The organism is Microcoleus sp. D3_18a_C4 (assembly GCF_036702415.1).
Taxonomy (GTDB): Bacteria; Cyanobacteriota; Cyanobacteriia; order Cyanobacteriales; family Microcoleaceae; genus Microcoleus.
Genome location: NZ_JAUBTI010000033.1, coordinates 152 through 57,822 on the forward strand (window position 1 = coordinate 152; position 57,671 = coordinate 57,822).

Below are 57,671 nucleotides of genomic sequence, written 5' to 3' on the forward strand. Positions count from 1 at the left end.
CAATGTTTTGCCGATCGCACCCACAAATACTCCCAATCCAGCGCCGGTACCCAATGTTTTGCCGATCGCACCCACAAATACTCCCAATCCAGCGCCGGTACCCAATGTTTTGCCGATCGCACCCACAATTACTCCCAATCCAGTGGTTGCGCCTGCTGCTGCGCCGATAAATCTCGCACCGATACCGACACAGGTGCTCGCAGCCAACCAGCCTCCCAGCACAAATCGTTTATTTTCGCCCAGCTTGCAAGAGCAAAACCAGATATCTAATTCCTTGCAACAGCGCAATTCACCTCCCGCGTCTGCGAATCTTGACGCTTCCAAGTTGCCACCTAACCTCGGCGCTGTTATTTTTCCCGTCGAGGATAGATTTACCAGCGAGTTTGTCGATTACCTAAATTTGCCATCAACAAATGCGATCGCCACCCTAGAAGATGCCCAAAATACCCTTCGTGGCGTCCAACAAGCCACAGGCATCAAACCAGCTCTCATTTATATCAGCTTTGTACCCAGGGGTTCTACAGTCGATCGGCCTTACAGCAGTTCCCCCGTTTTGCGCGTAGAACAGCAAATTCAAGCCTCTGACGAACTGGAAATGATGGTGATCGCCCCGGAAGGCGTGCCCGTTCGCCAGCGCATCTCTGGAACCTCTCGCGCCGAGGTAATGGAAGCTGTTCGGAGATTTCGTACTGAACTGACTAATCCGGTAAAGCGCAATACTAAAAGTTATTTGCCATTGGCTCAGCAGCTCTACCAGTGGATGGTAGCGCCGCTCGAAGCAGAACTGCAAGCTAAAGGCATTGAGAATTTATCTTTTATCTCAGATATGGGGTTGCGATCGATACCGATGGGTGCCCTGCACGACGGCAAAGGCTTTCTGGTAGAGCGTTACAGTGTGGGATCGATGCCGAGTCTCAGTTTGACGGATACCAGCGCCACCAATTTTAAAAATACCCAAGTTCTGGCAATGGGGGCGTCGCAATTTCCAGAGATGAGTCCTTTACCTGCGGTGGAAATAGAAGTATCGACAATCACGCCGCAGCAGTGGCCGGGCAAGTCTTTCTTGAACGAAGCTTTCACCCTGGCTAATTTGAAATCGCAGCGCCAGCAGTATCCTTTTGGGATGATTCACTTGGCTACTCACGCCGAATTTCGATCGGGAGAGCCCAGCCAATCCTTTATTCAGTTGTGGGATACTAAATTGCGTTTGGATCAGTTGCGGCAAATGAATTGGCACAGCCCGCAAGTTGAAATGTTAGTTTTGAGTGCTTGCAAGACTGCTGTGGGCGATCGAGAGGCCGAGTTGGGCTTTGGCGGGTTAGCCGTGCAAGCCGGGGTTAAATCAGCTATGGCGACTCTTTGGTATGTCAGCGACGAGGGCAGTTTGGGGTTGATGACGGAGTTTTACGGGCAGTTAAAAACTGCTCCGATTAAAACAGAAGCACTGCGGCAAGCGCAATTAGCGATGTTGCGGGGAGAAGTGCGAATTGAAGGGGGGATGCTGCACACTTCTGTTGGCAATCTGCCGTTACCCCCGGAATTGGCAAACACGACGACTCAGAATTTCTCTCATCCTTATTATTGGTCTGCTTTTAGAATGATTGGCAATCCTTGGTAATAAGGTTTGTTTTAGTCGATCGACTGTTTGACTTTGCGGGCGATCGACTGTTAGCAAATTTTGCGCTATAACTGTCGCATAATCTTCGAGCGACAGTATTATAGTATTATAAAAATCTTGACTTATCGGGAGCGGGAGTATGAGCATTGTTCCACGCGGCATGACAGTCACTGAGGCTTATCGGCTTTATCGGTCAGGTAACTTATTGGTGAACAGAAAGTATCAAAGAAAATTAATTTGGTCGATTGACGAAAAAGAAAACCTGATGGGAAGCATTTTAAAGGGATACCCAATTCCTTTAATTCTATTAGCTGAACGTCCTTTAATTCATGGAAGTGGCAAGTATGAAATCATAGATGGTATGCAGCGACTTAATGCTATTTGTGGTTTTATTGAAAATTTGTTTTCATTTAATAACCGGTATTTCGATCTTAACGAGTTCTCCTATGCTAAACAATTAGCTGATGAGCAAGTATTTGATACTGTAGAAAATTTTGATACTTTATCTAGAACAGAATGTGCGGACATTTTAGATTATCAGCTTGCAGTAACTATCTATAGCGCAATGGCTGAAAGCGACATAACAGAGGTTTTTGGTAGAATAAATTCCGGTGGTAAACATTTAAGTAATCAAGAGAAACGACAAGCAGGTGTAACCACACCATTTGCAGAAGTGGTTCGTACAATTGCTATGAAGTTGCGCGGGGATGATAGTCCGAAAACGCTTCGCCTATTTGATATGCCGCAGGTTAGTATTGATTCCAAACCAAATAATCAAGGGTATGGGATTCAAGCAGAAGACACTTTGTGGTGCAAGCAAGGAATTCTTACAATATCTCAACTGCGTGACAGTAACGATGAAGATACGATCGCAGATATTTCAGCATCGATATTACTTAATGAACCCCTCCCAAGAAGCAGAGAGAGGCTAGATAATCTGTACGATAAAGAGAGTAGTTACTTCCAGTCAATAGAGAATGCTCTTGCCATTTATGGCTCAAATAGACTAGAAGAAAATATTGTAAAAACTTTCTCTCTTCTGGCAGAAAGTATTGAAACATATAGCCAGGGTAACAAGTGCTTGGTAAATATCGTAAACTCAGGCAGTAGTAATCCAATTCCCCAGGCATTTTATACAATTTTCATGGCTTTTTTTGAATTAGTAATTGAATCAGAGCTTCTACCTGCTAATCCTCAAGGGATTATGGAGGCACTCAAAAATCTTCAAAATAAGTTAGATCTAAGCCATCGCTATGCAAAGATACAAGATCGTAGAAATAATATTAATCAAACCAAGGGATTGATACAAGACTACTTCGCAAAGCAAGATTCATCAACTTCGGGATACGGTGCAGAGTTGATACAAAATTTCAAAAATTCCTTACTTCGTTCTCGTATAGAAACTGCCAAGTACGAGTGCAAGCAAGGTTTCCTCGATCTGTCACCAACAAGTAGAAAACTAAATGATGGTTTACCCCAGAGACTTGTTGAGACAATTTGCGGAATTGCCAACTCCGATCCCGACACTGATGGATATATTTTCATTGGAGTAGCTGACAAAAAGGAAGATGCCGAAAAAATTAAAATTTTAGATGCAATTAATCCTATTGAAATCAATGATAGATATGTTGTAGGAATTGATAGAGAAGCTAAGTTTTTAGGTAAAACACTAGAGGATCATGTTGGGATATTAATTAATGCAATCAAAAAATCTGCTTTGACTGACACCTTAAAGACTCAGGTCCTGATGAAAATTGATACTATATTCTACAAGGGATTCTCTGTGATTATCATTAATATTCCATCTCAAAAAGCTATGTCATTTGTGGGTAAAAAAGCTTTTTTTAGAGAGAATTCTTCAACGGTAGAAGCTGAAGGACCAAAAGTACTTGCTGTTTCTGAACGTTTCAAAAAAAGTAGTTGACGAAGATTAGAAAAGTCCGATCGCCCAAAACATCTACCACCATCATCAATCCGCTTCTAATCCGCCGGAATCATCCCCGATCGCACCCTGAACATCCTCTCAGCAACGGCGGATGCACCAAAAGAACCCTAAAACCCAAGAAGTAGAGGGGGGGTACGTTTGATGTGTTGGTGCGCGTAAATGGCGCGATCGCCCCCCTCAAGTGCAATTCCTAACCTCGTATCAATCTCCCTGCGGCAAATTCTCCAGCCAAACCTCTAAATCCTCGATCGACTGAAAATCTAACAATTCCTCTGCTAGAGTTTCAATTTGCTCGATCGACAAATCAGCAATTCTAGTCGTGATAGATTCCGGTAATGTTCCAACTCGCCGATTTAACAGACGTAAAATCAAGACTCTTCCTTCTTGTTCGCGGCCTTGCACAATGCCTTGCACAATGCCTTGTTCAATGCCTTGTTCGATGCCTTCTTCCTTTGCTTCCCGATAAAACCGAGTTTCCTCAAGCGTAATCCCTAACATCGCCTCTGCCTCCCTTCGGTTCAAATTTGTAAACTTGTAAACCAGTATCGTCGTCAGCATCTCTATTATGGCGCGACTCGCTGCCTCAGATTCCTCCCGCTGCGATCGCGCCAGCAACAATCGCGCCACTTGCGGCGTACTCGCTTCGTCGATCGTCGTCAAAGCCATCAGCGCCACCCCCAGCGGCAACTGTTCAATATCCCCCAACTCATCCAAATATACGCGATGCACCTGATTGCAGTTCAAGAGCGATCTATACGGATGCGTTTCTGATTGTTCAGTCGATCGACTCGGATAAATTACCACCGCTTCCCAATCTGTAAATCGCTGACGGTTGCGATAAAAATACAAAAACGACTCACCAAACAATCGCTCATAAAGCAATTCATCCCGCTGAAACTGCACCTCACAGAAATATACAACTCCAGGCTCAGCATCCGGTGGCAAAAACACCCCATCAATTTCAAACTTCGGTTCCTTCACCGCCACGGAGTCAAATCGATACTGTTCCGCATTCGATGGTGACTCTTCCAATAGCTCAAACAGCAGCGTCGGAGCTTCTTGAAATAACTTGTAAAATATTGAATCTCGACGCATTAACCCAACATCTCCTCTAACCTATGCAAATGCTCGAACCGTCAGTCGATTTTAGATCTTAGATTTTAGATTAGACTCGCCTTGATAAATCTGGGAGGTTGAGCTTTGGTCTAAAATTTGGGGAGTATCCACAACGATTGTCGGGGGCTTCCGTTTTTTTGCTGGTTGCAAAAACAGCAAATCGGTAATCAGCTCAATCAATTCTAAAGGATTCCAGATCGCCCCAGATCAAAAAATATCCTATATTTTCAGTCCTAGACGCACTCCCGACAAAGAAACGGGGTTTTTTACTTAATCTCTGGGTAAAAACGAAGGATTTTCCTAAAACCCGGTTTCTGGTCCCCGTGCGTAAGTCCTAATTTTGTTAATCGGCGATCGAATTTCGCCCATCAGGATTCCGTGTTTCCTTACTTGGAACTCGTCCAACCTCAAGCCCTCAGCCAGAATCAACAAGTCAGACTTGACGGGGTGACACTCGTCTGGTGGGTCAATAGTAGCTTGTTTGATGCGTCCGCGCGATCGCCCACTCGCACCTCAACAACCGCCAATCACTCATAATTGCCACAAAAATTCAAAATCTCAAACCCAAAACTGCCCAACGCCAGTACGATCGATCTAGTTAGCAAAAATAAGTAAAAACACTACCGGAGTAATTTTTATGGATCTGGTCGTACTCCAGAACTGGCTGGACAACATCTCCTTTGCCGTTTTGTTCTCCACAATGCTCATTTACTGGGTTGGCGCAGCATTCCCCGGCATTCCCTACCTGGGGGCCCTAGGAACCGCAGGAATGGGCGTCGCCAACCTATCCATCGCCGCTTTACTCGGTTCTCGATGGATAGAAGCCGGCTACTTCCCCTTAAGCAATCTCTACGAATCCCTATTTTTCCTAGTTTGGGGAATCACCGCCATCCACCTAGTCGCGGAAAACATGAGTCGTTCCCGCTTAGTAGGAGTAGCCACATCCCCCGTAGCAATGGCAATATCCGCCTTTGCAGCCCTGACTCTGCCCGCAACCATGCAATCTGCAGAGCCCCTAGTACCCGCCCTCAAATCAAACTGGCTGATGATGCACGTTAGCGTCATGATGCTCAGTTACTCAACTTTAATGGTAGGAGCCCTGCTGGCGATCGCCTTTTTAATCGTCACCCGCGGCCAAAAAATCGAACTCACCGGTAGTTCCTTCGGCACCAACAGCAACCGCAACGGCAACTACCGCCTCCAACGCCCTCAAAACCCCGAACCTCAAAATGCAGAAACCAGCGCCGACAGCGCATTAGTTTTCAGCGAACCCTCTTTCAACTCCAACAATAACGGTTTAGGCACCACCGCAGTGCTCGAATTAGCCACCGTTCAAACCGCATCAACCGCGCCAACTCAAACCGCAGAACTTCTCTCGCCCCAGCGCTTGAATCTAGCAGAAACTCTTGATAACATTAGCTATCGCATCATCGGTTTAGGATTCCCCTTACTGACAGTTGGCATTATTGCCGGTGCGGTTTGGGCTAACGAAGCTTGGGGATCGTACTGGAGTTGGGACCCGAAAGAAACTTGGGCGCTAATTACTTGGTTGGTATTTGCTGCCTACCTGCACGCCCGCATTACTCGCGGCTGGCAGGGAAGACGCCCAGCAATTTTAGCAGCCACAGGTTTTGTGGTAGTTTGGATTTGCTATCTAGGCGTTAATCTGTTAGGCAAAGGTTTACATTCCTACGGTTGGTTTTTCTAATTCCTAATCCACCAATGGGCCAAAGAAGAACAGGATAAGTCAAAGAATCGGGATTAATATCATCTCCGGTTGTAGGGTGGGCAATTCCCACCTTACTCAACCAGCGAGATTCTAATAATTAACTCCCTCTTCCTTCTTATAACTTCGGTCTTCCTCACATCCGTTACATCCGTTACATCCGTTACATAATCCGTTGCCGAACTTCATTCATTAAAATAACGACAATTAATATGGACGAATCCCCAATATTTCCCCAAGAAGATGATGTTGTGTCTGCCCCTACCAGCGCTTTGATGTATCAATGTACATTCAAAGTCAGCGAATTTATGGCCATTATGCAGGCGAAATTGGTAGACGAAAAATTATTCTCAGACGGCCTGGATTGCGAGCTATTAAGTGCTGGCAAAGACTGGACTAAAGGAAAACTTAGAATGCGTCTGGAGTTCATTCCGCTTGAACCTGAAATCAAAGAACAAAAAGCCCTTCCTGCCGCTGCCGAAAGATCGGACACCGTGCAAAACTACGCCGTAGCTAGCTCAACTCAAACCGATATAGATGAGCCATTAAATCAATGTGACTCAACAGAAATAAATAATCATTTTCCTATTTCTAGGTATCCAGACCGCGACCCCCAAAGTATAGGAATGTGGAGCTAGGAAGGCAAAGACTGAGAGATTGAGAGAGGGGGATGCTTCCCATTCTTTGCTCAAAATCAATCGGTTAAATCCCGAACGCTGCTCGTTTTCTAAGGAATGAGAATTAAATAACTTCCACTCTTGAAAGTGGGATGGGCGTCCCGCCCGTCCTTTTTGGACGGGCGGGACGCCCATCCCACAATAACAATTAAAATTGTAAGTTATTTAATTCGCGATCCTAACTTCCTGATTTTTGCTTAACCAAAAACTGCTCTCATGGCTGAATCTTCCAATTGGACGCACCTGCACGCTCAAGTTCACAGGACGCTGCTGTACCGACAAATATTGCCATCAAATCAGCGATTGCTAGTAGCAGTATCCGGCGGACAAGATTCTCTGTGTTTAATTAAATTACTGCTAGATTTGCAGCCAAAATGGGGGTGGAACCTAGCCATTGTTCACTGCGATCACCGTTGGCGTTCTGACTCGGAAGCCTCGGCGAATCATGTAGAACAATTAGCTAAAAACTGGGGAATATCCTACTATTTGGAAACAGCCTCGGACATCCCCAAAACAGAAGCCGCGGCCAGACAGTGGCGATATCAAGCTTTAACCGAAATTGCGATCGCCCACAACTACCCCTACATTGTTACAGGCCACACAGCCAGCGATCGCGCCGAAACACTCCTCTACAACCTGATTCGCGGCAGTGGCGCCGATGGACTTTCTGCCCTCACCTGGACACGACCCCTGCTCGATTTTCGATTGCCGATTTTAGATTTTCGAGTGGGGAATTCCGGCGAAAATCCCAACTCGCAAATATCTGCCGATTTTAGATTGGAAAATCAGGATGAAAATTCCCAATCGAAAATCCAAAATCTCAAATCTAAAATCTATTTAGTTCGTCCCTTGCTCGAAATAACTCGATCGCAAACAGGTCAATTTTGTCAAGAGCAAAAACTACCCATTTGGGAAGATTCCACAAATCAAGACTTGCAATATACTCGCAATCGCATTCGATCGGAATTATTGCCTTATTTGGAAACTCATTTCAACCCAAAAGCCCAACAAGCCCTAGCTCAAACAGCCGAACTCCTCCGCGCCGACGTAGAATATCTCGAACTTGCAGCCAGCGACTTGCTAGAGCGAGCAATGTCTCCAATTGCAGACAGCCCGCAGGTGAATTTTCAACTTCCCGTCAAGTTAAATCGCCCGATTTTGCGGGAAGCACCCCTGGCCTTGCAGCGACGGGCAATGCGGCAACTACTGCAACAAATATTGCCATCGGCGCCCAGTTTTGAAAGCGTAGAAAAACTAACCAGCTTAATCGTAGCGCCCAACCGATCGCAAACCGATCCATTTCCTGGAGGAGCGATCGGTCGAGTCGAACACGCTTCGATAATTTTATATCTTAAATTTTAACCTGTTATCAAACCCGAAAGGACTTGCCGCAACTCGGAAACTACCCGATTTTGCTCGTCTCCCGTCTCCTGCACCCGATCGAGTTCCCCCGCCACCGCTTCGAGCTTTTGGCGTAGCGCAGTCAAATTGTCCTGCACCGGCTGCAACATTTCTTGATAAACATTCACCCTGCCCCAGAGTTGCGCCACTGCACCTTTCTGGTTGAACAAATTCTGCTCTAACTGCTTGAGTTCGTAGCGTTTCGCTTCACTTTCCCCATTTTGGCGGTTGACATTTGCCTCAATTTGGGATACTGCTTCCCGCACCTGCTGAATTTCGTTTTCCAGTCTTTGCAATTCTTGGCTTTGCTGCTGCCGCTGAGTATTGAGCTGTGCGACAATCGGCCCCAAATCAATATTTCCTCGCTCTTGTTTTGGAGCATTAGCAGTACCCAGCCGCCGCCACAGCACCGCCTGATGCTGCTTTAAAATATCTTCCCGTTCCTGCAACCGGAGGCGCTGTCCCACCAGAGTTTCGTTTAACATCTGATAACTTTCGAGTTCATCTGCCATTTCATTTTCCAAAGCCATGCGATCGTACTCGGAAGCCGCTTGAATTTTCTCTTGCAACTCCTCGATTGTCTCCCGCTGCAGAGTCAACTCCTCCTCTTGATCGTTAACAAACCGGAACACCTTTTCCAAATCCTGTTGCAGGTGTTGCACCAGCCCCTGTAACTCATCAACAGGCATCTTCTCCAAAGCTGACACATCTACTTTCTGCTCCGTACCCGCAGTACCCGAAGCAGATGCCAGCCTGGAAACTTGCTGGTAAAGATCCTCAACAGCCCGCACCTGCAAAGACACGGACTGAGCCTGATCCTGCTTAGCGCTGAGGGTACTTTGCTGCCCTTTAAGCTCCGCCCGAGCCCCGGCCAAAGCATCTTGAGATTGGTACCACTCTTGCCAGCGGTTTTGGAGGCTCTGATTTTGTCGATCGACCTCTTCTTGTTGCTGTTGAGCTATGCTCTGTTTTTGCTCCAACTGCTGCCAGTGCTGATCCAGAATTGCCTGCTGAGCGCCCACCGCACCAAAAGACTGATTCAGTTGTTCCCGCACCCCTTGAGCCGAAGCAATTGCCCCTCCCAACTTCTGCATCAACTCCTGAATCCTCTGCGTCTGCTGCTCATCAATTACTGCCCCCTGGGGAACCTCAGACTGCTGTTGAGCCACCCGTTGCTGCTCGCCCCGCAACTGTTCCCAAGCCGTCTCTATTTCCACGCGACTGCGATCTACTTCTTCTCGCAGTCGGTTAGCTTCATCTCTAGTATTTTCAATTTCCGAGCGCTGAGCCTCCAGTCGCTCCAACTCCTCTTCCATTTGAGCCAACTGCTCTTCGCGGGCTTGCATTTCCATTTCCCGGCGATTGAGTTCCTGACTCGAGAACGTCAGAGAAGCCTTCCACTGTTCAATTTCCTCTTCCTTATCCTTAAACTTGTCCTGCAATCGCGAGAAATTTTGCAGAATGCTCACCAACTGGCGGGCCGCCTCCTGAATCCGCTGCACTTGCTTGCTAGCGCTCAACTCAACCAGCACCAGCGTGCCGTCGTTAAACTTATTAGCTTCCTCAACTGGTATCCCGTCATCGCCTGGTACGGCGCTCCAGTTATGTTCGCCCCGCTGACAAGCTAGCAGTTTCAGTTCAGCCTTACCGCCACCGAGACCAAAGCCGCTTTTCTGTTTTTGTACTTCCGCTAGATACAGCACACTAATAGTCCTCTGCTTCGTAAAACCTATCCCAACTTACTTTAAGTTACTTAAAGGCCTAAAAGATAAGTGGTGTTTACTTCCTACGCTGTTGGGTAGACGGCTAATCCCAACATAAGTAGGCTATCCCCCTTAAGCCAAAGGTTCTTTACTAAAGATAACATTGTGTGCGATCTTTAGTCAACTTACCTAAAGTAAATAAGTATACGCAAGTAAGGATAACTTTTTGCCACTTAGGTCTTACTTTTTGGTGTCGTTTGCCCAATCGGGGGATAGCATTTTTTCCTAACTATAGCAGCACTAACGCATAGCACTGCCTCACGGGAGAACTTCCAGAAAGTACGGCCGCCGCCAGTTGTCTGGAGGAATGAGAGAGCAGTACCAATGCTGCTTGATTAAAGACTACCTGTCACTGCGGAGACTGCCATAGCCCAAACCTGAAAAAGGTCAGTCCTTGAACATCCCCACGTCTAAAGCCGGGTGATTCTTGCCCACCTTCAAGACGACAACGGGACCTTCAAATATCCCTCTACTCACTCAAAGAACTTTACTTCTCCCGGAGCGCAGACTTGCTGAGTTCTTCATATTTTTAAGGTTGAACGTGACCTCTGCTGCAATTATTTGCCCTTTAACTATTCCGAATTAATCGGATTAGTGCGTTGCCGGGGTTGCTCGCCCTCTAGGATATTTCAATGGGTTGAAAGTTATTCTTACTCTGGCGAATGGCTCTGTGCCAATTATACCACTCTGGTTTTAGGAACACAATCGTTTCACGAGACTTCAAAGTCCCTACCGACTGATCCCCAAATCTAAATCCCCATGTCGTTAGCCAAGGGCTTGCCTCTGGCGTTTCGATCCAAAAGTTTGTATTGATTTTACAACGCTTTAGTTATGGGTCGATCGTCAGAAAAGCCATCGCTGCCCCCAAGCCGGCGCCGGGGTTCGGCGGACTAGGGATTTGAACCGCGCTGCCTTAGAATAGGGTAATGACGCGAGCCTATGACGGAGCCGCGGGCGAGCAAAAAGGTCGATCGGCACTGAGGGTTTTCCTGACAACTGCCAACCAAGGTTCATTTTGACTGCACCTGATTTTAGGGCTGTGGCAAACCCAAAAAAAACCTCGATCGCAACTCATCCAACCCAACAGACTAGCCTCAAGTTCCCATCGGGGATCGATCGGCACTTGCTGCTGGTAGCAGCGGTAAAACCAGAGAATCCTCGGTATTTTGAAGTTGACCTACGCCAAGATGTGTTGGATAAACTGACGTACATACTCAGCCAAAAACTTCAAAACTTTGGCATCGAAGGCTTGAATCCGTCGGGAATGCCAGCGTTGCACACTCGAAGAACCCGTGCAAGCGTGCGATGTGGATTCTACGAGTTTAGGCAATAGGCAACAGTGGGAATAGAAGGTGAAACTCTACACTTAGAGAATGCCGCGAGTTTCGCGGTTTCAGCTTGTGGACTGGTAGCGCGGCCGAGACCCGGCAGCAAGTATCGCCCTTTCGTCAATTCCCAATTGTCAGATCAGCATCAGCGCGTAAATTATTGACGGAAACTAAAGTCAATCTTTTCGCCCGCACACAGTCTTTCCGAGCTCAGACGCCAACGGTTTTAAGGAGGATACTTTAGCTGCATGCAGGGAAATTTGAGTGAAATAGACATCCGCAGCATCCTGCAATTGATTGAGTTAGGTCAGCGAACCGGAGAACTGTTCGTAGAGGCCTACACCTCCACCGGCAGCAGCACGGGTACTCAACCTACCCCGCGCTCCCTTGCAGGACAATCCTGGTATGTCTTCTGCTTCAACGGTCAGATTATTTACGCTACCCAGAGTGCGGGCAGTTTGTTTCGCTTGCGCGACTACCTGCGCCGCTACAAAGCAGATACCGCCCTCGACAAAATCCAAGTTCCCTATATGGCATCTACCAATGCCCCAGAATACGGCTACCTATGGGCCCTGCTAGAAAACCACATCCTCACCCCAGCTCAAGGGCGCAACATCATCCAGAGCATGATCCACGAAACCCTATTTGACTTGCTCAGTCTCCACCAGGGTTCCTTCACTTTTGAAATGGGCCCAGCTTTGGCTCCTCAACTGACCAGCTTAGAAATTAGCTCGCTGCTGGCCAAGATTGTCAAACAGGTGCAGCAGTGGAAGCAGTTTCACCCTCACATTCAGTCGCCCAACCAATGCCCGGTGATTTCAGACCCCTCCGAACTGCGAGTCGCGCTACCTGTCAATACCTTTAATACTCTCAGACGCTGGGCCGACGGGCACACTTCGATCCGCCAAATGGCGCGCTACCTCAACCGAGACGTGCTGACTGTCGCTAAGGCGATTTACCCATTTGTGCAGCAGGGATTGGTGCAAGTATTTTACGAACCTTCTGTTGCCCCCACCAATAACAAAAAAGAATGGTCGTCCCCAGAAACCAAGGTTCCCAGAGTTGTCTGTATTGACGACGACAATACTATTCGCAAAACAGTCGAGTCAATTTTAAATGAACACGGTTACGAAGCTACTACGATCGGCAATCCCCTCCAAGCATTGAGTTTGGTGTTTCCACTCAAACCCGATTTAATTCTGTGTGACATCGCCATGCCGGAACTCGACGGCTACGAAATTTGCGCTATGCTGCGTAGTTCTAGCGCTTTCCGGCAGACGCCGATCGTGATGCTGACGGGCATCGACGGATTTATCGACCGCGTTAAAGCCCGCATGGCCGGAGCTACAGACTTTTACACCAAACCTTTTGGTGAAAGCGAGTTATTGATGCTGGTAGAAAAATATGTGGGCCCGGGCTACCCTCGGCTCAATCTCTCGGAAAGATTATTAGACCGATCGCTAGAAGACCAATTAGAAGAAAAATAAATTTCGCACCGATGCCATGATGGGAGCTTTTTTGTTGTACCTGCGGTTAAATCGAGTCTCCGCCGCCCCAAACAGAAAGCTGGGGGTACTATTGGCGAGCGCCCCATAAACTAGAATGTATAAATCCGCGCGCTGGCATAAGCGCGTCGGTAAAACTCTGTTCAATTTCTAGACCCAAGTGGGTCTAACACGCTCAAAGTGCAAATATAATATACTTGTTCTCCACTTGCAGCCGCTCCGAAAAACTGATGTACAGAGCTACTTATGGCTAGGTATTTCTGTACAAAGTCAGAGATTCCAATTCTCAGTCTTAAGTGACTCCGTTCATGATTGTTGCGACACCAGCCATGTCAACAACTCCTCGCTAATCCGAGTATCGGTTTAGCATTCATCGCAGAAATTACCCAGAGTTTTACCAATTGAGACGGCGGTGGGAATACAAAGTGAAGCTTTAGGGGTTTCTAATTAATTGTTCGTAGTCGATTTGAGCTAACTTGCCCGCAAAGGTCGCACGAATTTATTGATGGCAGTCAATTATTGACGGAGAAAATTTATTGCCAAGGGCATCCGGCAGTCGCGCCATTCACCCCTTGGCTGTGTCAAGCTTGGCTGTGTCAAGTTTCGACCATCGAAGTTTCGATCGGGTTATTCTTGGCGGGAAACCTCAACAATTTTTGCTAGAAATGCAGGTGTCAGAATTATGATTAGCGGTAGCCCAGACTTTATATTACCAGGACTAGGCGTAGATCCGGCTCCGGAATTCCAAGAACTAGAAACTCCCGAAGGCGAGCTGCACCTGCGGTTCTACGTTCCTTCGGGGAACGAGTTCGCACTGCCGGCGACAGGGATTAGAGAGGTACTATCCCCGTCCCCAGACCGCATGACACCGATCCCCAACGTTTCCTCTTTGCTTTTAGGTACGCTAAATATGAGAGGACGAGTGATTTGGGTGGCAGACCTCGGCCAATTTCTGGGAGACCAAACACCTCTGAACACAGATAGACCCGAAATCCCGATCGTGGCTGTGGAAGACCAAGACACGATTTTGGGGCTGGCAGTCGATCGAATTGTGGGGATGGACTGGCTCGACGTAGAGCAACTGCACTCTCAGAACAATGCACCAGACGGCATGATTCCATTTCTGAGGGGAGAATGGATGTTAGGTGCACCAGCTCAGAAAGTGCTCCGACTGCTAGATCAAGTGAAAATTCTGCGCTCGGCGCGGTGGGCAGCGTGAAATCGATTTTAGATTTGCGATTTGCGATTTTCGATTGGGGTCTAACCATCAACAGTCACACGACTTGAGGCGCGCATCTAAACATTCAATTCAACATAAAAATCAAAAATCTCAAATCTAAAATCTAAAATCCAAAGAGGGCGGCAAATGGCAACAAGTACCAACTTTCAGCAGGACTACCAACGGGCAGAAGCGGCCTACATGGAGGGCAATTATTCAGAAGCCGCAGCCCTAGTTTATCAATTAGTAGAAGATTTTCCCGAAGACCCCAGCGCTCGCCTGCTGTGCGGACACATTTACTGCTACGGACTGCAACAGTATGAGGTGGCGCGGGAACAGTACACGGTTGTGCTAGGCCTGAGTGACGACCCGAGTTTGGTGGAACACGCTCACAACGGAATTACCTACACAGACCAATTTTTATCGGGAGAACTGCAAACGGAAAATTTCGAGGCTTTGTCTGCTGAAACGGAATTAGAATTCTACCCAGACTTATCTCTCGATGAAGGGTTAGAAGACCCGGATTTGGGACTTTTCCAAGGAAATTCACCATCCCTTTCCTATAGAAGTCAATCCCCAGACGACATGGAAAACGAGGACTTGGCCGACTTGGGGATGAGTGGCTTGGGGTGGGAACCAGAAGACGACGGTGGCGCAGGCTCAGTCCCAGATTTAGCCTCACATTCTAACCCGTTTGGTGGCGACAGCGGCGGAATGGCCGCTTATGCTGAGAACTCCGACTCGCTAGACATAGACGAGTTTGCCGACTCGGACTTTGGAGACCCCTTTGCCTTAGATGATGGAGGGTTTGATGCTGCTGACGTGTCTAGCAGCAAACTGTCTGGTTCAAGCGCACCTTACTCAGGAGATTCGTTTTCAGAAGCTCCGACTCAGATGCTCAACGGTCAAAGTTTTGCCCCTTCAGAAGTCGGGAATTCCTTCGACTCGAACCAACTAGACTCCCCCATCGGGCCCTCGGACAATTTTGGCGAACCTTTTGCTGCGCTCGATTTGCCAGACGAATTCGACGATAACTCCGACTACGACTACCAATCCCCGCCCCAGAGCGGGCAAAATTACGGTCATAACGCACCCTATGCCGAAGAGGAAGACCCCTTTGCCGAGGCGATGCCCTCATCGGGTTTCGGGTCTTCTCGACCTCAAAACAAACAGCCTAATAACGGATCGGACTACTCGTCAAACTATTCGCTGGCGGAAGACGAAACGCTGTTGATGGGAGGTGCTGTCCCCAACTCTCAAAGTCAAAGGTCGAGCCGGGGACAATTTAATTCAGTCGATCCCGCCTCGGCCAACAGCAACGGTTACAGGGACTCGGAACCCCCGGCATTTGGCTCTAGAGACAACTTCGAGTTAGATGCTTTTGAAGACGACGCTTTTAGCGATTCTTTCTCTTTCGAGGAAAACGAACAAGCGACAGCTTTCGGGGCCTCCGACAAGAACCACAGCGCCTGGTCGTCAAAAGCTGGGAACGCTCAAGAACACAGCGACTTTTTAGACGAATTTGACGAGTTTGACGATTTAGGCAATTTGCCGGACTTTGATATCTCAGAAGATGCCACCAGTTCGATGTTGACTAGAGGTAGCACCAATTTCGGCAACTCCACCAGCGGCATGATGGGAACGACGGGCAGCAGCCTGGACTTTGACAACAGCGATGGCTCAGCAATTCGGGATGACGAAATATTTAGCATAAGCGGCCCGGCTGATGCGTCTGTATCGACTTTTTCTCCCACAGAAACAGAAGCGGTTGATACTTCGGTAACAGTAGAACAGGGGGGACTGGCTTTCTTGGAAAATGCCCCTTTGTTTACAAAACAGTTGTACACGGCAATCGGGGCCGGACTGGTTTCTCTGGTAGCTGTGGCTTTCGTCACCAACATTGCCTCCTATCAAGCTCTGCGGCAAGACAAACCGGAGGCGATCGTTTACCTGCGCCAAACAGGCTGGGTAATGACCGCAGCCGCAGGCTTTACGAGCTTTTTAACTTCTTGGGGCATCGGCCAGTTGATCGCCAAGCAGGTACGCAAGTCGTCGGATAATTTGCAAGCTCAGTTCGATGCCGTATCTCAAGGAACTTTGGATGCTCGAGCTACGGTTTACTCGGAAGATGAATTTGGCAAAATGGCTGCTAAATTCAACCACATGGCGAAGGTCATCCAAACCACGATTAGCGATACCAGGCGCAAGTCTGACGAGCAGGAACAGGCAAAAGAAGACTTGCAGCGCCAAGTGATTCGCTTGCTAGACGACGTGGAAGGAGCGGCCCGGGGCGACTTGACGGTGACTGCGGAAGTGACCGCAGACGTTTTGGGTGCGGTTGCTGACTCGTTTAACTTGACAATTCAAAATCTGCGCGAAATTGTCCATCAGGTGAAGCAGGCGGCTCGGGAGGTCAGCAAAGGCGCTACGGATAGTGCTAAGTTTGCGGGCGATTTGTCTTCCGACGCGCTGCGGCAAGCTGAGGAACTGGCGGCAACGCTGAATTCCGTGCAAGTCCTCACCGACGCGATTCAGCGGGTCGCAGAGAGCGCTAGAGAGGCCGAAGAAGTGGCCCGGGGCGCGGCGGCAACGGCTCTGAAAGGGGGCGAGGCTGTGGAGCGGACGGTGGCCGGGATTTTGGAAATTCGAGAAACGGTAGCAGAAACCACGAGAAAAGTCAAGAGGTTGGCGGAAGCTTCTCAAGAAATTTCTAAGATTGTGGCTTTAATTGCGACGATCGCCTCCCGGACGAATTTGTTGGCCCTCAACGCCAGTATTGAGGCGGCGAGAGCTGGGGAAGCGGGCAGGGGTTTTGCGATCGTGGCAGACGAGGTGCGACAATTGGCAGACCGATCGGCGAAGTCTTTGAAAGAAATCGAACAGATCGTGATGCAAATTCAAAGCGAAACCGGCGCGGTAATGACGGCGATGGAAGAAGGGACGCAGCAGGTTATTGAGGGGACAAAATTGGCAGAACAGGCGAAGCGATCGCTTGAAGATATCATTCAAGTTACTAATCGAATTGACGTGCTAGTGCGATCGATTACTGCCGACACTGTAGAGCAAAACGAAACAGCTCGCGCGGTCGCCAGTGTGATGCAGGCCGTGGAGCTGACCGCTCAGGAAACATCCCAAGAAGCGCAGCGAGTTTCGGGTGCTTTGCAAAACTTGGTGGGCGTTGCTCGCGACCTTTTGACATCGGTGGAAAGATTCCGAGTAGAAACAGCAGAAAGACAATAATCAATTGTCTAATGCTTTTTTTGCTGGCTGATTTACAAGCACGTTAGTGTGGCACTAATGGCATACAAAAAGCAACCTCGCAGTCTTGAAACCCCTGCGGGGCTGCCAATTCAACACCTAAAGGAAGTAGGAGTTGCACAAATGGACGACAACATAGTAGAGGTTATTCCTGGCATTTTTGGTGAAATTCAGTCGGCGGGCTGTATTATCTCTACTCTCGCTAAATCTAGTAGTGGCTATGCAAACAAGAGACTTCGCATTAACGGTGAATGGAAAACTTTTAATGTCCACCGTTTAGTATTAGAAAATATCTTAGGTCGTCCGATTAGACCGGAATACTTTGCTTGCCATACTTGCGATGTCCGCAACTGCATTAATCCTAACCATTTGTGGGAAGGTTCTCGGCTGGAAAATTCTCAAGATAGGTTTAAAAAAGGACGTATTAAAGATGTCGGAAGTACATCGGCGCCGAAACCTCAAAAACAACTGCGAGGCCAAGAAATAATTCCCGGTATTCGGGCCCAAATACAGCCGAACGGCTGCATGATTTGTACGTTGGCTAAAAGAAGTGATGGTTACTCGGTGAAAACTATCAAGATTAACGGGAAAAATCAAAGTTTCTATCCCCACAGACTTGTACTGGAACACAAACTGGGAAGGCCTGTTAAACCCGGTTATTTTGCGTGTCACAGTTGCGACGATCGCGGTTGTGTCAATCCAGACCATTTGTGGGAAGGAACCCCCGCCGATAACTCCCGCGATGCTATAGAAAAAAACCGCTTTCCTTTCGTTCCCGGCAAGATATGTCCTAACCGCAAACTCAAACCCGAACAGGTGCGCGAGATTCGCTATCTTTTAAGTGAGGGGAGGTCGAAAGCAGAAATAGCCAGGACATTTGCAATATCTCGCAGTCAGATTATTCTCTTGTCAAGGGGCGAGATATACAGAGAGCTTCTCTAGAACTACTAACATAGACCCAATACAATAACGCTTAAAATCAGGAATAAAACTATGCTACCGGAGCAACAACAGAGGATAATGGGCTACTTTATTGAGGAGGCCAAAGACCACCTCAATACGATCGAACAAGGCTTGCTGAATCTGCAAACCACGATCGAAGACCCAGAACTGGTCAACGAAGTATTTAGGGCCGCTCACTCTGTCAAAGGAGGAGCAGCAATGCTGGGGCTGACGAGCATTCAGCAAACAGCTCACCGACTAGAAGATAGTTTTAAAGTTTTAAAAGAGTGCAGCGTTAAAGTAGACCAACAGCTAGAGTCCCTTTTTCTGCGAATTTTTGACACATTGCAAGGGCTGTTAGAGCAACTGTCGGGGCCTTTTGGGCTGACAGAAGAATTGGGAGAACAGATGGTTCGAGAATTAGAACCAGTATTTGAAGAGCTCAACGGGCATTTGGGGGGACTCGTTGGACACGGAGAATACCATGCAGACGAGAGCAGCGTTCTGGCCGTACCCGAACCAGTTATGGCGGGGGTGGGAGTCGGGGCGTTTGCCTCATCAAGGAGTTTTCCAGATTCGCGGTCAGTTTACGCACCTGATGCCAGAGCAACAGAAGACAGCGCGCTGCTGCTAGTATTTGAGTCGGACGTGCCGGCGAGGATGCGGGAACTCCTGCAAGAGTTCAAACAGCCCGAAGGGCCAGAAAGCAGGCGGCAACTCAAGAACATTTGTCGGAACTTGCTCCGGGCTGGGGAAGAATTTGAACTGCCCTGCTGGATAGCATTGATCCAAGCTGTATCCAAGGCGATCGCCAACCCAGAAAATACCTACCGCACCTTAGCCGCAATAATCATAAGAGACATCAAACAAGCGCAAGAACTGGTAATTTCGGGTCTAGAATCGTCGATCGCACCAAGCGAAAAACTTCTGTCGCTGCAGCCGGCTGTTCTGGTTCCAGAAACGGATTTTGAAGATTTGCTGGCCTTTGCTCAACCGAGTAAATCCGGGAAAAATGTGGTTTCTGTTGAGGATGAGGCCTGGGATCTGGTGGGTTCGGGCGATGCCCAGGATGGATTGAACAAGTTGCTGCCGACTATTTCTGGGCTGAGTATAGACGAGCTGTTCGACCAACTCGACAGCGGCGACAGCAACGAGGACAGTGGCATTCGATCGGCCCACTTCGACGATGCCGCCTTCGCAGAATCGGATATAGAGACGGGTACTTTTAGAGGCTCGACCCGCACCGGCCCGGAAGTGGGCGCGGCAGAACTCAACACTTTAGCGGACTTGTTTGACGGCGAGTCCCCGGATCTCGACGGCGCTTGGGAAGAAGAAGAAGACCTCGACTATGCACAGTCTTCTGGGATATCGGCGGCCCGAATGCTGGGGTTAGACGAGGACAATTCCGGCGATTTTACTGATTTGTTGTTTGACGAATACGATGCGGAAAGTTCCGAAACGAACACGAAGCCTCCGATTGACGACCTGACGAGTTTGTTTGGGGAGGATTTGCTGTTTGGAGAGGAAGCACAGGACTCGGCAGTAGCAGCAGGTCCGAAAAATGGGGGTTCGAGCCAGCGGTTAACTCGCAAACACCTTAAAACGGGTAACGGTAGGGGCGGTTTGGAGCGGCGAGACGACAAGGTGGCGCCAGCGAGGGGACAAGCGGACGAAGATGCTCTCGGTACGCTTTTGGACGAAGTGGCTGCCCAAACTTCTGCTGGTGGTACGGAGGACAATGCTGATTTCGAGAACTTGTTCAGCGATTTAGGCTTATCTGAGACAACAGGTGGGCCGGCAGTCTCTTCGGAGTATTCCCTGAAGTCTGAGGCTTTAGACGGAGCATCCAAGGAGTCGGCAACAGGGGGGGGCAATAATCATTCAACGGATGCCAAAGCGCTTGCTCGGCCTGAAATAGATGATTTCGAGTTGCTCTCTGAGCTTGGCGAGGATTCGGATTTGAGCGAGTTGTTGGGGATTACTTCTAATTTCCTTTCTTCAGAAGACGAAGGTGAGGAGAACGGGGGCGATCGAGATCGAGCTGCTGGCACCGCACAACATGAGGAAATGGGCAACGTTCTTAACATGACATCAAATTCTGATTTAGATATCTCTGCAGATGAAAACTGGCTAGAAGATGCTTTCGGCCTAGAAGACGAGTCTGTGCAATCGCTCAACCTGGATCTGGACGATACGGATTTGGATGCGCTGTTTGGGGATATGACCTCGGGTGCGATTTCTGAGGATGAACAGACTGTGCGCGATGGGCAAGGAATGGCTACTTCCCGAGAAGCGGCAGATTTGGCTGAGCTTTTCGGTTCTGTACCTACGGGTACTGAGTATGACGGAGAAGCTTCGGGCCAAGCCCGTGGGGGTTGGCTCAAGGATGGGAATCCAGAATTGCTGAGTGCGGGTGTGGGAGTTGATGAGGGCGACTTGGGGAGTTTGTTCGAGAACAATAACAATGGTGCGGCTGTTTCCGACCAAGGCTTGGCAAATTCGGCAGAGGTTGAACTTGGGGCTTTGTCCGACGATCGTCCTGAGTCGGAAATTTCCAATGTCGAATCTGATGAGGGCGCAGCTTTCGATTTCTTGGAGGATATGTTTGGCGAAGGCATGGTGCACCCAGGCGATGCTGGATCGGGGCCAGATGACGGCGCGGCTGTGGAGGTGAACGAGTTGTCTGCCCAACCTGCCGATGGTTTGTTCGACGAGGAGGGTGCGGAACTTGCTGCTCTCTCTGCCGAAATAGATGCCGCTGGGGAGTCTGAGGGCGAAGATGATTTGTTTAATGCCCTGGAAACGGATTTTTTGAGTGCGGATTTAGAGCCGCTGCCTGCAGAATCTCTCGATGGTATGTTGGAGGGCGATGCTGACTTGCTCTCGGCGATGGAAACCGGGGCTACTCTCAACAACGCAGAGTTGGAGGGTTTTGAGGATTTGTTGGATTCGATCGATGCTGAGGTTCTGGTGACTTCGGAACTGACGACGGGCTTTTGGGACGCTGAGGACGAGTCGGCCCAGGCCGATTCCTCGGAGTTGGAAGAGGGGTCGCTGGCAGACTTTTTTGCCGATGGGGAATCAGGCGATGAGGGTAATGCCGAAGGCAATTTTGACGATTTAGAAGCACTGTTAATTGCAGGGGGTGCTGGGGCTGTCATAGCAGCTTCTGGAAGCACAAATCAGAGTCCGGTAAATACAGAAGTTTTCTCGGATCTCGAAGAACTCCTCAGCGAGAGCGCAACTATGCCGGAAATTCACGGGCTACCGACAACTGCTAGTAAAGCTTCGCGCGCGCAGGCCGATGAGAGCGACGACGAATTTGGCGATTTGGAAAAACTGCTGGAAGATCCCAAGGACAGCGGCCGCCAAGGGGAAGGCAATATGGGGCCGTCGGCGATCAACAGACCCAGGCGGAATCCCCGCGCGGGCGGGTTCGGCGACCAGACGATGCGGGTGCCGGTCAAGCAACTGGACAACCTCAGCAATTTGATGGGGGAACTGGTTGTAAACCGCAACAGTTTGGAGCAAGACCAAGAACGGATGCGGCAGTTTTTGGACAATTTGCTGCACCAGGTGGCGCTGCTGAGCGATGTGAGCCAGCGGACTCAGGATTTCTACGAGCGGAGTCTTTTGGAGATTGCTTTGCTGGCAAACCGCCAGGGACACCGATCGGCCTGGCGCTCTGAGGATTCGGCCCACACCCGCGAAAGTGCCTGGAGACCAGAGGAAATGGACAGGTTTACTCCTTTCCACAGTTTGGCTCAAGAGATTATTGAGCTGATCGTGCGGGTGCGGGAGTCGGCCGCGGACATTGAGTTTTTGGTGGATGAGGCGGATCAGGTGACTCGCCAACTGCGACAAGTTACGACTCAACTGCAAGAAGGTTTGACTCGCGCCCGGATGAAGCCGTTTGCGGAGACGACGGACAGGCTGTTCCGGGCGGTGCGGGAAATCGCGATTAAGTGCGGGAAGCAGGCTCAGTTGCAGGTTGAGGGTAAGGAAATTTTGATCGACAAGATGATTGTGGATCAGCTATATGACCCGATGACTCATTTGGTGAACAATGCGATTACTCACGGGATCGAAGCGCCGGAGGTGCGTCTGGCGGCTGGGAAGCCTGCAGTCGGCAGGATTACGATTCGGGCTTTCCACCAAGGGAACCAAACGGTGGTTTCGGTTTCTGATGACGGGGCCGGAATTGACCCGCAAAAGGTGAAGGCGAAGGCGATTAAGCAGGGTATGCTGACGGCGGCTCAGGCTCAGAGGATGTCTCGCTCGGAAGTTTACGATTTGCTGTTTATGCCCGGTTTCAGCACTCAGGAACAGGCGACGGAGTACGCCGGCCGGGGGGTCGGTATGAATGTGGTGCAGACTTCCTTGCAGGAAATTCGGGGTACTGTGTCGATCGATTCAACGATCGGCAAGGGGACTGTGTTTACCATCCGTTTGCCTCTGGTGTTGAGTATTTCTAAGGCTCTGACTTGCATTAGCGATCGCGCTCGCATTGCTTTCCCGATGGATGGGGTCGAGGATATGATCGATGTGCCTCGCGATCAGGTGACGACGGGGGCGGATGGTTTGCCTTGCATTGAGTGGCGGGGTCAAAGCTTGCCGTTCCGGCCGCTGCGGGATCTGCTGGCTTACAGTCGCCATTTGGGTCGGGGGAGTGTTTACGGGTTCAATACTGACGATGACATGATTTCGGTGATCGTGCTGCGCTCTGCTGGCAATTTCTTGGCGGTGCAGGTGGATCAGGTTTCGACGGAACAGGAAATTGTGATCAAGCCGTTGGAGGGGCCGGTGCCGAAGCCGATCGGGATTGCTGGGGCCACGGTGCTCGGTGACGGTCGGATCGTGGCGATTGCGGACGTTCTGGAGCTGATCGATTTGGCTACGGGAAGGCTGCGGAAGGATACTGGCGGTACGCTTTGGGATGAGGGCGATCGGGCTGCTGCGGAGGCGGAAATCGAGAAGACTGAGCCGACTGTGCTGATTGTCGATGATTCGATTACCGTGCGATCGCTATTGTCGATTACTTTCGAGAAGTCTGGCTATCGTGTGGAAGAAGCTCGCGACGGTAAGGAAGCTTGGGAAAAGATGAAATCTGGTCTGCCTTGCGATATCGTTTTCTGCGATATTGAGATGCCGAGAATGGACGGTTTGGAACTACTTTCTCGGATGCAGAAGGATGCGGTTTTGTGTGAATTGCCGATCGCGATGCTAACTTCTCGCGGTGCTGACAGACACCGCCAAATGGCTTACAGTTTGGGCGCGAAGGGCTATTTCACTAAGCCTTATTTGGAGGAGCAATTGCTTGATGCTGCTTCTCGGATGTTGAAAGGTGAGGTTGTTGGTGCTCCGGTTGGTGTGTAATGTGTAAATCTGCTTTTATCTGCGGTTGAAAAATGGTAATTTGTTAACCGCAGATGAAATTGGATTGATTAAACCGCAGAGGACACAGAGAACGCAGAGAAAGAGAACAGAGAGAGCGATGATTCCCAGGAAGGACGAATTTGATATAATTTATCTGCGTTTATCTGTGTTTATCTGCGGTTGAAAAAGGTACTTGATTGACCGCAGATGAAAATGGAGTGACGCAGATTTAGATCGCGCTTTCGGTTTTGGTGGTAGGCTGGGAATGTGGGGTGTAGCGGAAGGGCGATCGAGGTTATTTATGGATGCTGAAGAACTTTTAGAAAAATATGCAGCAGGACAACGCGACTTTGGGGACGCACAGTTAAGTGGGATAGACCTCAAAGGTGCAGACTTGAGTGAAATAAACCTATACAATGCAAATTTGTCTGGATCTGAGTTGAGTGAGGCAATCTTTACTAAGGCACACCTGGCTGGAGCAAACTTCAGTAGGGCTTCCCTCAGCGGTGCTGATTTGAGTAGGGCAAGCCTCACCTATGCCAACTTGAGTAATACTAAGCTGGACAATGCAAATCTGAGTGATGCCCAATTAAACTCTGTATCGTTAACTAAAGCATCCTTGAAGGAAGCAGACTTAAGTAGAGCCAATCTGAGCGATTCAAATTTGACCAAGGCAAACTTGACAGGAGCAGAATTGAGTCAAGTAAAGTTAGAAGGTTCTAGCCTCCAAGATGCCAACTTTCATAGAGCCAAACTCCGAGGCGTTAATCTGTCTGCATTTAACTTATCAGGCGTTAATCTGGCTGAGGCTGATCTTACGGCAGCCGACTTCACAGGGACAAACTTAAAAAAAGCCTGTCTGGCAGGGACAAATCTCGAAAGAGCTGTTCTTGAAAAAGCAAATTTGATGACAGCCAATTTGGAAGGAGCCAACCTTAAAAAAGCAGACTTGACTGATGCTAAAACCTATAGCTGGAATATCGAAAATGCAGACTTCACTGATGCGATAATGCCAGATGGAGAACTCTACGAGCCAGAAACCTCTGACGCAAAAATCTACCAGCCAGAAACTTCGGAAAAATTATCCCCAAAAGTGACATCTATGACGCGCAAAATTATTCGTACTGACAAAGCACCTGCACCCGTGGGCCCATACAATCAAGCGATCGCCGCGACGGGCACTATGCTGTTTGTAGCTGGGCAAATTGCGATCGATATTAGACTAAACGATATTGTCTACACCGACGATGTGGCAAAACAAACCGAACAAGTTATGGCAAATCTCGAAGCCATTCTCACAGAAGCCGGCGCTACTTGGTTGGATGTGGTAAAAACTACGGTTTTCCTCAAAGATATGAATGATTTTGCCGCCGTGAATGCGGTTTATGCGAAATATTTTGATGCGGAAACTGCACCGGCGCGCGCTTGTGTGGAGGTTTCGCGTTTGCCGAAAGATGTGTTAGTGGAAATTGACTGCATTGCTGTTATTTGATTTCATCTTCTTTTAGATGCCAGACTTATTAAAAAAGTCGGGCATCTGGATATTATGTTTTTTTAATGTTTTTGCAGTTGGGAAACTTGAATCTTCGGCAATTCTTTCCATTCGGGATCAATGGGTGAGTAGCAACAGTAGCATACCGCTAAACAGTCGTATTCAGCATTCGGAATTTCAGGCCTGTACTCCTCTACGCGCGAAACCTCCCAATCTCCCCAGCGAACGTGAGTGCTCGCAGCAGGGGATTTAGGATCTGCACTCTCTTTAAATTGACCAAAGTTTCGCAGGCGATCGCCCGTTTTAGGCAGAGGTTTGTTTGAGTAGTCGTAGTGTTCCGCTAGGATACTCGTGAGAGCACCTGTATGGGAAAGCGATCTATCCTCCCATCCAAGGGAAGAAAGCGATTCTGTTTTGAAAATGATCAACCGTTTTGGCATTAATTTATGCCTCCCTCTAACATACTTTATATTTTATTCAGTCCGCGTAGGCGGACTTCGTTTCTGTAGTTGCGGTTTCAACCGCCGAATGATAAAAGAGATAACTTTATATTTTTTTGAGTCCCCTCTCTGCTGAGACTTCATTTATGTAGTAGCGGTTTCAACCGCAGAGGGTAAAGTGCGCGACTGTATTAACTTCTACAGCCGATCGCACTTTTGTCGATCTGTCGCTGTCGCGCACCCTACTCCTAAATCAATCTGAAACAATCAGATTTAATCTCAATTAGCAATTAGCAATTACTAATCACCAGTTACTAATTAGCAATTAGCAATTACTCTACAAGTAATTACCAATTACCAACCGTAAACTATTTATTCAACGCTTCGCGGGCAGCAACCGCTTCGTCGGGATGAATGTTCAAGCGGGTCAAATTAATTCGACCTTTATTGTCAATTTCTCGCACTTTGACAATCACTTCATCGTTGACAGCTAACTCGTCTTCCACTTTCCCGACGCGGTAGTCTGCTAACTGGGAAATATGAATCATTCCTTCTTTTCCGGGCAAAATTTCCACAAAAGCGCCGATCGGAATAATTCGAGTTACGCGGCCGACATACACATCTCCTGCATTCAACTTGCGCGTCATGCCTTGGACAATGTTGTAAGCCCGCTGAGCTTTTTCGCTGTCGTTGCCAGCAATTGTCACGGTTCCGTCGTCTTCGATGTCAATTTTGACACCGGTTTCTTCGGTGATGGCTTTGATCGTTTTGCCACCCGGCCCAATTACCAAACCAATAAATTCTGGATCGATTTTCAGGGTTAGCAAACGCGGTGCAAACGGCGACATTTCCTTGCGGGGAGTGTCGATGGTTGACAGCATTCTTTCTAAAATGTGCAGTCTGGCCGGTTTGGCTTGGCGGATGGCGGTGGCAATCACATCTAGGGGTAAACCTTTGATTTTCATGTCCATCTGCAAAGCAGTAATCCCGGTGTCGGTACCGGCTACTTTGAAGTCCATGTCGCCTAAAAAGTCTTCAATTGCCTGAATGTCAGTCAAAATTCGGACTTCATCGCCTTCTTTAATTAAGCCCATTGCCGCGCCGCTGACGGGTTGGGATAGGGGAACGCCTGCATCCATTAAGGCTAGCGTTGAGGCGCAAACTGAACCCATTGAGGTGGAACCGTCGGAAGAAAGGATTTCTGAAACTACGCGAATCACGTAGGGGAAATCTTCTTTGGATGGCAAAACGGGCAGTAAAGCGCGTTCTGCGAGGGCTCCGTGACCGATTTCTCGCCTTCCGGGCGATCGCATCGGCTTGGTTTCTCCTACCGAAAACGGCGGGAAATTGTAGTGGTGGAGGTAGCGTTTGTCTTGCTGCGGGTGCAAGTCGTCTCCTAAGTCTTGGGCGTCGCCTGGGGTTCCCAGGGTAGCTGCAGACAAGACTTGGGTTAACCCCCGATTAAACAACGCACAGCCGTGTACTCGCGACGGCAGCACGCCTACGCGACAAGAAACGGGTCGCACCTCGTCTAGCTTGCGGCCGTCTACGCGGACGCCATCTTCGAGGATTTGCTTCCGCATCATTTTTTTGGTAACGTCTTTGAAAACGTTGCCGATCGCCTTGGTGTTGGCGGTGGCGGCTAGTTTTACCGGATCGTCTTCGGCAAGTTCGGCGATCGCAGCTTCGACTTCATTTGCCTTAACTTCGTCCAATGCTGCATTCCGTATTGTTTTGTCTTTTTCAAATCTTGACAAAATGATGCGGATGGGTTCTTGGGCGCGATCGCGAATAAAGTTTTCCAGGGCGGAATCTTGCGAGGGCCGTTCCTCTACCACCAAATCGATGCCCAATTCGGCCATAATTTCGCGCTGGGCTTGAATCAAGTCACAGGCTGCTTCATAGCCGAAGTCGATCGCCTCGATGATATCCTGTTCCGGCAATTGGTTGGCGCCGGCTTCCACCATGATTACTCCGTCAGGAGAACCAGCTACCACGAGATCCAACTCGCCTTCTTTGATTTCGCTGTAGGTGGGGTTGATGATGAAATCGTCTCCTACCAAACCGACTCGTACCGCCGCCATCGGCCCGTAAAACGGCATTTTCGCCAGCAGTATCGCCACCGAAGCCCCCGTCACCGCCAAAACGTCCGGTGGTACTTGTTCGTCCATCGAAACCGTTGTGGCTACAACTTGGATGTCATCTCGCAGCCAGCTTGGAAATAGCGGACGCAGCGGTCGATCGATCAAACGGCCAGTCAAAGTCACTTTTTCTGGGGGACGCCCTTCCCTGCGTAAAAACCCACCGGGAATTTTACCGCCAGCGTAGAGTCTCTCTTCGTAATCCACCAACAGGGGCAGGAAATCAATTCCTTCTCTCCCCTGCGATCGAGTCGCTGTCACTAAAACCGCCGTGTCACCCGACTGAATCAAAACTGCACCGCCTGCTTGAGGCGCTAGTAAACCAATCTTCAGTCTAATATCCCGTCCATCGAAGGATATTGACTTGTCTATCTCTACCATGTAGCACTGCTTCCTTATCTACCACATTCTTTCTCTGTCGGGATCGTAACATTACCACAGGATGTTTGAGAGTCCGACGCCAAAAGACTGGGATAATCGCCTCGCGATCTACTGTCTGCGTCTGGCTTATAAGCATTTATACTCTCGAATTATTTTTTGCACTCAGGGGTCGATTCTCCGGTCGATCGTCCGCTAAACGCCTTCCATAGATGGTAGGATGAATTTTCGTTTGGGAATTGGGACGTTGAAGGCAGAAGGAACAGGGATTTAGTTATCTAGGCCAGGGAATAAGCCGTAAGGTGCTTAGGTTGCACCCTACATACATCTTGCACCATTCTCAAGAACGGGCTCTCCGGCCCGTTCCACATAAAGATAAATTTTCTTGTGGAACAGGCATCTTGCCTGTTCATAAAAGCCTAATTGAGAATGGTGCAATATCTAAGGGATGAGAATTAAATAAAATCCACTTTTCCTGACTGTTGTGGGATGGGCGTCCCGCCCGTCCTTTCTGGGCGGGCGGGACGCCCATCCCACAAGAAAAAAGGGAAATTATTTAATTGACGATCCTAAGTTGCACCCTACATATACAGGTTCTACCTAAGTCCTGTCTGGCTCAAAATATCCTTTGTTAGTTTAAAATTTTATTCATAAATTCCATATAAATGCTGTAGTCAACCTCGCACTTAAATAAAAATATCAGGGGAAAAAACGATGGCAATTTTACACGGCAGTTGGCTACTAGAAAATGAAAAAAATTGCTTATTTATTTGGGGAGAAACTTGGCGAAAAATTGGTGCAATTGAAACCAGGGAATCGGGGATCAATTTACCGCATCCCTTAGCAATGACCGAATCGGAATTTAAGACTTTCCTAAATTCCTTGCAGCAGTCGGGAAAACTGGATTGGCAATTACCGGAAACCGCAGAAACTCCCCCGGAAAAAAGCAAAAAAACTAGGCGATCGCCCAAAAGCCCAAACGCAGAAATTCCCACCCAAGACTCCTCAATTCAAAAGGAAATTCGGGCGATCGCACTTCCCACCCAAATCTCAGAATCGAACGCAAATCTGATGCCGCAGCACTCAGCAGCAGCACTTGAGGAACCTGCCCAAACCGAGGAAATTTACCTTTATCCCTGGCAAGTCGAGGGTTTTTGTCTCAACCCTCAAGCAGCTTTTGTTTTCTTGCAATCACTACCGCTTAACAGCACGGAACCAGACTCTTTTGTCGGCTCAGATTTGCGTTTTTGGTCTCATATAGCTAGGTGGAGTTTGGATTTGTTGGCAAGATGCAAATTTTTGCCGGGATTGGAGAAACAGTCCGACGGTTCTGCTATTGCCAAATGGCAACCGCTGTTAGATAGTTCTACAGATACACTCCGCCTCGCCACTTTTGTCAAGCAAATGCCGACGGCTTGCAGAACATATCAATCGAAGGAAGAAGGCACGACACGGATTTTGACACGGATACACGGATTAAGGATCGATGAGCGTGACTCAGATGTTGAAGTCAGAGGGAAGAAGGCAGAAGAAGGGAGTCAATTGCCTTTAGCGGTGGATTTGCCGATGGGGGCGGAGGAATTGGTGTTAGGGTTTTTGAGCAGTATTGTAGATAGTCAAGTGCGATCTGCTGGTAGCTCTACTTTAGACATCAAAGCAGTTTCTCCTGTGCGCGACTGGCTGCAAGCTTTGCAGCAGGAATCTGGGAGAGTTCAAGTAGAAACAGCAGCATTGGAAAACTTGGCAACCAAGCTGAGTGCTTGGACTGCACCGCTGCAAAATCAATTATCTCAACAAAGTCAATTTCGCACTTGCTTTCAACTCATACCGCCGTCTCCTGGTAAAGCCAACTGGAATTTAAATTATTGCTTGCAAGCAGCAGATGAAAACGAATTTTTGGTAGACGCGACAACTGTTTGGAACAACTCTGTCGAGCGTTTGGCTTATGCGGGGCGGACAATAGAATTGCCTCAAGAAACTTTGCTTAGCGGCTTGGGTTTAGCCTCGAAACTTTATCCGTTAATTGAACCGAGTTTGCAAGCACAGCGGCCTCAATCTTGCCAATTAAATCCGCTGCAAGCATACGAGTTTATTAAGTCTGTAGCTTGGCGGTTTGCTGATAGCGGGTTGGGCGTAGTTTTGCCGCCGAGTTTGACAAAGACAGATGGTTGGGCGAGTCGTTTGGGTTTGAGCATTCAAGCGGAAACTCCGAAAGTGACTCCGGGCAAGGGGGGGTTGGGATTGCAAAGTCTGCTAAATTTTAAGTGGGAATTGACGATCGGCGGACAGCGCCTTTCTAAGGCAGAATTTGACAGATTGATTGCGTTGAATTCGCCTTTGGTGGAAATTAACGGCGAGTGGGTGGAGTTGCGCGCGCCGGATGTGAGGGCTGCTCAAACTTTTTTTGCCAGCCGCAAAGAGCAAATGACTCTTTCTTTGGAGGATGCTTTGCGTTTGGCGTCGGGCGATTCTCAGACGATCGAGAAATTGCCTGTGGTGAATTTTGAGGCGACGGGTCAACTTCAGGAATTGTTGAATACTTTGAGCGATAATCAAGCGGTAAGTGCGATCGCAACTCCGGCTAGTTTCCGAGGACAATTGCGGCCTTATCAAGCGCTAGGAGCAGGCTGGTTAGCATTCTTAGAACGCTGGGGTTTGGGTGCTTGTCTCGCGGACGATATGGGTTTGGGCAAGACCATCGAGCTAATTGCTTTCCTCGTGCACTTACAAGAACAAAATTCTCTAGAAGCGCCAACCTTACTGGTTTGTCCGACATCAGTATTGGGCAATTGGGAGCGGGAAGTCAAGAAATTTGGCCCGACGCTGAAAGTGTTAGTTCACCACGGAGACAAACGCGCTAAAGGCAAAGCATTTGCGACGGCAATTAAGGGAAAGGATTTAATAGTTACCAGTTACGCCTTGGTGTTTCGCGATGCGAAAGAATTTCAAGGCATTAAGTGGCAAGGATTGGTTTTGGATGAAGCGCAAAATATTAAAAATTCTGAGGCGAAGCAGTCGCAAGTGGTGCGACAAATCGAGACATCTTTTAGAATTGCGCTGACGGGAACTCCGGTGGAAAATAGACTGCAAGAATTGTGGTCTATTTTGGAGTTTCTCAATCCTGGTTATTTGGGGCCACGCAATTTCTTTCAGCGCCGATTTGCAATTCCGATCGAGAAATACGGCGATCGAGAATCATTGCAGACTTTGCGATCGCTCGTTCGGCCTTTCATTCTCCGCCGCCTGAAAACTGACAAAGAAATCATCCAAGATTTGCCCGAAAAACAGGAGATGACTGTATTTTGTGGGCTGGCAAATCAACAGGCGATATTATATCAGAAAATAGTCGAAGAGTCAATAGCTGAATTAGAGTCAGCCGAAGGCATTCAGCGCCGGGGAATGATTCTGGCTTTGCTGGTAAAACTCAAGCAACTTTGCAACCATCCGGCTCTTGTGAAAGCAGAAGCTAAGCCGAAAGAATTGGAGATTAAGAGTCAGGAATCGGGGAAATTGCAGCGGTTGGTGGAAATGTTAGAAGAGGTGCTCGCTGAGGGCGATCGGGCTTTAATTTTTACTCAATTTGCCGAATGGGGAAAACTCCTGAAACCACATCTAGAACAGCATTTAGGGCGGGAAGTTTTGTTCTTGTACGGAGGAATTCGGCAACAGCAGCGGGAAGAAATGATCGATCGCTTCCAGCACGATCCCCAAGGCCCACCGATTATGATTTTATCTTTAAAAGCAGGCGGCACAGGTTTGAACTTAACCAGAGCAACCCACGTTTTTCACTATGATAGATGGTGGAATCCCGCCGTTGAAAATCAGGCAACTGACCGCGTATTTCGCATCGGTCAAACTCGCAATGTACAAGTGCATAAATTTGTGTGCACTGGTACGTTAGAGGAGAAAATACACGATATGATCGAAAGTAAGAAAGCTCTAGCCGAACAAGTAGTCAGCGCCGGCGAAAACTGGCTCACCGAGCTAGATACAGACCAACTTCGCAATTTACTAATTCTCGATCGCAATGCTATCATAGAAACCGAAGAAGAATAATATGATTAATTAGCAATTCCCAACAGCACGACACGGATGTCACGGATACACGGATAGCTGTTTTTTCCTTTGTGACCGAAAGCATCCAGGATACCCGCCACGTGATTCATCCGTCCAGAAATAAAAAACCTGTATCCGATAAAGGAGCCCCGAATTTATCTCGCGCAAGTCAATGCTTCAATTCTAAAATCTAAAATCTAAAATCTAAAATCGATTGACTCCAGTATCCCAATTACCTGTTTGGCCAATGCCCGATGCCCAATTCCCAATTCCCGATTGAAGCCAGAAGGAAGAAGGAAGAGGGGAAGAGAAGGAGATAGGGAAAATTCCCTGTTTGGCCAATGCCCGGTTCCCAATTCCCAATTCCCTGTTTGGCCGATTCCCGATTCCCAATTCCCAATTCCCGATTCCCAAATCTAAAATCTAAAATCTAAAATCTAAAATCGAATGATTGACAGAGAATGGTGGACACAACAGTGGTTAGATTTAATCAATACCTACCGCTTCAAAAAGCGGTTAGAACGTGGCTGGCAATATGCGCGTGAAGGTAAAGTTCTCAGCATTAAATTTCCCAATCAAGAAGTAATTGCCATAGTTCAAGGAACTGATCCAAAACCATATCAAGTTTCTTTAGGTCTCGACACCTTAAGCGATGAAGATTGGGATTATGTGATTGAAAATATGTCGCAAAGAGCAGTTTTTTCAGCTAAACTCTTAGCAGGAGAAATGCCGCACAATATTGAAGATGTATTTGCGGCCGCCGGCAAAACGCTATTTCCGTTAAGTTTATCTGATATTCGATCGCGCTGTAGCTGTCCTGACCCGAAAAACCCTTGCAAACACATCAGTGCAGTATACTACTTATTGGGCGATCGCTTCGGCGAAGACCCTTTCGTACTGTTTCAACTGCGCGGAAGAACTAAAGAGCAAATATTGACCGCACTCCGCCAAAGACGGGGTAAGGAAGGAGAGGAAAATACCCAGCTAAACAAGGGTGAAAATTCCCCTACTGCGAATTCTAAATTGCCGAAGGTCGATCGCTTTTGGGAATACAACCAGCAGCTAGAATCATCTTTAGTAGTCATTGTACCGCCGCCCAGCAGCGAAACAGTATTAGATATCTTAGGCCCAATCCCCCTCGCCACCGACGGAAAAGGAACCGCTAGCAAATCCTCGCCCGCATCAGACGCCCTGAAGCAGCATTTTAGCAAAATCTACCAAGCAGTTAGCCAGCAAGCAGTTTTAGCAGCACTGAAACGGGGCGAAGGAGATTAACCTAATTTACTCACACAGATGATAATAGGGAATATGGCTGATAACAAATCAGGCTTTAATACCCATTTTATTCTTTAGTTTCTCTCTGCTGGAACGATAGTTTTTGTAGGATTGGTTTCAACTCACATCTTGCATCATTCTCAAGAACAGGCTTTTCGGCCTGTTCCACAAAAGATAAATTTTCTTGTGGAACAGGCCGGAAAGCCTGTTCATAAAAAGCTGATTGATAATGGTGCAATATCTCAGTTTCAAGCGACGAGTCTTACTTTTTGCAGTTTCAGTTTACACTTCCCGCAAATTACTCATAATCTCTATCAATTCCTGGGGGCGTTTAATAAAAAAATCGGGATTGTGTGCCACCAAAGCCTCCTGAGAATTAAAACCCCAACCTACAGCAATTACCTTAATTCCGGTTTTTCGAGCAGCTTCTATATCTCTAATCTCATCTCCCACGTAAACGACTTGTTTAGGATTTATATGTTCTCTTTTTAGCCAGCTATTAATAACTTTATGTTTGCCAAAAGTTGAACCAGAGTAAATAAATGTAAAAGTGTCTGGCAAACCATTTTTTTCCAGCGATGCCAAGACGTTTTCTCGGGAATTAGATGTGATTATTCCCAGTTGAAATCCCTGTTTTTTTAAATCTAGTAAAACTTCTTTAATTCCCGGAAATAACTGAATATTGGGAATTTCGCTGCGTAACTCTGCTTTCAACATTCTAATCAACAGCGGGAATTTGAAGATAGAAATGCCAGAATACTGAAGGAGTTGCCAAGAAGTTAAATTGCTCAGTTGAGCGATTTGGTCTTTGGTGGCCGACTTAAAGCCTAATTCTACTGACAAACGGTTGGTGATGCTCAGAAGAATATCGATTGTATCTGCTAAAGTACCGTCAAAATCAAAAATAATTACTTGGGTCATTGGACAATAGCAAATAAGGAACGGAGGCTCATACAATTTTAGATTTTAGATTTTAGATTTTAGATTTTAGATGGGGAATGACTTACGGCAGAATGTATTGTCTCTTGGCGAGCCGTAAACACCCTAGGGTTATTATGTATAGGGTAAAGTGCCTCCTAAGCACGAAATTCTCAACTTTTAAGGGTTAATTTGATTTGCTCTTGCATTTCGCCGCAGCATTTCGGGTTTAATGCGCCGCAGCGCCGAAGCTGTAAATCTGCGGTTCCATTCCTCGTCGGAAATGTCGGCTAATTCTGCAAGTGTCGGCGCTATATTTTCAGGATAAGGCTCAAAGTCTGCCACATCAGTTGGTTTAGCAAATCGCTGATTCCAAGGACAAACATCCTGACAAATATCGCAACCTGCTACCCAGCCTTGTAAATTAGATGCAATTTCGTCGGGCAATTTTTCGGCTCGATTCTCGATCGTGTGATAAGCTATACATCGATCGGCATTAACCACAAAAGGCTCAGTAATCGCCCCCGTCGGACACGCCTCAATGCAGCGAGTACAAGTACCGCAATGTTCCGTATGGGACTCATCGGGCGCTAACTCCAAATTAGTCAAGATTTCGCCTAAAAACACCCAAGAACCGTATTCGCGCGAAATTACATTACCATTTTTGGCAATCCAGCCAATCCCGGCACGCTGCGCCCACATTTTATCCTGAATCGGCCCGGTATCAGCATAATACCGCGCTTCAATTCCCTCGCCTTGCGATCGCACCCAATTTGCCAAAACCTTCAGTTTTTTGTGCAAAATTCTATGGTAATCCCGCCCCCAACCGTAGCGAGAGATTTTAGCATATTCGACCGCTGCATCGTCCCCCTCCTCCCACAGGGGATTTTGGGGGCGTTGGTGAGCCGTGTAGTAGTTTATGGCGACACATATTAAGGACTGCACCTCTGGCATTATTAATCGAATATCCTGCCGCTTTGGGTTTGCCATCCATGCCATATCCGCCTGATAACCCTTGTCCAGCCAAGCTTGCAATCTTTGTTTTTCTAGATCTAAATCCGTGTCTGTTGAGGCTATCCCGACTTTGTGAAATCCCAACTCAAGGGCTTTTTGCTTAATGCGATCGCTATTAATTGATTTTTTCATCGGGTAAGGAACAATAGCACAAATTGCGCTATAAGTCTAGTAATTTTCAGATTAATTTGGGGACATAATTGATAATACTTCCACAATCTTTATATTTATAAATTTGAACTCTCAAATGTCAAAACTGTCACATAATTTAATTAAGGGAGAATTCGATTCGCAAATTCAAGTACGCAAGTAAAACCGACAGCGAATCCCACAGCATACATATGGCAGTTAGTATCCAATCAGCTCAATCTATCTTCTCGAACACCGAGATTGCGAGCGTTGTTCCGGCTACCACCGAAGCATTTTACAAACTCAGCGTTGAAGACCAACTAGCCTTGCTCTGGTATGCCTACACCGAAATGGGCGTTTCCATCACCGCAGCCGCTCCCGGAGTAGCCAGCATGGCGCTTGTTGAAGGCATCCTGAGCGAAATCAAGCAAATGTCGCCGGCTGCTCAAAGCAAAACCATGTTTGACCTAGCCAGCAACGCCGACACAACAATTGGCCGGATTTACACTTCTTTGCGCGTCAACACCAAACTCGGTTTCTGGTACGAGTTGGGACAGTTGATGAAACAGGGCGTTGTGGCTCCGATCCCCGCTGGCTATCAAATGTCTCCCGAAGCCACCACAGTTCTCGAAACCATCAAGAAACTAGATCCCGGCCAGCAAATTACCGTACTTCGCAACACCGTAGTTCACATGGGCTACGACCCCGATTTCAGCCAAGAGTACGGCAAACGCTCAGCCCCCCGCAGCACTCCCACCGCTCCAGAAGAGCGGGTGAAAACCCAAATTGAGGGTATCAGCGAGCAGACTGTCCTCAGCTACATCGACTACATGAACGCCTTCGACTTCACCCCAGCCGTCGGTTTATTTGCCGAAGAAGGTGCCCTGCAACCACCTTTCCAAAAGCCGATCGTCGGTCGCGACGCTATCCTCAACTATATGCGGGAAGAGTGCATCGGACTGAAAATGATGCCCCAGCAAGGCGTATCGGAACCCGCAGAAGATGGCTACCGCCAAGTGAAAGTCACTGGCAAAGTCGAAACTCCCTGGTTCGGCGCGAATGTGGGAATGAACATTGCGTGGCGGTTTATGCTCGATCCCCAAGGTCAAATTTTCTTTGTGGCGATCGACTTGTTGGCATCTCCTAAAGAATTGCTCAATTTGATGCGTAAATAGAATATTCGGGTTCGGTCTGTCAAACAGACTTGGCCAGAAACCCAGATGCCGTCAGGTGTCTGGGTTTCTATGATTTTATATATATAATTTGAAATTTTAGATTCAAGAATTGAAGGATGGGAAATGACTTATGGTATTAGGGTTTGCAGCTTGGCTACACTTGCATTTTTTGAAAGTAGTATTGATTTGGGTGGCTCCCAAAGCTGCGATCGACGCTCTCCGGTTCCTCCTTTTTTCGGAGAATTATTTTCCTAGCCCTACTTATATCTTTTGAGGGATTTGCTGCGACAAAGAGAATGATTACAGTATACTCATTCATCTAAAATCACTTGTTTTATGACCGCAACAACTCGACCTATTTTAACTACCTCTATAAAGATTGCAGGCATCACAAACCCAACGGTACAGCGATATTTTGAAACTTTAAACGCGGGCGATTTTGACGCGACGGCTAATTTATTTGCCCATGATGGGGTTCTGCACGCGCCGTTTGAAGATCCAATTATCGGCAGCATCTCGATCGCCACTTATCTCAAAAAAGAAGCGCGAGGAATGCAGCTAGAACCCCAGAAAGGTGTCAGCCAAATTTTAGAAGATGGCCAAGTAGAAGTTCAGGTCAGCGGCCGGGTGCAAACTTCCGCATTTGGTGTTAATGTCGGATGGCTGTTCTTGCTCAATTCTGACAAAAAAATCCTTTCAGTCACGGTCAAACTGTTAGCTTCTCCCCAAGAGTTGCTAAATCTCCGGTCACAAAAGAAATGAGATGTTTGATAAGGTGTTTAACATTTAAATTGTCTATTTTGGTTTGACCTGTCGATCGCAAGTAATAGCTAAAATCGTGCGATCGACAGGTAAATCGGCTATTTATCGCCAGCATGAGGCAGAAACCGGGTTTTTTACCCAAATCTCTGGTGAAGCGTCGCTAACTGTTCAAAAACCCGGTTTCTTGGGTCTTTGTGCGATCGGGACTTTACCCCTAAAATCTTACAGTCTCAAGCGAGAGGGACGATACTGCACTAAAAATTGGCTGTCACCGCAGCGCGTGCGACAGACAGCCAAAGCGAGTCTAAAAGTGCATTGTCAATCACTAATCACTCAGGACTAATGACTAATGACTAACGACTAATTAAGATTTTTCCGGCAAACTCGCTTCCAACTTGAGACAGTTGCGACCGTCTATTTGCAAAGTGTAGTCCACCCGATCCATAAGTCTGCTCATAATCAGCCAGCCGTAGCCGCTTTCCTGTTTAGCTTCCGGCCTCGGGGGATTGTAAGTATCCATTTCGTAACCTTTACCGTAATCCCAAATTTCTAAACCAATATCCCTATTTTTTAAATTCAAGCGAATTAACACGGGCAAATTGGGTTGATCTTTGTGAGCATGGCGGATCACGTTAGAATAGGCTTCTGCTAACACCAAGCGCAAACGATTCGACTGACGCGGCCAATCGACGTGCTCTCCTAGCTCTACTTCTAAACTGCTCAGCAACCAATTTTCAACAATTGTTAAAAACCGCAAGTCGCTTGGCACATGAAGCTCAGTATTCATAAAAAAATCCCGTAAGTTTGAAAACCCTGTGTCTTCCAGGTATGAAATACGACGCGCCGAATGGATTCGGCCTCAATACTTGTCGCTAATCGGGGGATAGGAGCCTTTTCTGTTTAAAAATCAGGCATTCGTCATTCGGTAGAAGGCAGAAGTTAAGAGTATAGTTGAAAACTTTTGTTATGGGCCTAAAGCCCCTTAACAATTGATAATTATACCGAGACTGCAAGCAGCGAGGTATAAAAAATCTGTGTTTCAATCCTTAGCTTTTAAGCGTTGGTTTTTTCTGACGAATGCCTTCTACCTTAACCCTTTACAGGTATTTAATCCCCCAGGAAAGCGATTCAGGAAACTAGCTGCGCCATCGCCGGCTAGGTTTTTTACTGTTGACGATAACGCCGTCCTTTGCAGGACTACTCTATGGGCCGTCAACAAGCAGGGCTTAAGTTTTTTCGGCTTTCACCCCCGACTATGCGTCGGGAGTCGCTGACAGATTCAAAGAACCTCCAGAGAGAGTATGGTTTGGTCGTCTTCCTGAACGGGATTGTCGGCTCGGATGTGAGCCAACAAATTATCCAAGTTGAAAGAACCAGGTTCCTGAATCAAGAGTTGCCAAAGCCCTTCTTGTTGTAGCATAGAACGGGTTGGTACACCCCCTGCGACCGCTTGACTTGTCACGCTAGCTTCAGTAATCCCGTCACTCGTCAGCAGAAATACATCTCCTGACTTTAATTCGATCGTACCTGCTTTGCCTCTCCAAACTGGTAGTATCCCCAAGGGAATGCCACGAGCTTTCAGGAAATTCGGCTCGGCTGGCGTTTTACCGCTAGCGGCTTGAGCTTTCACCTCCGAGTGAGACCAAACAATCGGGTAAATGTGACCGGCATTAGCAAAGGCGAGGTGTCCCGTTGACGGAGTGTAACGAGCTACAACCATTGTAATAAAATGGTTGTTGCCGATCAGGTCGTCAGACATACTGCTATTCATGTTCTGCATAACTCGATCGGGCTCTGGAGAAACTTCTTGGGAAAGTTCCCGCCGCATCACCGAAATCGCGCTAGCCATAAATAGAGCAGCCGGAACTCCCTTACCCGAAACATCTCCCACCGCTATCCAAATATCCCCTTGGGAGTGGACGTAGACTTCAAAAAAGTCCCCACCAACTTCCCGCGCGGGATAACAGCAAGCTTGCACCCTGACAGTTTCAAAATCCGGCCAACTTTGGCGCAACAAGTTTGTTTGGATTTGGCGAGCCACTTCCAACTCGTTTTGCATCTGCTTGGCTAAATCCAGAGTGCGCTGGTATAGCTTAGCTTGAGACAGTGCCAGAGCAGCTTGAGCTGCTACACCTTCTATTAACTCTATCTCTTCTGCCGACCAAGGGTTAGTGCCACCAATCTGGGACAAAGCCAGTACCGCCAGCAATTCTTGCTGGTAAGTCAGGGGCACGGCAATCTCAACCGAGTTACCATTCCCCCCACTGTTGGAGTTCACTTGAGTTTGGCGGGTGGCTACAGCTTGAACCAGCAAATTTTCATCAAAAGAAAAGCTACTGACTTCAGAGGTTTGGGCTTGGTAGGGGAAGGTACTGGGCAATAGTCGATCGGCTTCTACCGGCCGCAGCATACAATAGTTGGCTTCAAAAGTTTGACCTACGGTTTGAACAATAGTTTGTACCATACTAGAGTAATCTAGCGACCCGCGAATCACGCTCATTACCTCATTGAACAGAGATTCCTTGCGTAAAGCGCGGCGCAATGCAACGCTGCGCTGCTTGTAGTATTTGTAAGTATCTGAGGCTTGATTGATCACCAATTTGAGTTCTTCTGGATTCCACGGTTTGGTGATGTATTTGAAAACTTGACCTGAGTTGATGGCCTCAACCAAATCTTCAACATCGGTGTATCCCGTTAGCAGAATCCGAATCGTATCGGGAAATCGCTCGACTGTTTTCCCCAAAAACTCGGTGCCATTCATTTCTGGCATCCGCTGGTCAGATATAATCACCGCCATCTCGCCCTGTTCGTCTAGAACTTCCAGGGCGCTGAGGGCGCTATCTGCTTTGTAAACCTGAAAGTCGCGTCGAAACGTCCGGTACAATAAATCCAAGTTGTCGGGTTCGTCATCGACTACCATCAGTTTCAGCTTGCTTCCATCTCCCCGACTCATCTTTCTTCCCCCTTGAAAACCCCCACCATAGCTGTAATCAGCAAGGTGGCGGGAGGAAAAGGGGGGCTGGATATATGCAACATATCAGTTACGTCAAGTTGAGTTAAAGAAACCCGTTTTACCTCAAGGTGAGCATTCCTTTCGCACCATCTGTTCGCACAGATGAGAGGCTTTCGATACTGTAACCCGCCTCGGTAGGCCGCTTCAATAGGGAAAATTCCCGAGTCAGCTTTCACGCTGTGATACGAGCAATGACCTTGTTAGCAGTCGGTACTTTTCTAAACACACCAGCATTCAAAACGGCTAATTAATGCTCTGATTGCAGAGTTCTTAACTAGCTGGGCACTGTCCTCGGTGTGAATTTTAACACTTACTACTAACGCAGGTATTGCTACCTAAGTCTGGTCAACACCGGCTGTATTTCAAGCCCCACTGTACCCGGAGGGTTAGTGGTGGGTTGTTGGCGCTATTCCCTACATCTTTGCCGAATCGCACTTGATTGCTGCATTCAAGTCCCCCTAATCTCTGAACTTTTTGCAGCAAGCATATTACTACGACTGCCGAATCAAGTTAATCTTTCTGCCAGTCTGAGCTTAGCAGAACGAGAGCGGGGATTTCTAGCGACTTCTTCGGATTGCGGCACGATCGGCTTTTTTGTCAGTACCTGCAAATTGGGTGTTCCTCTGAGTTGGTGCTTGACTGGTCGGTCTTCGAGACTGTGAAATGTAATGATTCCGATTCTCCCACCGGGTTTTAACCACCGTGGGGCAAGGTTTAGGAAAGTTTCTAAAGACGCTAGTTCGGAGTTGACGGCTATCCTTAAAGCTTGGAAAGTACGGGTGGCCGGATGGATTCTGCCGTTGCGCTGCTTGGGGGGGAAGCTGGAGGCGATCGCCCCTGCAAGTTCTGTTGTAGTTTGAAAAGGACGGCTTTGCACAATCCGCCTCGCGATGCGCCGCGACAGTCGCTCCTCGCCGTACTTGTAAATAATATCTGCTAGTTTAACTTCTTCCCAGTGGTTGATAATCTCTTCTGCCGTCAAAGATTGCTGCTGGTTCATACGCATATCTAGTTGAGCTGGGTGGCGAAAACTAAATCCCCGTTCCGGTGTATCGAACTGAGCAGAGCTGACGCCCAAGTCTGCTATGATACCATCAAATTCGGCCTCTGGGGACTGATATTCAGCAAAGTTGCCGTGCCAAAACTCAACGGGCGAGTTGGCAAATCGGGCTTGGCAAAAACGGATGGCTTGTTCGTCGCGGTCGATCGCCACCACTGTAACATCTGGCGCCGCCGCTAAAATCAAACTCGTGTGTCCGCCGCCCCCAAGCGTCGCGTCCAAATAGCGGCCGCCTGGACGCACAGCCAAACCCGCAATTAACTCGCTTCCCAAAACTGGAACGTGATAGGTGTCAATACTGACATCCGATCCAAGGGTCTCCTTCTCAGAGAGCTCGATATCCTTCATAATCATAAAAGCCAAACAAAAATCAACAATAGCTAGTAATCATTAATTCATTTAATTATGTCAAGAATTGAGACTAGAACCGAACCGATGGTGCTCAACATGGGGCCGCACCACCCATCCATGCACGGGGTACTCCGGCTAATCGTCACCCTAGACGGGGAAGATGTGGTGGACTGCGAGCCTGTTTTGGGCTATCTGCACCGGGGGATGGAAAAAATCGCCGAAAACCGCACCAACGTGATGTACGTGCCCTACGTGAGCCGCTGGGACTACGCTGCGGGGATGTTTAACGAAGCGGTGACAGTGAATGCACCGGAAAAGTTGGCAAATATTGCTGTCCCCAAACGGGCTAGTTATATTCGGGTAATCATGCTGGAGTTGAACCGGATTGCTAACCACTTGATGTGGGTAGGGCCGTTTTTGGCGGACGTGGGCGCGCAAACTCCTTTTTTCTATACTATGCGCGATCGCGAACCAATTCTCGACTTGTGGGAAGCAGCGACCGGTTATCGCATGGTTAATAATAACTATTTCCGCATTGGCGGAGTAGCCGCCGATTTGCCCTACGGTTGGGTAGATAAGTGCCAAGATTTCTGCGATTATTTCGTTCCCAAAATTGACGAGTACGAACGTTTAATTACCAACAATCCAATCTTCCGCCGCCGGATTGAAGGGCTGGGTACTATTTCTCGCAACGAAGCGATTAACTGGGGACTTTCCGGCCCCATGTTGCGCGGTTCCGGCGTAAATTGGGATTTGCGGAAAGTTGACCATTACGAATGTTATGACGACTTCGACTGGGAAGTTTGTACCGAAGCTGCTGGCGATTGTTTAGCCCGGTATTTAGTACGGATTCGGGAGATGCGCGAGTCGGTTAAGATTATCAATCAAGCCTTGAAAGGACTCCCCGGCGGCCCTTACGAGAATTTAGAAGCGAAGCGCTTAGAAAGCGGGCCAAAATCTGAATGGAATGGTTTTGACTATCAGTTTATTGGCAAAAAAGTGGCGCCGACTTTTAAGATTCCCAAGGGCGAACATTATGTCCGCGTTGAAAGCGGCAAGGGTGAGCTGGGGATTTATATTATCGGGGATGATACTGTGTTTCCTTGGCGCTGGAAGATTCGGGCTGCGGATTTTAATAATTTGCAGATTTTGCCTCACATTGTGCGCGGCGTGAAGATTGCCGATTTGGTGGCAATTTTGGGGAGTATCGACATTATTATGGGCTCGGTTGATAGGTAGGTTTTGTCGGTTTTTATCTAAGAAATTAACCCGGTTTTTTTAGGGAACCGGGTTGATTTTTTTGAACCGCAGATAAACGCGGATAAACGCCGATCGATCTCGATTAATATTGCTCTTAACGTCGCTAAAATGTACCTTATTTCTCTCTTCTCTCTTCCTCTGTGCCCTCTGCGCCCTCTGCGGTTAATAAAAAAAATCTCTCCTTCACAAATGAAATAACATCAACTTTAATTCGATAAATTATGAAAGTTCAGCAATCAGATATCAATGACAGCAACCCGGAACTCTGCGCTTTAATCTGCGAAAGAATTGCCGCCAGTCCCCAGCAGCGTATTACTTTTGCTGAATATATGGATTTGGCATTATATCATCCGCAGCACGGTTATTACAATAGCGATCGCCCGTCGATCGGCAAACAAGGCGATTTTATCACGTCGTCTCATTGGGGTGCTGATTTTGCGGAGGTTTTGGCGGATCAGTTTGTGGAAATGTGGGAAATTCTCGCCAAACCTCAAAACTTCGCGATCGTAGAAATGGGCGCTGGGCGGGGAAATTTTGCCGAAAATGTGCTGCAATATCTGCAACGGCAACATCCCGATTTCTTTCATATTTTAGAATACATTATTATTGAACTTTCCCCTGGGCTCCAAGCGGAACAGCGGCAAACTTTAGCCGATATTAAGTGTGTTAAGTGGTGTAAGTGGGATGAGATAGTTAATAATTCAATTGTCGGTTGTTTCTTTTCTAACGAGTTAGTGGATGCTTTGCCAGTGCATCAATTTATTCTGGAAGAAGGGCAAGTTAGGGAGATTTATGTTGCCGCAGAAACCCCAAAAAATGAACAAGAAGAGATAAATTTTGTTGAAGTAATTGGCGAAGTTTCCACCCCTAAAATTGCCGAATATTTGGATTTGGTAAGCATCGATTTGTCGGCGAGTGCTTATGGGGATGGTTATCGCAGTGAAGTAAATTTGGCGGCTTTGGACTGGATGAGTACAGTTGCTCAAAAGTTGCAGCGGGGATATTTGTTAACTATTGATTACGGCCATCCGGCGCACCGCTATTACAATCCGAGGCGCAGGGAGGGGACGCTACAGTGTTATTATCGCCACCGATATCACAATAATCCTTATATTAATGTGGGGCGGCAGGATTTAACGGCTCATGTTAATTTTACGGCGTTGGAAAGGCAGGGTGAATTGTGCGGTTTGGATGTGGTAGGGTTTACTCAGCAGGCTTTGTTTTTGATGGCGTTGGGTTTGGGCGATCGTATTGCTTCTCTATCAACAAATGATGCGGAAGTATTGGATGTGGCAACGTTTTTGCGGCGACGGGAGGCTTTGCATCAGTTAATCGATCCGATGGGTTTGGGGGGTTTTGGGGTTTTGGTGCAGTGTAAAGGGTTGAGGGAGGAGGAGAAGGGGAGAATTTTGAAGGGTTTGATGGTGCCTGATTGATTATTCCAAATTGATTATTAACTAATTTAATAGTTGAGATTTTTGGAACCGCAGATGAACGCTGATTAACGCTGATGTAATTTTGATTGATTCTGTATCCACCCAAATTATTGTCATGCAACCAATACCGGATGATTGAGTTTGCGCGAAGCATACAAAAGAGATGCTTTCAGATCGTCTGCTTCAAGATCGGGCATTTATTCTAGTATTTGTTCCGCACTCAAACCAGCCACAAATAAGTCCAGTACGTCTGATACCCGAATTCTCATGCCACGAATGCAAGGGCGACCGCCACACTGTCTAGGATTAACCGTGATTCTGGCGAATAGATATGACATTAAAGTTAGCTCCTACAACGCTTAGTTATAGTATGAATGAGTGCGCTCGTAATTGTCAATAACTGGATTCCCATGATTATTAACTAATTAAGCTGTACCAATTACTTTGGTCATCACTTAAGCGCACTGACTCAACGGCGGAAAATCCCATTTCCCTGAATATAAAGTAGATGGTAGCTTTAAACAATAGGCAGCAGGAACCACCTCGATCAACCACCAATTAAACATATCTCGTTGAGCCGCAGCAAAACCAGAAATAGCATCTCCGGTAATGGCATCATACAAAATATCCAAGATGGCATTATAAGCTGTTTTCGTGTTGAGTGTTTGCAGCAACCCATAGAAAATATTATAAGCTTCGTCAGTAGCTTGATATTTTCCAATTTTGTCGATATGAGGAAACAATGTGTCAGCCCAAGTTTCGGGAATTTCACCGCCATCTTTTAGCCAACAAGATATAATTCCTTCAACGATATCAGCCTTGTGTTCTTCAGGAAAGTAATGTTTAATGGTCGGTTTAGCTGCTAATGCTATTCCATAAGCCATATAGACGTATCGCTGATGAGATATTGCATCATTAGGCATTCCAAAGGCCGTCATTACTTGTACAAAAGCTTCTTCTACATCGCTGTTTCCGCCTCTTTCGTATAAATCGTCATATTTTCTATCCCAAACCGTGCGAAGTGTTTGCTGTAATTGCTCAGGAATATCTGAGTTGCTGGGCAATTTAAAATCGGTGTAGTGACCTAGAGCAAACTTTATCATTGACTTTCCCTCCTTATGTATTTTCCTTGATCGTCAACTAATATCAAGCTAGTTTTAAGATTAATATCACTTCCATTCTACCTTACCCAGAGAAGCCAGTAAAGCCTTCCTTGGCTCTACTGGCTTTTGATCCTATATTTCTACGGATATGGCTCCTCGTAGAAGATAATCACTTCAATGTTGGGGAACCACCTAGCAAAGTCTTCATTGCAGGTAGTGTAGCAGCCAGAACACATATTCCGGCGCGTGTAAAGGTAAAGCCTTCCTGTCGCCTCCGAAGGTACACTATCTCGTTCCAACTCTGCTGCAAGTGCATTGAAGAGCTTGTACTCAGCGTGTTTTTCGTTATAATTATTATTGAATGATGCTCTGTCAATCCTTGGTTCAAACAGCAACTTTGGCCCATTGTTTTCACCTGGAATATTCAGAGGCTTTTTCTTGCTAGTAGCTTCTTCTCTATAAACTCTACCGGTTGGGAGTTCTAGTTTGGCAACAGCAACATTACCAGAGTCGTTTTTAATATAAGTCGATCGAACTTCTTGAGCCTTAGTTCGCAGTTCCTCTACGATATCCGCATGGCACTCAGGGATGCCTTCGGGATACTTGTAAGGAGGTGTCTTTCTAGAGGGGTTTCCTGTAGTTAAGTTTTTGTTCACGGGAGAAATAAGTAATTTTACTGGAGGCATCGATAAATAAAAATATATATAACCTGACTTAGACATAAGATTTAAGCTTCATCTGACTCAGGTATTTTGATTATACCACACTTTCAAATCAACTGCCAACTCTGCTCTGACACCTCTAATTCAGCCCATTTCAATCGCTCTTGAATTGACATTTCCTGCAACTTTTTACTCATTTCATATAAATCAACTTGCGGATAATCCCCCTTAAATAGCGGAATTAAAGACTGCACAACAGCAGCGATTCCCTGCGGCGGCACTGCATTGCCAATCTGCCGCCGTACTTCAGTCGTAGAACCTTCAAAAACAAAATCATCGGGAAAGGTTTGCAATCTTGCCCTTTCACGATTGGTCAAAGAACGCGGTTCTAAATAATGATAACCCCAAGTCCCGCCACCTCCACCAGCAATAATTGTCGATGATGGTTTATCTGGATGAATTCGCCGATAAACGTGACTGATCATGCCTTTGACATAGTATGGACTATCCTTGGGAATATCAGAAAAATTGCCTCCCGGTTTAATTCGATTTAAAATTTCAACGGTGCGGGCTTGAATTTTATGATGTTGGTTATTGTCCAGAACTGCTTCCACATTTTTGAGTGCTTCGCCCGCTGTTCGATAAGGATTTTTGCGATTTTGACCGTATTCTGGCTGAGGATGCACAAAGTTAAATCCTGTATCCATCCGAAGGCCAACTAATAACACTCTTTGCCGAAATTGCGGAACTCCGTAATCCGCAAAGTTGTAGAGTTTAGGTTTAACTAAGTAGCCGGGAGCGATACTTTCAAAATCAGAAATTATTTGTTTTATTGCTTGATAATTATTTGCACTTAATAAGCCTTTGACATTTTCTGCTACAAAAGCTTTGGGCTTTTTTTTATTGACAAAATCGAGAAAGTATGTATATAAATTGCCTCTGGTTCCTTCCAGTCCGGGGCGTTTCCAAATTAGGGAGAAATCTTGACAGGGGAACCCTCCTATACATATTTCCGCTTCGGGAACTTGTGCAATGTCTATATTTTCTATGCTGTCGTTGATGATGACATCAGCAATGTTTCTGCTGAATGTTTTGCAGGCGTATTTATTGGAGTCGATCGCCCAAACTACCTCAAATCCGGCTTGATGGAATGGCAAATCCATGCCGCCGCAACCAGAAAATAAGGATATGAGTCGCGGTTTTTTTGTCCAGGCGATCGGCTGGAGACGTTCGATTAACATAGGAGTGTAAAGTTAGCCAAGGGCGGGCTGGATGCCCGCACCATAAGAGTGTCATCATACCAAAACACGATCGAACTCGACTCATCAATTGATATTTCACTCTTCATCATCTAACTCGATCCCCGCTTGACGCAGTTTTTCGGCCAATTTTTCAGCGCGGAGTCTTTCGCGATCTGCTCGTTGACGTTCTTGTTCTGTTCGCTTGGCTAATAACTGAAGTCCGCTAAAGAGGACTGAGAAGAAGGCTTTTAAACTCATTAGTCCTCATAGCGAGGACTTTAGCTTTGAGGCAGGGAATTCATTCCCTGCCGGACTTAATATGCAGCTATGATCTTCTGCTGTAGCTCGTTTTTCATTGCTAGTAGTTCCGATTGGGCGATCGCACTTTGTTCACCGCTCGCCAACCACTTCAATTGTACCGTCTCGTTTTCAGCTTCGGCATCTCCCAAAACTAAACACGCAACTGCACCGCTTCTGTCGGCTCTTTTAAACTGTTTCTTGAAAGGACTAGCACTCAAATCTATTTCTACGCTAAACCCGGCACTTCGCAATTTTTGAGCTAACAATACCGATTGCTGTTCTGCTTTTTCGCCCCTGGATACCAAATAAAAATCTAACTTCGGCGCGGGCAAAGGTTGCAACTTTTGCAGCAGGATAATCAACCTTTCGATACCCATTGCCCAACCGACTGCCGCCGTATCTGGGCCGCCCAATTCCTTTACTAAACCGTCGTAGCGGCCGCCTCCGCAAACTGTTGCTTGCGCTCCCAAATCGTCGGAGATAATTTCAAATGCGGTGTAGGTATAGTAATCTAAACCGCGCACTAATCTGGGATTTAACTGATAGCTAATTCCTAAATTTTTGAGCATAAGCTGCACTTGCTCGAAGTGATCTCGCGATTCCTCTCCCAAATAGTCCAAAATACTCGGCGCACCAGCTACAATTTCTTGAGTGCGCGGATTTTTGCTGTCCAATATCCGCAGCGGATTGCGAGTCAAGCGATCTTGAGAATCCGCGTCTAATTTGTCTTTGTACGGTGTAAAATAATCGATCAAAGCTTGTCGGTAATTTTGTCTGTCTTGCTTATTTCCGACAGAATTAATATCGAGGCGCAAATTTTTTAAACCGAGGGTTTGCAGGATGTCGCAGGCGATCGCAATTACTTCGACATCCGCACGAGGATTCGCACTCCCCAACACTTCCACGCCAATTTGATTGAACTGCCGCTGTCTTCCTTCTTGCGTGTGTTCGTAGCGAAACATCGGTCCCGCATACCACAGACGCTGCACGTCTCCCGCCGCGTACAAACTGTTTTGAATAAAAGCTCGGACTACTCCGGCGGTGCCTTCTGGACGCAAAGTTGTCGCTCGATCGCCCTTATCCTTAAAAGTGTACATTTCTTTGCCCACGACATCGGTAGCTTCTCCGATGCCGCGTTCAAATAAAGATGTCTGTTCAAAAATTGGCGTCCGAATTTCTCGATAAGCCGCTTTTTTCAAAATTGTTCTAGCGACTTCTTCTATATTTTGCCAATATTGAATTTCAGCGGGCAAAATATCCCGCGTTCCCGGTAAAGTTTTAATTGCACTCATTTTGTTAGTCAGTAGTCAGTAGTTAGTAGTCATTAATCATTAGTTATTAATCATTAGTTATTAGTTAACCGTCAACAGTCAACAGTTAACAGTCAACAGTCAACAGCTAACAATTCCCAATAACTAATGACTTAATAATTCCCACGCTCCGTAACGATCGCCATAATAAGCCAAAATGCGATCGACCCGCTCGCGACCTGCCAAATCGAACCCTTCAGGATACTGTATCCACAAACCCCCAATTTGGCTGTCCCTGTAATCAAACCGCTGCGACTGCTGCGGGATTAAACCGGTTTGCACCCCTTCAACTTGACGCAAATGGACCGCCACTTCGCGATACACCGCCAGCGGCAATCCAGGGGATTGAATGTGATAGCGGAGTTGTTTTTCTTGTGCCGTTTGCATCATTTCTTTGCCTGTCCCAACCAAAATCCCTACTTAAGATACTTCTTTATCGATCGGCCGCGGTAGAGGACAGCAGTTAATATTGTCCAAACATACCTTTCCCCACTGCAACGCCCAGCGTACAAGGGTAACTCGATTGTCAGCGCGCGTCTTGTTCAAGATATTGCTAATGTGGTTGTCAACTGTACGCTTGCTAATCTCTAACTTTTCGGCGATTTTCTCATTAGTCAATCCCGCCGCTACTAACTCTACCACTTGCAATTCTCTGTCCGACAGGGTGACAGGGGTTCCAGAGACAATCCCACTCATAAATTTTTCCTATGTCTGCATATTTACCTATCTACAATTCTAGAGGATGAGGGATGAAGTATGAAGAGCAAATTAAATTTGCTGTGCTACTCTTTCGGGTCCGAAGCACCAACTCGCTTGTAGAATCGCAAAAAGTGCAAACTCAGCGCTGACACAGCATGACGCACAGCCACTTGCACTGGTTGTGCGTCGGGTGGCGGATGCTGCCTTTACCTACGCCTATCTGACATCCGGGCCCAACCTGCAGATGTTTGCGCGTAAAACAACTAACTTATAAGCCCGCACTATATTTCAGCCGTTAGGGAGTAACTGCCAATATCAGTACGTCTGATATTATAGGATCAGCCATAAAAAAATAGCTGGCAATTTTTCTGGGATGGGTTAAAAATCATTATTGACCTGTCTACTGCTGGTCTAAAATCTCAAATCTCAAATCTCAAATTTCTATGACTTATCCTCGCGTTCTGTGTCTGGGTGAAGTTTTATTTGATTGTTTAGCAGACAAACCAGGAGTATCTCTCGAAGAGGTAGAATCTTGGACGGCATATCCCGGCGGTGCTCCTGCTAATGTTGCCTGTGCTTTGGCTAAATTGGGGACGGCGGCGGGCTTTATCGGTGCTGTAGGTGGGGATGAATTGGGGAATTCCCTAGTGCAGGTATTGCAAGAAGTAGGGGTTGATATTGCTGGAGTGCAGCGACATCCAAGTGCGCCGACGCGGCAAGTTTATGTCTTGCGGAATGAAGCGGGCGATCGATCTTTTGCCGGTTTTGGCGACTTTGATACTGCGGATTTTGCCGACACCCGCCTCCTTGCTGCACAACTACCCGAAGTGCTGTTTGAAAATGCCGAATATTTAGTGCTAGGCACTTTAGAATTAGCTTATCCTGAAAGTCGAGACGCGATCGTCCGAGCGATCGAACTAGCAGAACAGTACGACGTTAAAATTATACTTGACATCAATTGGCGTCCCGTATTTTGGCCAAATCCAGACGAAGCAAAAGCGCCCATTAGAAAAATATTAAAAAAAGTTGATTTTGTCAAGCTATCCGAGGAAGAAGCCGAATGGTTGTTTGACACTACCGACGCTGGAGCTATTACCTACCGCCTCGATTCCGTAGAAGGCGTTTTGGTGACTGCAGGCGAGAAAGGTTGCGCCTATTGTATCTCGGAAAATGAAGGAAAAATCCCCGCCTTTACAGTAGATGTTGAGGATACAACAGGTGCCGGCGACGGTTTTATGGCTGGTTTTGTCAGCCAATTGTGCAAGGTGGGAATTAAGAGTTTAGCCACTCCAGAAATAACCAAAAAAGTTGTAACTTATGCGAATGCGGTAGGTTCGATGACAGCGATGAAACCCGGTGCAATTGCGGCTCAACCAACCGCCGCTGAAGTAGAAGCTTTCTTGTATTTGTACAAAAATTAGCAGGCAAAACCTCTCCCCCCAAAACGGGGAGGGGGCTAAATTTGGTTCAGAAACCCGATTGCTAGGAAAAAAATAACTGTTATAGAAATTCGCGTTAAAAACCCTCTATAGCAATCCTGGCATCATTTGCATAATTATTGTAGGGGCAATCCCACGCCCGGTTGCCCGATAGATAGGGGGTCAGCACTCTTGGCACTACCCCTACAAATTTATCTGAATCATTTAGGATTGCTATATAAGACTTGGCGATTAAACTCGCTACTATACAAACTCTCGCCCTAGTTAAGAGGGAGTAAGAAATAAACTGGTATTTAAGCCCGATTTAGTATTATAGGTTTTATTGTGGGCAATTAACCACACATCATATCATGTCCGGTCGATTACCCTGATTCCTGTAGGGGCCCGTGAGCCAATAATATTTGCCAAAAACAGACAATCTCAAAAACCCGCCCCGGCAATTGTATTAGGGGCGATCGAGCGGACATGATATAATTTGGCGCACGATTAACTCTAGTGGCTGCGAAGCATCTATGATAATTGCATCTTGTGGTTCTTCGAGAGTATCTAACTGACTTAACAGCAAGTCTGCTTTCATGTAGTGATTTTCGCGACTTTTTAACCTTGTGGCTAATAGCTGAAAAGAACATTTTAGATAAACTATCTTCATGCGCTTTTGGTCTCGGTAGAGCATTTCGCGGTAAGATGTTTTTAAAGCAGAACAAGCCAAAACCACATTTTTATTTTCTAACAGCCACCTGTCTATTGCAGCTTGCAATTGTAATAGCCAAGGAAGGCGATCCGCATCTTCTAAAGGAATGCCCCGACTCATTTTATCGATATTAGCTGATGGGTGAAAATCGTCGGCATCGCTGAAATCCCAATTGAGAGATTGGGCCAGCAACTTGCCAACAGTAGTTTTGCCTGAACCGGAGACTCCCATCACGATTGTAATCATCACGTTTATTTACCGAATACTTGCAATTTTATCGAGTTGTGCGATCGACAAACCGGGTTTCTTAAATTGCCCCATGAATCATACAATTATCAACAATTCAACAAACCCAGTCTATTTCTAATTGTAGAGCAATTTTATTCCTGAGTTGGTCTAATGAATTCACAATAATTAACTTGACTTCTTCCCTAATTTTGCGATCGTAATTTTACTTATTGTTGCTGATTATCCGATCGCACTTGCAGCTAAAACATCACTGCTAACCGGCTGGTACATCGGGCCTTGGAAGGGGCGAAAGCCTTGCGGGCAATCGGCAGTCATCTTGCACAGCAAGCGGAACTGTAGCGGCGTTGGGGGTTGATTGAGACGATCGACTTCTACGCGAACCAATTCTGGATGCTGCGAAATAATTTCAAAAATATCATCCACAAGATAGCGCTGACAATAGCCGACAATCCAGTGATCTTTAGTACACAGAAGCAGACGGGAAGCGCGCGGATTTTGAAATTCGTGGGCTAAATACAAAAGTTCGCCCACTTGAAGCCGATGAATCCGTTCAATTGCCGACTTTGAAAGGTATCGCAGTCCATCTGCAAAAAAATGGATACAGTAACGTCCATTTTCATCTGGTTCGGGACAAGGGAACACCTCAAATTTATCAGTTGGCCGTTTACCTCCGCTGCGCGCCAATAAAGCAATTGGGTCATGTTCGTGTTCAGGGATATTCAACCACTGCACAAATTCAGGGTATTCAGGGCGCGATCGCGCCATCACTCGATTAGAAAACAACGCAAACAGTTTCTGTGAAGTGTAAACATTATTGAAATCCGGGAAAGATGGCAAAGGTTGAAACCCGCACTTAAGTTTAGCTTCTAGAACACCATTTGTATAATTGAACTGGTATTCTTTACCGTTAAATGTCAATCGACCAATCGGAAACCAAGAACCGCTGTCCGGGCTTTGCCAAGCTAAAAATAGTGTTTTCAAAGCAAATCTCCTGTCAATTCAAGTAGGGTGTTCACCTTATGTTTACTTTGAATTAAGAATATTTTTTTGCAATTCTTGCCGCGTTTTACCGTCGATTATCTCTTTGCCAACCTTGGGCTGGCTGGCATTAACTCGGACAAAATCGATATCATCTTTTTCGGTAAATTTGCGATCGCCATCGGAGTCTTTTCTAATTGTAACAAAAATCCCGTCGCTCTTTTTATCAAATACCCAACTCATTAACTGGGTATCGGGCGGAGTGATTGCCTGAAGCGATTTGCCTGCCAAGTTAGATAAATATCCAACGATCGCGTCTGCATCGTCAAGTTTGCCATCAGTATTTGTGTCGCTATCTATGATATGAAACAACAGCAATTGATTCTGAGGCTTGCTGGATACTTTTTTTGATGGATTTTGCTTCAGTTGATTTGTTTGTTCATTTTGATTGCTGGGATTTTCTGGATCTTTTTTAGGTAGCAAATATTCAAATTTTGATATTAACGCTTTTCTGTTTAATAAAATATTAGATTGTCCGCTACTTTTGTTATAAAAAATCATATTATAACCAATCATACCGCTGCCCCTTGAATCTCCATATAAACTTAATTTTGATGATATAGGATCGCGTCCCGATTCTTTTTCATCGCTAGATAAGATAACTGGAATCATAATATATTCTGATTCAGAGTCAACGATTAAATCGCCATAAGCAATCTGTGGCTGTGGCTTTTCTGCTTTCTTTTGTGCCCGAGTTACTGTCTTCGTTGCACTGCATGATAGGGTAATAGCAATTAGGGCAAATGTGGTAGCCACTTTACGGAAAATATTATGATCGATCATGACTTTTTAGATTTGACATCGATATTTATTTTCATTTTATTCTAACTAGCCGAGCGCTGTCACGTTCAGCGATCGGTAAATCCATCTAAAAAAACAGAATACCCAGATCCTCGACTTCTTTAAGAAGTGGAGGATCTAAGATTCTAAACATCGCTAACAACTTCTAACACAGGAATTCGCGCGGATCGGTGACATACCCAGTCAGCGCAGAAGCCGCCGCCGTGTAAGGCGAAGCTAGATAAACTTGCGCTTCTTTATTCCCCATGCGGCCGGGGAAATTCCGGTTAGTTGTAGATACACAAATTTCTGGTTCGTTCATCCGCCCAAAAGTATCTTTCGGGCCGCCCAAACAAGCGGCGCAAGAAGGCGCTGCGGGTTCGATGCAGCCAGCAGCTAAGAAGATTTCCGAAAGCGTTTGACCATCGTATTTTGTGACAAACAAATCTTCGTAAACTTTCTGAGTTGCTGGTACTAAATAAGTCGGAACTTTGACTTGATTTCCTTTCAGAATGCGGGCGGCATTCAGAAAGTCGGAGGTTTTGCCGCCGGTGCAGGAACCGATGTAAACTCGATCGATCTTGACATCGCGGCAGTTGCGCGCTAAGTCGCGGTTGTCGGGAGAGTGCGGTTTGGCGACGACTGGTTCTAATTGGGTGACATCGTAGGTGCGATCGCTATAAAATTTAGCATCCCCATCGCTGTAAAATGAATCGAAGGCTTTATCAGTCCGCGAAGTAACGTAATCAAACGTAGTTTTGTCCGGCGCAACCGTGCCGTTTTTACCGCCAGCTTCAATCACCATATTGCACAGCGTCATCCGTTCTTCCATCGTCAAACGCTCAACGGTATCGCCCGCAAATTCCATCGTCCGGTAGTTAGCACCGGCCACGCTAATATCACCAATAATCTGCAAAATCAGGTCTTTTGCTAACAAATAATCCGGCAGTTCGCCGTTGAGTACAAAGCGCATGGTTGCCGGAACTTTGATTAACAGTTTGCCGGTTCCCATGATAAAAGCCGCGTCTGTATTGCCGATACCGGTGGCGAATTGTCCGAAAGCGCCGGCATTGCAGGTGTGCGAATCTGTGCCGAACAGCACTTCCCCTGGTCTGGTGTGGCCTTCTTGTGCTAGGGCGATGTGGCAAACTCCTTTGTAGTCGGGATTTGCTTTGAAGTCCGATCGATCCGTGATGTCGTAAAAGTATTTTATCCCTTGTTCGGCGGCAAAATCGCGGAGAATATCGACGTTGCGGTTAGCGCGTTCGTCGTTGGTGAAAATGTAGTGGTCGGGAATGAGGACGATTTTGTCAGGGTTCCAGACTTTTGCATTCTCACCGAATTCGCGTTTGAAAACGCCGATGGTGCCGGGCCCGCAGACATCGTGGGTCATCAACACGTCTGTTTCTACCCAAATATTTTCTCCGGGCTCGACTTTAGTGCGGCCTGATGCTTTGGCTAATATTTTTTCGGTCAGAGTCATTCCCATAGTGCGATCGCTCTTTTTTATTAGATGCTACATAGTGTATTGTACGAAATATCGCCTGATGTTGAGAGGAAATTTATTATGAATATGAGCGTCTTCTCCTCAAAGTGGGAGTACGCCTGATTGTGAAGTTATTGTTCATCCGCAAAAAACTTATTTAGTCAAGCGCGATCGAACTATTAGTTTTAATGAAAGGTCAAGGAAAGTTTATTGCAGTATTAGTAGACTTATAAAATCCCACTTTTTCACTAGGATTAAAGGCTATAAAGATTTAGCTTCGCCAATCCCAAATAGCGAACACCTTCCGGTGTCACGTCAAACCGACAAGGCAAAACCTCTACACCTTCACTTATAGCCTGTCTGAACAATTCTCCGTAAAGGCGATCGGCACTATCCCCCGGAGCAAAATCAGTACAATCCCCCCGATTAATAAAATACAGCATTACAGCCCTCGAACCCTGCCGCACCACTTCCATCAATTCTCTCAAATGTTTCTGTCCCCTCTCCGTCACTGTATCGGGAAATAAAGCCAACTCCTCTTTTACCCAAGTTGTATTTTTCACTTCCAGAAAAATCGGTTTTTCCTCACCAGTCAGCCAAAAATCCACTCTACTTTTTTTATCAGTGCCGTAAACAACCTCCGGTTGAATTAAACTGTAATTGCCCAACTGGGGAAACAATTTCAATTCCAAAGCCAATTTAACTACTCGATTTGGCAGCCCAGTATTAACTCCCACCCAAGTTGGCACAGTGTCGCAAACTTTAATTAATTCCCAAGTATAAGCTAACTTGCGTTTAGGATTGTCGCTGGGAGATACTAGCACTGGATTGCCCGGAATGTAAACACCTGTCATCGGGCCCGTATTCGGACAGTGCGCGGTAATGATTTCTCCCGAATCTAGTTCAATTTCGGCAAAAAATCGCTTGTACCGCTTGATGAGAATTCCGGGTAAAAGAGGGGGATATTTGTAAATTAAGTCAGTCATTCGATTTTAGATTTTAGATTGTAGAGTGAGGCATCATAGCATGAAACGACGGTTTGTAGTTTAGCTAGGCTTACTTATTCATTCATTCTTTGTTTCATATCCTTCGCCGCTAAAGCATAACCACCATCAGCACCGTCTATAAAATGTACTTGGCGGCCGTTGCGTTCAAACACCAGACAAGTCATCAACGCTCTGTCAGAAACGTGCAAACCGTAAACCAGCTTGCCTTCTCGGTAATTCCTTTCCAAGTACCCCGTCAATTTTTTTCGCCGCCACTCATTGCCAGAAATTACCATCCTCAACATATCATCAAATTTGCGGTAATCCGTAGCTGCGATCGCAATATCTTTATAAACTCCCCAATCTAACTCTTCTGTCTTAACCTTCAAATTCATTAGCAGCGAACCAAGCGCCGTCTCTAACTGGATTTTTGATAAATACATCTGGCGGTCTAACCAACTAGCATTGCTCGCCCTAACTAGAGTTTCTTTAATCAGCTTTGCGCTATTAAGTGTCAATTTAAGGTTTTTAGTGTCGATAGGATTTAAACTATTTTCCTTGCCGTAAATGTAGTTAATTTTTTTGATAATTTTTCTATATAATTGATGACTTTGCTGACCCAAATCTTCTCGCACCATTACCAGCAGCGTTACTATTTCCCCATACTTGCTGGGAATATCCTGCCACCGGCACTCCAATCCCGAAAAATCGGCTGTTGCAGAAATGCCATTATTTTTAATACTGTAAATATTACCAGGCGCTGGATCTTTAATAAGTTCAGTAGCACGAGTTAAGCCGCCGCCACTAAAAACAGCTTGGCTGTAATTTTCTGAAACTTTAAACTTAGCTATTTTAACCGGATAATTAGCTGCCACAACTTGAACCGGGACGGCCCCAACTCGCAAATCCATGT

General features: G+C 46.9%; 42 protein-coding genes and 1 pseudogene (1 of these 43 cut by a window edge). 20 read left to right on the top strand and 23 right to left on the bottom strand.

Features of this window, described 5'->3' with window-relative positions; genetic code table 11:
- On the top strand, positions 1-1,618 hold a 1,618-nt coding region (locus tag QUB16_RS16375; RefSeq protein ID WP_333317625.1), incomplete at its 5' end, for a CHAT domain-containing protein.
- Between the two features lie 139 nt (positions 1,619-1,757).
- Positions 1,758-3,542: a GmrSD restriction endonuclease domain-containing protein gene (locus QUB16_RS16380; protein WP_333317627.1), complete on the top strand. Its 1,785-nt coding sequence runs from the start codon at positions 1,758-1,760 to the stop codon at positions 3,540-3,542.
- Between the two features lie 222 nt (positions 3,543-3,764).
- On the opposite strand, the gene QUB16_RS16385 is transcribed toward QUB16_RS16380, so the two are convergent.
- Positions 3,765-4,658 carry an Rpn family recombination-promoting nuclease/putative transposase gene (locus QUB16_RS16385; RefSeq protein WP_333317629.1) on the bottom strand — a complete coding sequence of 298 codons (894 nt, stop codon included), beginning with the start codon at positions 4,656-4,658 and terminating at the stop codon, positions 3,765-3,767.
- A gap of 658 nt (positions 4,659-5,316) precedes the next feature.
- Here QUB16_RS16385 and ccsB point away from each other — a divergent pair.
- The 3 genes from ccsB (at position 5,317) to tilS (ending at position 8,444) form a co-directional block, all read left to right on the top strand.
- Positions 5,317-6,387, top strand: a complete 1,071-nt coding sequence (gene ccsB, locus QUB16_RS16390; RefSeq protein ID WP_333103140.1) for a c-type cytochrome biogenesis protein CcsB — start codon at positions 5,317-5,319, stop codon at positions 6,385-6,387.
- Positions 6,388-6,617: 230 nt separating this feature from the next.
- Entirely contained in the window at positions 6,618-7,043 is a 426-nt protein-coding gene (locus tag QUB16_RS16395; protein WP_333288385.1) for a KGK domain-containing protein, read from the top strand.
- Positions 7,044-7,298: 255 nt separating this feature from the next.
- Complete coding sequence (gene tilS / locus QUB16_RS16400; RefSeq protein WP_333317632.1) at positions 7,299-8,444, top strand: tRNA lysidine(34) synthetase TilS; 1,146 nt, start codon at positions 7,299-7,301, stop codon at positions 8,442-8,444.
- Here tilS and hmpF read toward each other — a convergent pair.
- Positions 8,441-10,186 carry a pilus motility taxis protein HmpF gene (gene hmpF / locus QUB16_RS16405; RefSeq protein ID WP_333317634.1) on the bottom strand — a complete coding sequence of 582 codons (1,746 nt, stop codon included), beginning with the start codon at positions 10,184-10,186 and terminating at the stop codon, positions 8,441-8,443. The two genes, tilS and hmpF, sit on opposite strands and share 4 nt — an antisense overlap.
- A 1,099-nt stretch (positions 10,187-11,285) precedes the next feature.
- Between hmpF and QUB16_RS16410 the strand changes: the two genes are divergently transcribed.
- The 7 genes from QUB16_RS16410 to QUB16_RS16440 all read left to right on the top strand — a co-directional run bounded on the left by QUB16_RS16410 (position 11,286) and on the right by QUB16_RS16440 (position 25,366).
- Positions 11,286-11,579, top strand: a complete 294-nt coding sequence (locus QUB16_RS16410) for a hypothetical protein (protein WP_333317636.1) — start codon at positions 11,286-11,288, stop codon at positions 11,577-11,579.
- Between the two features lie 243 nt (positions 11,580-11,822).
- Positions 11,823-13,061, top strand: a complete 1,239-nt coding sequence (locus QUB16_RS16415) for a response regulator (RefSeq protein ID WP_333163926.1) — start codon at positions 11,823-11,825, stop codon at positions 13,059-13,061.
- A 703-nt stretch (positions 13,062-13,764) separates the two neighbouring features.
- Positions 13,765-14,298, top strand: coding sequence for a chemotaxis protein CheW (locus QUB16_RS16420; RefSeq protein WP_039887356.1), 534 nt, complete (start codon positions 13,765-13,767; stop codon positions 14,296-14,298).
- A gap of 147 nt (positions 14,299-14,445) precedes the next feature.
- Entirely contained in the window at positions 14,446-17,538 is a 3,093-nt protein-coding gene (locus QUB16_RS16425; RefSeq protein ID WP_333317638.1) for a methyl-accepting chemotaxis protein, read from the top strand.
- Between the two features lie 57 nt (positions 17,539-17,595).
- A complete protein-coding gene (locus QUB16_RS16430; RefSeq protein ID WP_333317640.1) occupies positions 17,596-18,498 on the top strand; it encodes an HNH endonuclease in 903 nt (300 codons plus the stop codon).
- Between the two features lie 51 nt (positions 18,499-18,549).
- Positions 18,550-23,874, top strand: coding sequence for a response regulator (locus QUB16_RS16435; RefSeq protein WP_333317644.1), 5,325 nt, complete (start codon positions 18,550-18,552; stop codon positions 23,872-23,874).
- Positions 23,875-24,139: 265 nt separating this feature from the next.
- Positions 24,140-25,366, top strand: coding sequence for a Rid family detoxifying hydrolase (locus QUB16_RS16440; RefSeq protein ID WP_333317646.1), 1,227 nt, complete (start codon positions 24,140-24,142; stop codon positions 25,364-25,366).
- 62 nt (positions 25,367-25,428) lie between these two features.
- Here QUB16_RS16440 and QUB16_RS16445 read toward each other — a convergent pair whose 3' ends face one another.
- Together QUB16_RS16445 and QUB16_RS16450 are read right to left on the bottom strand one after the other, a co-directional pair.
- Positions 25,429-25,806 (bottom strand): hypothetical protein, encoded by a 378-nt coding sequence (locus QUB16_RS16445; RefSeq protein ID WP_333317648.1) that lies wholly within the window; start codon positions 25,804-25,806, stop codon positions 25,429-25,431.
- Between the two features lie 368 nt (positions 25,807-26,174).
- Complete coding sequence (locus QUB16_RS16450) at positions 26,175-28,328, bottom strand: polyribonucleotide nucleotidyltransferase (protein WP_333317650.1); 2,154 nt, start codon at positions 28,326-28,328, stop codon at positions 26,175-26,177.
- A 711-nt stretch (positions 28,329-29,039) separates the two neighbouring features.
- Here QUB16_RS16450 and QUB16_RS16455 point away from each other — a divergent pair.
- The gene (locus QUB16_RS16455; RefSeq protein WP_333317652.1) at positions 29,040-32,381 is read left to right on the top strand and encodes a DEAD/DEAH box helicase; all 3,342 of its coding nucleotides are present in this window, start codon (positions 29,040-29,042) and stop codon (positions 32,379-32,381) included.
- Positions 32,382-32,828: 447 nt separating this feature from the next.
- The gene (locus QUB16_RS16460) at positions 32,829-33,656 is read left to right on the top strand and encodes an SWIM zinc finger family protein (protein ID WP_333317654.1); all 828 of its coding nucleotides are present in this window, start codon (positions 32,829-32,831) and stop codon (positions 33,654-33,656) included.
- Positions 33,657-33,938: 282 nt separating this feature from the next.
- Here the strand turns inward: QUB16_RS16460 and QUB16_RS16465 are convergent, their stop codons facing one another.
- The gene (locus QUB16_RS16465) at positions 33,939-34,577 is read right to left on the bottom strand and encodes an HAD-IA family hydrolase (protein ID WP_333317656.1); all 639 of its coding nucleotides are present in this window, start codon (positions 34,575-34,577) and stop codon (positions 33,939-33,941) included.
- 177 nt (positions 34,578-34,754) lie between these two features.
- Entirely contained in the window at positions 34,755-35,720 is a 966-nt protein-coding gene (gene queG / locus QUB16_RS16470) for a tRNA epoxyqueuosine(34) reductase QueG (RefSeq protein ID WP_333317658.1), read from the bottom strand.
- A 209-nt stretch (positions 35,721-35,929) separates the two neighbouring features.
- On the opposite strand from queG, the gene QUB16_RS16475 reads away from it, so the two are divergent.
- The 3 genes from QUB16_RS16475 to QUB16_RS16485 all read left to right on the top strand — a co-directional run bounded on the left by QUB16_RS16475 (position 35,930) and on the right by QUB16_RS16485 (position 37,997).
- The gene (locus QUB16_RS16475; RefSeq protein ID WP_333317659.1) at positions 35,930-36,892 is read left to right on the top strand and encodes an orange carotenoid protein N-terminal domain-containing protein; all 963 of its coding nucleotides are present in this window, start codon (positions 35,930-35,932) and stop codon (positions 36,890-36,892) included.
- A 336-nt stretch (positions 36,893-37,228) separates the two neighbouring features.
- Positions 37,229-37,654 carry a nuclear transport factor 2 family protein gene (locus QUB16_RS16480; RefSeq protein WP_333317661.1) on the top strand — a complete coding sequence of 142 codons (426 nt, stop codon included), beginning with the start codon at positions 37,229-37,231 and terminating at the stop codon, positions 37,652-37,654.
- Between the two features lie 43 nt (positions 37,655-37,697).
- On the top strand, positions 37,698-37,997 hold the full coding sequence (locus tag QUB16_RS16485) for a hypothetical protein (protein ID WP_333317663.1): 300 nt from the start codon (positions 37,698-37,700) through the stop codon (positions 37,995-37,997).
- A gap of 21 nt (positions 37,998-38,018) precedes the next feature.
- On the opposite strand, the gene QUB16_RS16490 is transcribed toward QUB16_RS16485, so the two are convergent.
- From QUB16_RS16490 to rsmH, 3 genes are all read right to left on the bottom strand, one after another.
- Complete coding sequence (locus QUB16_RS16490; RefSeq protein ID WP_006633914.1) at positions 38,019-38,441, bottom strand: ATP-binding protein; 423 nt, start codon at positions 38,439-38,441, stop codon at positions 38,019-38,021.
- A gap of 492 nt (positions 38,442-38,933) precedes the next feature.
- Positions 38,934-40,607 (bottom strand): SpoIIE family protein phosphatase, encoded by a 1,674-nt coding sequence (locus QUB16_RS16495; protein ID WP_333317666.1) that lies wholly within the window; start codon positions 40,605-40,607, stop codon positions 38,934-38,936.
- 565 nt (positions 40,608-41,172) lie between these two features.
- On the bottom strand, positions 41,173-42,075 hold the full coding sequence (rsmH, locus tag QUB16_RS16500; protein ID WP_333317668.1) for a 16S rRNA (cytosine(1402)-N(4))-methyltransferase RsmH: 903 nt from the start codon (positions 42,073-42,075) through the stop codon (positions 41,173-41,175).
- A 57-nt stretch (positions 42,076-42,132) separates the two neighbouring features.
- Between rsmH and QUB16_RS16505 the strand changes: the two genes are divergently transcribed.
- Entirely contained in the window at positions 42,133-43,317 is a 1,185-nt protein-coding gene (locus tag QUB16_RS16505) for an NAD(P)H-quinone oxidoreductase subunit H (RefSeq protein ID WP_333145322.1), read from the top strand.
- A 242-nt stretch (positions 43,318-43,559) separates the two neighbouring features.
- Complete coding sequence (locus tag QUB16_RS16510) at positions 43,560-44,774, top strand: class I SAM-dependent methyltransferase (protein ID WP_333317670.1); 1,215 nt, start codon at positions 43,560-43,562, stop codon at positions 44,772-44,774.
- Positions 44,775-44,887: 113 nt separating this feature from the next.
- Here the strand turns inward: QUB16_RS16510 and QUB16_RS16515 are convergent.
- The 8 genes and pseudogenes from QUB16_RS16515 to QUB16_RS16550 all read right to left on the bottom strand — a co-directional run bounded on the left by QUB16_RS16515 (position 44,888) and on the right by QUB16_RS16550 (position 50,086).
- Positions 44,888-45,112 (bottom strand): annotated as a pseudogene (locus QUB16_RS16515) (DUF433 domain-containing protein).
- Positions 45,113-45,229: 117 nt separating this feature from the next.
- The gene (locus tag QUB16_RS16520; protein ID WP_333317672.1) at positions 45,230-45,877 is read right to left on the bottom strand and encodes a hypothetical protein; all 648 of its coding nucleotides are present in this window, start codon (positions 45,875-45,877) and stop codon (positions 45,230-45,232) included.
- Between the two features lie 140 nt (positions 45,878-46,017).
- On the bottom strand, positions 46,018-46,533 hold the full coding sequence (locus QUB16_RS16525) for a deaminase domain-containing protein (RefSeq protein WP_333317673.1): 516 nt from the start codon (positions 46,531-46,533) through the stop codon (positions 46,018-46,020).
- 113 nt (positions 46,534-46,646) lie between these two features.
- Positions 46,647-47,780, bottom strand: a complete 1,134-nt coding sequence (locus QUB16_RS16530) for a DNA cytosine methyltransferase (protein WP_333317674.1) — start codon at positions 47,778-47,780, stop codon at positions 46,647-46,649.
- 96 nt (positions 47,781-47,876) lie between these two features.
- Positions 47,877-48,038 carry a hypothetical protein gene (locus QUB16_RS16535; protein ID WP_333317676.1) on the bottom strand — a complete coding sequence of 54 codons (162 nt, stop codon included), beginning with the start codon at positions 48,036-48,038 and terminating at the stop codon, positions 47,877-47,879.
- A 56-nt stretch (positions 48,039-48,094) separates the two neighbouring features.
- Entirely contained in the window at positions 48,095-49,372 is a 1,278-nt protein-coding gene (gene hisS, locus QUB16_RS16540) for a histidine--tRNA ligase (protein ID WP_333317679.1), read from the bottom strand.
- Positions 49,373-49,495: 123 nt separating this feature from the next.
- On the bottom strand, positions 49,496-49,777 hold the full coding sequence (locus tag QUB16_RS16545) for a hypothetical protein (RefSeq protein ID WP_333317696.1): 282 nt from the start codon (positions 49,775-49,777) through the stop codon (positions 49,496-49,498).
- A 33-nt stretch (positions 49,778-49,810) separates the two neighbouring features.
- Positions 49,811-50,086: a photosynthetic electron transport-dependent transcriptional regulator PedR gene (locus tag QUB16_RS16550; protein ID WP_006633901.1), complete on the bottom strand. Its 276-nt coding sequence runs from the start codon at positions 50,084-50,086 to the stop codon at positions 49,811-49,813.
- Between the two features lie 446 nt (positions 50,087-50,532).
- Here QUB16_RS16550 and QUB16_RS16555 point away from each other — a divergent pair, with 446 nt between their 5' ends.
- The gene (locus QUB16_RS16555; protein ID WP_333317681.1) at positions 50,533-51,510 is read left to right on the top strand and encodes a carbohydrate kinase; all 978 of its coding nucleotides are present in this window, start codon (positions 50,533-50,535) and stop codon (positions 51,508-51,510) included.
- Between the two features lie 463 nt (positions 51,511-51,973).
- Here QUB16_RS16555 and QUB16_RS16560 read toward each other — a convergent pair whose 3' ends face one another.
- The 6 genes from QUB16_RS16560 to QUB16_RS16585 all read right to left on the bottom strand — a co-directional run.
- The gene (locus tag QUB16_RS16560; protein WP_333317698.1) at positions 51,974-52,465 is read right to left on the bottom strand and encodes a gluconokinase; all 492 of its coding nucleotides are present in this window, start codon (positions 52,463-52,465) and stop codon (positions 51,974-51,976) included.
- A 222-nt stretch (positions 52,466-52,687) separates the two neighbouring features.
- Complete coding sequence (locus QUB16_RS16565; RefSeq protein ID WP_333317683.1) at positions 52,688-53,449, bottom strand: DNA-binding protein; 762 nt, start codon at positions 53,447-53,449, stop codon at positions 52,688-52,690.
- 42 nt (positions 53,450-53,491) lie between these two features.
- Positions 53,492-54,289, bottom strand: coding sequence for a hypothetical protein (locus QUB16_RS16570; RefSeq protein WP_333317685.1), 798 nt, complete (start codon positions 54,287-54,289; stop codon positions 53,492-53,494).
- 163 nt (positions 54,290-54,452) lie between these two features.
- The gene (locus QUB16_RS16575; RefSeq protein ID WP_333285787.1) at positions 54,453-55,775 is read right to left on the bottom strand and encodes a 3-isopropylmalate dehydratase large subunit; all 1,323 of its coding nucleotides are present in this window, start codon (positions 55,773-55,775) and stop codon (positions 54,453-54,455) included.
- A 251-nt stretch (positions 55,776-56,026) separates the two neighbouring features.
- Positions 56,027-56,758, bottom strand: coding sequence for a DNA/RNA nuclease SfsA (gene sfsA / locus QUB16_RS16580; RefSeq protein ID WP_333317687.1), 732 nt, complete (start codon positions 56,756-56,758; stop codon positions 56,027-56,029).
- A gap of 74 nt (positions 56,759-56,832) precedes the next feature.
- Positions 56,833-57,671 carry the 3' portion of a DUF3095 domain-containing protein gene (locus tag QUB16_RS16585; protein ID WP_333317689.1) on the bottom strand. Its footprint extends 331 nt past the window's final position, so 839 of the gene's 1,170 nt are visible here — the last part of the coding sequence; the start codon falls outside the window, past its right edge — the gene reads right to left on this strand; it ends in the stop codon at positions 56,833-56,835.

What these genes read in the sequence shown, in the direction of transcription:
- QUB16_RS16395 (WP_333288385.1), top strand. Translation starts at nt 6,618, where the DNA reads ATGGACGAATCCCCAATATTTCCCCAAGAAGATGATGTTGTGTCTGCC.
- QUB16_RS16380 (WP_333317627.1), top strand. Translation starts at nt 1,758, where the DNA reads ATGAGCATTGTTCCACGCGGCATGACAGTCACTGAGGCTTATCGGCTT.
- QUB16_RS16505 (WP_333145322.1), top strand. Translation starts at nt 42,133, where the DNA reads ATGTCAAGAATTGAGACTAGAACCGAACCGATGGTGCTCAACATGGGG.
- QUB16_RS16535 (WP_333317676.1), bottom strand. Translation starts at nt 48,038, where the DNA reads ATGAGTTTAAAAGCCTTCTTCTCAGTCCTCTTTAGCGGACTTCAGTTA.
- QUB16_RS16455 (WP_333317652.1), top strand. Translation starts at nt 29,040, where the DNA reads ATGGCAATTTTACACGGCAGTTGGCTACTAGAAAATGAAAAAAATTGC.
- QUB16_RS16450 (WP_333317650.1), bottom strand. Translation starts at nt 28,328, where the DNA reads ATGGTAGAGATAGACAAGTCAATATCCTTCGATGGACGGGATATTAGA.
- sfsA (WP_333317687.1), bottom strand. Translation starts at nt 56,758, where the DNA reads ATGACTGACTTAATTTACAAATATCCCCCTCTTTTACCCGGAATTCTC.
- QUB16_RS16560 (WP_333317698.1), bottom strand. Translation starts at nt 52,465, where the DNA reads ATGATTACAATCGTGATGGGAGTCTCCGGTTCAGGCAAAACTACTGTT.
- tilS (WP_333317632.1), top strand. Translation starts at nt 7,299, where the DNA reads ATGGCTGAATCTTCCAATTGGACGCACCTGCACGCTCAAGTTCACAGG.
- queG (WP_333317658.1), bottom strand. Translation starts at nt 35,720, where the DNA reads ATGAAAAAATCAATTAATAGCGATCGCATTAAGCAAAAAGCCCTTGAG.
- QUB16_RS16430 (WP_333317640.1), top strand. Translation starts at nt 17,596, where the DNA reads ATGGCATACAAAAAGCAACCTCGCAGTCTTGAAACCCCTGCGGGGCTG.
- rsmH (WP_333317668.1), bottom strand. Translation starts at nt 42,075, where the DNA reads ATGAAGGATATCGAGCTCTCTGAGAAGGAGACCCTTGGATCGGATGTC.
- QUB16_RS16545 (WP_333317696.1), bottom strand. Translation starts at nt 49,777, where the DNA reads ATGCAAACGGCACAAGAAAAACAACTCCGCTATCACATTCAATCCCCT.
- QUB16_RS16520 (WP_333317672.1), bottom strand. Translation starts at nt 45,877, where the DNA reads ATGATAAAGTTTGCTCTAGGTCACTACACCGATTTTAAATTGCCCAGC.
- QUB16_RS16530 (WP_333317674.1), bottom strand. Translation starts at nt 47,780, where the DNA reads ATGTTAATCGAACGTCTCCAGCCGATCGCCTGGACAAAAAAACCGCGA.
- QUB16_RS16550 (WP_006633901.1), bottom strand. Translation starts at nt 50,086, where the DNA reads ATGAGTGGGATTGTCTCTGGAACCCCTGTCACCCTGTCGGACAGAGAA.
- QUB16_RS16425 (WP_333317638.1), top strand. Translation starts at nt 14,446, where the DNA reads ATGGCAACAAGTACCAACTTTCAGCAGGACTACCAACGGGCAGAAGCG.
- QUB16_RS16480 (WP_333317661.1), top strand. Translation starts at nt 37,229, where the DNA reads ATGACCGCAACAACTCGACCTATTTTAACTACCTCTATAAAGATTGCA.
- ccsB (WP_333103140.1), top strand. Translation starts at nt 5,317, where the DNA reads ATGGATCTGGTCGTACTCCAGAACTGGCTGGACAACATCTCCTTTGCC.
- QUB16_RS16510 (WP_333317670.1), top strand. Translation starts at nt 43,560, where the DNA reads ATGAAAGTTCAGCAATCAGATATCAATGACAGCAACCCGGAACTCTGC.
- QUB16_RS16465 (WP_333317656.1), bottom strand. Translation starts at nt 34,577, where the DNA reads ATGACCCAAGTAATTATTTTTGATTTTGACGGTACTTTAGCAGATACA.
- QUB16_RS16475 (WP_333317659.1), top strand. Translation starts at nt 35,930, where the DNA reads ATGGCAGTTAGTATCCAATCAGCTCAATCTATCTTCTCGAACACCGAG.
- QUB16_RS16440 (WP_333317646.1), top strand. Translation starts at nt 24,140, where the DNA reads ATGTGGGGTGTAGCGGAAGGGCGATCGAGGTTATTTATGGATGCTGAA.
- QUB16_RS16445 (WP_333317648.1), bottom strand. Translation starts at nt 25,806, where the DNA reads ATGCCAAAACGGTTGATCATTTTCAAAACAGAATCGCTTTCTTCCCTT.
- QUB16_RS16575 (WP_333285787.1), bottom strand. Translation starts at nt 55,775, where the DNA reads ATGGGAATGACTCTGACCGAAAAAATATTAGCCAAAGCATCAGGCCGC.
- QUB16_RS16460 (WP_333317654.1), top strand. Translation starts at nt 32,829, where the DNA reads ATGATTGACAGAGAATGGTGGACACAACAGTGGTTAGATTTAATCAAT.
- hisS (WP_333317679.1), bottom strand. Translation starts at nt 49,372, where the DNA reads ATGAGTGCAATTAAAACTTTACCGGGAACGCGGGATATTTTGCCCGCT.
- QUB16_RS16490 (WP_006633914.1), bottom strand. Translation starts at nt 38,441, where the DNA reads ATGAATACTGAGCTTCATGTGCCAAGCGACTTGCGGTTTTTAACAATT.
- QUB16_RS16385 (WP_333317629.1), bottom strand. Translation starts at nt 4,658, where the DNA reads ATGCGTCGAGATTCAATATTTTACAAGTTATTTCAAGAAGCTCCGACG.
- QUB16_RS16495 (WP_333317666.1), bottom strand. Translation starts at nt 40,607, where the DNA reads ATGAGTCGGGGAGATGGAAGCAAGCTGAAACTGATGGTAGTCGATGAC.
- QUB16_RS16415 (WP_333163926.1), top strand. Translation starts at nt 11,823, where the DNA reads ATGCAGGGAAATTTGAGTGAAATAGACATCCGCAGCATCCTGCAATTG.
- QUB16_RS16570 (WP_333317685.1), bottom strand. Translation starts at nt 54,289, where the DNA reads ATGATCGATCATAATATTTTCCGTAAAGTGGCTACCACATTTGCCCTA.
- QUB16_RS16555 (WP_333317681.1), top strand. Translation starts at nt 50,533, where the DNA reads ATGACTTATCCTCGCGTTCTGTGTCTGGGTGAAGTTTTATTTGATTGT.
- QUB16_RS16435 (WP_333317644.1), top strand. Translation starts at nt 18,550, where the DNA reads ATGCTACCGGAGCAACAACAGAGGATAATGGGCTACTTTATTGAGGAG.